Annotated in this window: 54 protein-coding genes, 2 tRNA genes, 3 rRNA genes and 6 pseudogenes (2 of these 65 only partly in view); 34 read left to right on the top strand and 31 right to left on the bottom strand. The window is 47.8% G+C overall.

Translation table 11 applies throughout. The features are described 5' to 3' along the window. The 6 genes and pseudogenes from GKO28_RS22975 to rrf all read left to right on the top strand — a co-directional run. Positions 1-552 (top strand): annotated as a pseudogene (locus GKO28_RS22975) (PA4780 family RIO1-like protein kinase) (its annotated part extends 276 nt beyond the left edge of the window); the annotation flags it as partial. Between the two features lie 416 nt (positions 553-968). Beyond that, a 16S ribosomal RNA gene (locus GKO28_RS14695) occupies positions 969-2502 on the top strand. Between the two features lie 128 nt (positions 2503-2630). Continuing rightward, positions 2631-2707, top strand: a tRNA-Ile gene (locus tag GKO28_RS14700). Between the two features lie 7 nt (positions 2708-2714). Next, positions 2715-2790, top strand: a tRNA-Ala gene (locus tag GKO28_RS14705). 362 nt (positions 2791-3152) lie between these two features. Continuing rightward, positions 3153-6045 (top strand): 23S ribosomal RNA (locus GKO28_RS14710). A gap of 233 nt (positions 6046-6278) precedes the next feature. Further along, a 5S ribosomal RNA gene (rrf, locus tag GKO28_RS14715) occupies positions 6279-6393 on the top strand. The 16S, 23S and 5S rRNA genes sit together here with 2 tRNA genes alongside, the layout of an rRNA operon. 59 nt (positions 6394-6452) lie before the next feature. On the opposite strand, the gene GKO28_RS14720 is transcribed toward rrf, so the two are convergent. The 4 genes from GKO28_RS14720 to tsaB all read right to left on the bottom strand — a co-directional run bounded on the left by GKO28_RS14720 (position 6453) and on the right by tsaB (position 9612). Continuing rightward, complete coding sequence (locus GKO28_RS14720) at positions 6453-7490, bottom strand: YeiH family protein (protein WP_182076817.1); 1038 nt, start codon at positions 7488-7490, stop codon at positions 6453-6455. A gap of 135 nt (positions 7491-7625) precedes the next feature. After that, positions 7626-8492: a uracil-DNA glycosylase gene (locus tag GKO28_RS14725; RefSeq protein ID WP_182076819.1), complete on the bottom strand. Its 867-nt coding sequence runs from the start codon at positions 8490-8492 to the stop codon at positions 7626-7628. Next, on the bottom strand, positions 8489-8932 hold the full coding sequence (gene rimI / locus GKO28_RS14730) for a ribosomal protein S18-alanine N-acetyltransferase (RefSeq protein ID WP_182076820.1): 444 nt from the start codon (positions 8930-8932) through the stop codon (positions 8489-8491). Before rimI ends, GKO28_RS14725 begins: the two co-directional genes overlap by 4 nt. After that, positions 8932-9612, bottom strand: coding sequence for a tRNA (adenosine(37)-N6)-threonylcarbamoyltransferase complex dimerization subunit type 1 TsaB (gene tsaB / locus GKO28_RS14735; RefSeq protein WP_182076822.1), 681 nt, complete (start codon positions 9610-9612; stop codon positions 8932-8934). Before tsaB ends, rimI begins: the two co-directional genes overlap by 1 nt. A gap of 153 nt (positions 9613-9765) precedes the next feature. Between tsaB and GKO28_RS14740 the strand changes: the two genes are divergently transcribed. Genes GKO28_RS14740 through GKO28_RS14755 form a run of 4 tightly spaced genes read left to right on the top strand, consistent with a single transcriptional unit; the run spans position 9766 to position 14043 of the window. Beyond that, positions 9766-11496, top strand: coding sequence for an extracellular solute-binding protein (locus tag GKO28_RS14740; protein WP_203564187.1), 1731 nt, complete (start codon positions 9766-9768; stop codon positions 11494-11496). A 36-nt stretch (positions 11497-11532) separates the two neighbouring features. Further along, complete coding sequence (locus GKO28_RS14745) at positions 11533-11910, top strand: VOC family protein (protein WP_182076823.1); 378 nt, start codon at positions 11533-11535, stop codon at positions 11908-11910. A gap of 31 nt (positions 11911-11941) precedes the next feature. Continuing rightward, on the top strand, positions 11942-13009 hold the full coding sequence (locus GKO28_RS14750; protein ID WP_182076825.1) for an ABC transporter permease subunit: 1068 nt from the start codon (positions 11942-11944) through the stop codon (positions 13007-13009). After that, positions 13006-14043 (top strand): ABC transporter permease, encoded by a 1038-nt coding sequence (locus GKO28_RS14755; protein WP_182076827.1) that lies wholly within the window; start codon positions 13006-13008, stop codon positions 14041-14043. Before GKO28_RS14750 ends, GKO28_RS14755 begins: the two co-directional genes overlap by 4 nt. Before the next feature lie 59 nt (positions 14044-14102). Here GKO28_RS14755 and GKO28_RS14760 read toward each other — a convergent pair whose 3' ends face one another. After that, positions 14103-14801, bottom strand: a complete 699-nt coding sequence (locus tag GKO28_RS14760; protein WP_182076828.1) for a pirin family protein — start codon at positions 14799-14801, stop codon at positions 14103-14105. Positions 14802-14911: 110 nt separating this feature from the next. On the opposite strand from GKO28_RS14760, the gene GKO28_RS14765 reads away from it, so the two are divergent. Next, the gene (locus tag GKO28_RS14765; RefSeq protein WP_182076830.1) at positions 14912-15832 is read left to right on the top strand and encodes a LysR family transcriptional regulator; all 921 of its coding nucleotides are present in this window, start codon (positions 14912-14914) and stop codon (positions 15830-15832) included. A 20-nt stretch (positions 15833-15852) separates the two neighbouring features. Here the strand turns inward: GKO28_RS14765 and GKO28_RS14770 are convergent, their stop codons facing one another. From GKO28_RS14770 to GKO28_RS14795, 6 genes are all read right to left on the bottom strand, one after another. Next, positions 15853-17448 (bottom strand): GGDEF domain-containing protein, encoded by a 1596-nt coding sequence (locus tag GKO28_RS14770; RefSeq protein WP_182076832.1) that lies wholly within the window; start codon positions 17446-17448, stop codon positions 15853-15855. Continuing rightward, positions 17445-18047: a hypothetical protein gene (locus tag GKO28_RS14775; protein ID WP_182076834.1), complete on the bottom strand. Its 603-nt coding sequence runs from the start codon at positions 18045-18047 to the stop codon at positions 17445-17447. Before GKO28_RS14775 ends, GKO28_RS14770 begins: the two co-directional genes overlap by 4 nt. Continuing rightward, positions 18004-18918: a hypothetical protein gene (locus GKO28_RS14780; RefSeq protein ID WP_203564188.1), complete on the bottom strand. Its 915-nt coding sequence runs from the start codon at positions 18916-18918 to the stop codon at positions 18004-18006. Before GKO28_RS14780 ends, GKO28_RS14775 begins: the two co-directional genes overlap by 44 nt. Positions 18919-19214: 296 nt before the next feature. Then, on the bottom strand, positions 19215-19778 hold the full coding sequence (locus GKO28_RS14785; protein WP_182076837.1) for a YceI family protein: 564 nt from the start codon (positions 19776-19778) through the stop codon (positions 19215-19217). Between the two features lie 105 nt (positions 19779-19883). Then, complete coding sequence (locus GKO28_RS14790) at positions 19884-20438, bottom strand: YceI family protein (protein ID WP_182076839.1); 555 nt, start codon at positions 20436-20438, stop codon at positions 19884-19886. Between the two features lie 23 nt (positions 20439-20461). Then, a complete protein-coding gene (locus GKO28_RS14795) occupies positions 20462-21013 on the bottom strand; it encodes a cytochrome b (RefSeq protein ID WP_182076840.1) in 552 nt (183 codons plus the stop codon). Between the two features lie 257 nt (positions 21014-21270). Here GKO28_RS14795 and GKO28_RS14800 point away from each other — a divergent pair, with 257 nt between their 5' ends. Further along, the gene (locus tag GKO28_RS14800) at positions 21271-21918 is read left to right on the top strand and encodes a carbonic anhydrase (RefSeq protein WP_182076841.1); all 648 of its coding nucleotides are present in this window, start codon (positions 21271-21273) and stop codon (positions 21916-21918) included. 94 nt (positions 21919-22012) lie between these two features. Here the strand turns inward: GKO28_RS14800 and GKO28_RS14805 are convergent, their stop codons facing one another. Next, positions 22013-22810: a Cof-type HAD-IIB family hydrolase gene (locus GKO28_RS14805; RefSeq protein ID WP_182076843.1), complete on the bottom strand. Its 798-nt coding sequence runs from the start codon at positions 22808-22810 to the stop codon at positions 22013-22015. A gap of 149 nt (positions 22811-22959) precedes the next feature. Between GKO28_RS14805 and GKO28_RS14810 the strand changes: the two genes are divergently transcribed. After that, positions 22960-23838, top strand: coding sequence for an aminoacetone oxidase family FAD-binding enzyme (locus tag GKO28_RS14810; RefSeq protein ID WP_282099319.1), 879 nt, complete (start codon positions 22960-22962; stop codon positions 23836-23838). Continuing rightward, positions 23804-24127 (top strand): NAD(P)/FAD-dependent oxidoreductase, encoded by a 324-nt coding sequence (locus tag GKO28_RS21715; protein ID WP_282099320.1) that lies wholly within the window; start codon positions 23804-23806, stop codon positions 24125-24127. The genes GKO28_RS14810 and GKO28_RS21715 overlap by 35 nt, the downstream gene beginning before the upstream one ends. A 683-nt stretch (positions 24128-24810) precedes the next feature. Here GKO28_RS21715 and dapB read toward each other — a convergent pair. Both dapB and GKO28_RS14820 read right to left on the bottom strand, forming a co-directional pair. Next, positions 24811-25611 carry a 4-hydroxy-tetrahydrodipicolinate reductase gene (dapB, locus tag GKO28_RS14815; protein WP_182076845.1) on the bottom strand — a complete coding sequence of 267 codons (801 nt, stop codon included), beginning with the start codon at positions 25609-25611 and terminating at the stop codon, positions 24811-24813. A gap of 3 nt (positions 25612-25614) precedes the next feature. Further along, complete coding sequence (locus GKO28_RS14820; RefSeq protein ID WP_182076848.1) at positions 25615-26076, bottom strand: outer membrane protein assembly factor BamE; 462 nt, start codon at positions 26074-26076, stop codon at positions 25615-25617. 107 nt (positions 26077-26183) lie between these two features. Here GKO28_RS14820 and fur point away from each other — a divergent pair. The 11 genes and pseudogenes from fur to GKO28_RS14865 all read left to right on the top strand — a co-directional run bounded on the left by fur (position 26184) and on the right by GKO28_RS14865 (position 35773). Then, a pseudogene (gene fur, locus GKO28_RS14825) lies at positions 26184-26611 on the top strand (ferric iron uptake transcriptional regulator). A gap of 20 nt (positions 26612-26631) precedes the next feature. Further along, positions 26632-27123, top strand: a complete 492-nt coding sequence (aat, locus tag GKO28_RS21720) for a leucyl/phenylalanyl-tRNA--protein transferase (RefSeq protein ID WP_282099321.1) — start codon at positions 26632-26634, stop codon at positions 27121-27123. Next, positions 27104-27325: a hypothetical protein gene (locus GKO28_RS21725; protein WP_282099322.1), complete on the top strand. Its 222-nt coding sequence runs from the start codon at positions 27104-27106 to the stop codon at positions 27323-27325. Before aat ends, GKO28_RS21725 begins: the two co-directional genes overlap by 20 nt. An 18-nt stretch (positions 27326-27343) precedes the next feature. Continuing rightward, positions 27344-28075 carry an arginyltransferase gene (locus tag GKO28_RS14835; protein WP_182076849.1) on the top strand — a complete coding sequence of 244 codons (732 nt, stop codon included), beginning with the start codon at positions 27344-27346 and terminating at the stop codon, positions 28073-28075. 421 nt (positions 28076-28496) lie between these two features. Continuing rightward, on the top strand, positions 28497-28859 hold the full coding sequence (locus GKO28_RS14840; protein ID WP_182076851.1) for a DUF697 domain-containing protein: 363 nt from the start codon (positions 28497-28499) through the stop codon (positions 28857-28859). After that, entirely contained in the window at positions 28847-28999 is a 153-nt protein-coding gene (locus GKO28_RS14845) for a hypothetical protein (protein WP_182076854.1), read from the top strand. Before GKO28_RS14840 ends, GKO28_RS14845 begins: the two co-directional genes overlap by 13 nt. A 48-nt stretch (positions 29000-29047) precedes the next feature. Beyond that, positions 29048-29776, top strand: a complete 729-nt coding sequence (locus GKO28_RS14850; RefSeq protein ID WP_282099323.1) for a nucleoid-associated protein — start codon at positions 29048-29050, stop codon at positions 29774-29776. Next, positions 29773-30051 (top strand): nucleoid-associated protein, encoded by a 279-nt coding sequence (locus GKO28_RS21730; protein WP_307839036.1) that lies wholly within the window; start codon positions 29773-29775, stop codon positions 30049-30051. The genes GKO28_RS14850 and GKO28_RS21730 overlap by 4 nt, the downstream gene beginning before the upstream one ends. Before the next feature lie 198 nt (positions 30052-30249). Next, positions 30250-30624: a hypothetical protein gene (locus GKO28_RS14855; protein ID WP_182076856.1), complete on the top strand. Its 375-nt coding sequence runs from the start codon at positions 30250-30252 to the stop codon at positions 30622-30624. Between the two features lie 146 nt (positions 30625-30770). Continuing rightward, a pseudogene (gene ettA, locus GKO28_RS14860) lies at positions 30771-32440 on the top strand (energy-dependent translational throttle protein EttA). 270 nt (positions 32441-32710) lie between these two features. Beyond that, on the top strand, positions 32711-35773 hold the full coding sequence (locus GKO28_RS14865; protein WP_182076858.1) for an EAL domain-containing protein: 3063 nt from the start codon (positions 32711-32713) through the stop codon (positions 35771-35773). A gap of 10 nt (positions 35774-35783) precedes the next feature. Here GKO28_RS14865 and GKO28_RS14870 read toward each other — a convergent pair whose 3' ends face one another. After that, on the bottom strand, positions 35784-36059 hold the full coding sequence (locus tag GKO28_RS14870) for an acyl-CoA-binding protein (protein WP_182076860.1): 276 nt from the start codon (positions 36057-36059) through the stop codon (positions 35784-35786). A gap of 139 nt (positions 36060-36198) precedes the next feature. On the opposite strand from GKO28_RS14870, the gene GKO28_RS14875 reads away from it, so the two are divergent. From GKO28_RS14875 to GKO28_RS14895, 5 genes are all read left to right on the top strand, one after another. Continuing rightward, complete coding sequence (locus GKO28_RS14875; RefSeq protein ID WP_182076862.1) at positions 36199-37074, top strand: D-amino acid aminotransferase; 876 nt, start codon at positions 36199-36201, stop codon at positions 37072-37074. Positions 37075-37079: 5 nt separating this feature from the next. Further along, a complete protein-coding gene (locus GKO28_RS14880; protein WP_182076863.1) occupies positions 37080-37379 on the top strand; it encodes a YbeD family protein in 300 nt (99 codons plus the stop codon). 9 nt (positions 37380-37388) lie between these two features. Beyond that, the gene (gene lipB / locus GKO28_RS14885; protein ID WP_173534541.1) at positions 37389-38024 is read left to right on the top strand and encodes a lipoyl(octanoyl) transferase LipB; all 636 of its coding nucleotides are present in this window, start codon (positions 37389-37391) and stop codon (positions 38022-38024) included. A 22-nt stretch (positions 38025-38046) separates the two neighbouring features. Further along, a complete protein-coding gene (gene lipA / locus GKO28_RS14890) occupies positions 38047-39039 on the top strand; it encodes a lipoyl synthase (RefSeq protein WP_173531813.1) in 993 nt (330 codons plus the stop codon). Positions 39040-39248: 209 nt separating this feature from the next. Beyond that, positions 39249-39704, top strand: coding sequence for an acyl-CoA thioesterase (locus GKO28_RS14895; protein WP_182076865.1), 456 nt, complete (start codon positions 39249-39251; stop codon positions 39702-39704). A gap of 321 nt (positions 39705-40025) precedes the next feature. Here GKO28_RS14895 and GKO28_RS20350 read toward each other — a convergent pair whose 3' ends face one another. The 7 genes and pseudogenes from GKO28_RS20350 to GKO28_RS14925 form a co-directional block, all read right to left on the bottom strand. After that, entirely contained in the window at positions 40026-40922 is an 897-nt protein-coding gene (locus GKO28_RS20350; RefSeq protein WP_182076867.1) for an ankyrin repeat domain-containing protein, read from the bottom strand. Positions 40923-41054: 132 nt separating this feature from the next. Then, a complete protein-coding gene (locus GKO28_RS14905; protein ID WP_182076869.1) occupies positions 41055-42269 on the bottom strand; it encodes a sensor domain-containing diguanylate cyclase in 1215 nt (404 codons plus the stop codon). Positions 42270-42327: 58 nt separating this feature from the next. Further along, positions 42328-42663 (bottom strand): hypothetical protein, encoded by a 336-nt coding sequence (locus tag GKO28_RS14910; RefSeq protein WP_182076871.1) that lies wholly within the window; start codon positions 42661-42663, stop codon positions 42328-42330. A 434-nt stretch (positions 42664-43097) separates the two neighbouring features. Further along, positions 43098-43229: a hypothetical protein gene (locus GKO28_RS21735; RefSeq protein WP_282099325.1), complete on the bottom strand. Its 132-nt coding sequence runs from the start codon at positions 43227-43229 to the stop codon at positions 43098-43100. After that, complete coding sequence (locus GKO28_RS14915; protein WP_182076872.1) at positions 43207-44376, bottom strand: hypothetical protein; 1170 nt, start codon at positions 44374-44376, stop codon at positions 43207-43209. Before GKO28_RS14915 ends, GKO28_RS21735 begins: the two co-directional genes overlap by 23 nt. 165 nt (positions 44377-44541) lie before the next feature. Next, a pseudogene (groL, locus tag GKO28_RS14920) lies at positions 44542-46185 on the bottom strand (chaperonin GroEL). Positions 46186-46277: 92 nt separating this feature from the next. Continuing rightward, positions 46278-46562 carry a co-chaperone GroES gene (locus tag GKO28_RS14925; protein ID WP_173531806.1) on the bottom strand — a complete coding sequence of 95 codons (285 nt, stop codon included), beginning with the start codon at positions 46560-46562 and terminating at the stop codon, positions 46278-46280. A 310-nt stretch (positions 46563-46872) separates the two neighbouring features. Here GKO28_RS14925 and GKO28_RS14930 point away from each other — a divergent pair, with 310 nt between their 5' ends. Next, a complete protein-coding gene (locus tag GKO28_RS14930) occupies positions 46873-47373 on the top strand; it encodes a TlpA disulfide reductase family protein (protein WP_182076874.1) in 501 nt (166 codons plus the stop codon). A 389-nt stretch (positions 47374-47762) separates the two neighbouring features. Here GKO28_RS14930 and GKO28_RS20355 read toward each other — a convergent pair whose 3' ends face one another. The 3 genes and pseudogenes from GKO28_RS20355 to GKO28_RS20365 form a co-directional block, all read right to left on the bottom strand. Then, positions 47763-48047: a beta-eliminating lyase-related protein gene (locus GKO28_RS20355; protein ID WP_247646578.1), complete on the bottom strand. Its 285-nt coding sequence runs from the start codon at positions 48045-48047 to the stop codon at positions 47763-47765. Then, entirely contained in the window at positions 47989-48402 is a 414-nt protein-coding gene (locus tag GKO28_RS20360; RefSeq protein ID WP_247646579.1) for a beta-eliminating lyase-related protein, read from the bottom strand. Before GKO28_RS20360 ends, GKO28_RS20355 begins: the two co-directional genes overlap by 59 nt. After that, positions 48392-48739: pseudogene (locus GKO28_RS20365) on the bottom strand (low specificity L-threonine aldolase); the annotation flags it as partial. The pseudogene GKO28_RS20365 and the gene GKO28_RS20360, both read right to left, overlap by 11 nt. A gap of 337 nt (positions 48740-49076) precedes the next feature. On the opposite strand from GKO28_RS20365, the gene GKO28_RS21740 reads away from it, so the two are divergent. Genes GKO28_RS21740 through GKO28_RS14945 form a run of 3 tightly spaced genes read left to right on the top strand, consistent with a single transcriptional unit; the run spans position 49077 to position 51996 of the window. After that, positions 49077-49859: an aminotransferase class III-fold pyridoxal phosphate-dependent enzyme gene (locus GKO28_RS21740; protein WP_282099327.1), complete on the top strand. Its 783-nt coding sequence runs from the start codon at positions 49077-49079 to the stop codon at positions 49857-49859. After that, complete coding sequence (locus GKO28_RS21745; RefSeq protein ID WP_282099329.1) at positions 49822-50409, top strand: aminotransferase class III-fold pyridoxal phosphate-dependent enzyme; 588 nt, start codon at positions 49822-49824, stop codon at positions 50407-50409. Before GKO28_RS21740 ends, GKO28_RS21745 begins: the two co-directional genes overlap by 38 nt. A gap of 18 nt (positions 50410-50427) precedes the next feature. Continuing rightward, positions 50428-51996 (top strand): hypothetical protein, encoded by a 1569-nt coding sequence (locus GKO28_RS14945; RefSeq protein WP_182076875.1) that lies wholly within the window; start codon positions 50428-50430, stop codon positions 51994-51996. Positions 51997-52485: 489 nt separating this feature from the next. On the opposite strand, the gene GKO28_RS14950 is transcribed toward GKO28_RS14945, so the two are convergent. From GKO28_RS14950 to GKO28_RS14975, 6 genes and pseudogenes are all read right to left on the bottom strand, one after another. After that, complete coding sequence (locus tag GKO28_RS14950; RefSeq protein ID WP_203564189.1) at positions 52486-53436, bottom strand: tyrosine recombinase XerC; 951 nt, start codon at positions 53434-53436, stop codon at positions 52486-52488. Next, positions 53433-54122 (bottom strand): DUF484 family protein, encoded by a 690-nt coding sequence (locus GKO28_RS14955; protein ID WP_182076876.1) that lies wholly within the window; start codon positions 54120-54122, stop codon positions 53433-53435. The genes GKO28_RS14950 and GKO28_RS14955 overlap by 4 nt, the downstream gene beginning before the upstream one ends. A 38-nt stretch (positions 54123-54160) precedes the next feature. After that, positions 54161-54991 (bottom strand): diaminopimelate epimerase, encoded by an 831-nt coding sequence (dapF, locus tag GKO28_RS14960; protein ID WP_182076878.1) that lies wholly within the window; start codon positions 54989-54991, stop codon positions 54161-54163. 145 nt (positions 54992-55136) lie between these two features. Continuing rightward, a complete protein-coding gene (locus tag GKO28_RS14965; RefSeq protein WP_182076880.1) occupies positions 55137-55568 on the bottom strand; it encodes a CoA-binding protein in 432 nt (143 codons plus the stop codon). 16 nt (positions 55569-55584) lie between these two features. Beyond that, positions 55585-55969 (bottom strand): annotated as a pseudogene (locus GKO28_RS14970) (Rid family detoxifying hydrolase). 491 nt (positions 55970-56460) lie between these two features. Beyond that, positions 56461-57309, bottom strand: the 3' portion of a protein-coding gene (locus GKO28_RS14975; RefSeq protein ID WP_182076881.1) for an ammonium transporter. 363 nt of this gene lie beyond the right edge of the window; the window shows 849 of its 1212 coding nt (coding positions 364-1212); its start codon lies beyond the right edge, outside the window; the stop codon is at positions 56461-56463.

Here is a 57309-nt window from a genome sequence, read left to right on the forward strand (position 1 = left end):
ATGCCGAAGTCGATAATCTTTATCGCTTGGCGGCTGCTGGTGTACGTGTCCCAACACCGTATATCTGTTTTGAAGGTGTGTTGTTGATGGAGTTAGTGACGGGTGAAGATGGTAATGCAGCTCCTCGTTTGAATGATGTCGAGATGAGTGCTGAACTTGCTCGTGCCTATCATTCCGAGTTGCTTAAGCAGGTGGTTTTAATGCTGTGTGCTGGGGTGATCCATGGCGATTTGTCAGAATACAATATTCTGGTGGATGAGCATGGTCCCGTTATTATTGATTTGCCACAGGCTGTCGAACGCTGCAGGCAATAATCAAGCGGCGGCAATGTTAGAGCGCGATGTGGATAATCTGGCTGAGTATTTTGGGCAGTTTGCGCCTGAATTGAATGACTCACAGTATGGTAAAGAAATTTGGAAGTTGTATGAGGGTGGCTTACTGCATCCCGAAGTGCAACTCACAGGAAAAATTAAGCAAGATCATCGTAAAGTAGATGTGCGCGGTGTTTTGCGAGAGGTTGAGCATGTGAAAGAAGAGCATTTACAGCGCCAGTTGCCCGATTTTCAGCCATAAGAAGACTTGTTTTATTGTTTCAGGGGGCAGGGCGCGATAGCGCCCTTGTTTTTTTTGTCGTTTACTGCATTTTTTGAATTAAATCTGTTTCTATATAAATCAATGGCTTATCGCCTTGCCTCGATTTTCTTTGCAACTAGGTGTTGACGGACTTTAGGTGGGTGGGTATAGTTCGGCCTCTCTGCTGCTGACACAGCAAACGAAACAAGCGGTTTTCCAGCTGGTTTCGGTGTCTAAGCCACTGATCTTTAACAAAATACAGCCGATGAGTGTGAGTGCTTGGTTTGCCAGTCAAACAAGTGCTTACACTCAAGATTTAAAAGAAATCTTGGTTTTTAACCAAGTGTTTCTTTGAGTAATGAGTACTAAGCCAAGTATGTAAATTCAGCTAGATTAAACGAAAGAGTTTGATCCTGGCTCAGATTGAACGCTGGCGGCATGCTTTACACATGCAAGTCGAACGGTAACAGGGTGCTTGCACCGCTGACGAGTGGCGAACGGGTGAGTAATACATCGGAATGTACCCAGTAATGGGGGATAACGCTTCGAAAGGAGTGCTAATACCGCATACGCCCTGAGGGGGAAAGTGGGGGACCGCAAGGCCTCACGTTATTGGAGCAGCCGATGGCTGATTAGCTAGTTGGTAGGGTAAAGGCCTACCAAGGCAACGATCAGTAGCGGGTCTTAGAGGACGATCCGCCACACTGGAACTGAGACACGGTCCAGACTCCTACGGGAGGCAGCAGTGGGGAATCTTGGACAATGGGCGAAAGCCTGATCCAGCAATGCCGCGTGCGTGAAGAAGGCCTTCGGGTTGTAAAGCGCTTTTGTCGGGGAGGAAATCCTAGTGGTTAATAACTACTGGGGATGACAGTACCCGAAGAATAAGGACCGGCTAACTACGTGCCAGCAGCCGCGGTAATACGTAGGGTCCAAGCGTTAATCGGAATTACTGGGCGTAAAGCGTCCGCAGGTGGCTTGATAAGATAGACGTGAAATCCCTGGGCTCAACCTAGGAATTGCGTTTATGACTGTCTCGCTAGAGTATGGGAGAGGGGGGTGGAATTCCACGTGTAGCAGTGAAATGCGTAGAGATGTGGAGGAACACCGATGGCGAAGGCAACCCCCTGGCCTAATACTGACACTCATGGACGAAAGCGTGGGGAGCAAACAGGATTAGATACCCTGGTAGTCCACGCCCTAAACGATGTCTACTAGTTGTTGGGCTTTTCGGAGCTTAGTAACGCAGCTAACGCGTGAAGTAGACCGCCTGGGGAGTACGGTCGCAAGACTAAAACTCAAAGGAATTGACGGGGGCCCGCACAAGCGGTGGATGATGTGGATTAATTCGATGCAACGCGAAAAACCTTACCTGGTCTTGACATGTACGGAATCCTTTAGAGATAGAGGAGTGCCTTCGGGAACCGTAACACAGGTGCTGCATGGCTGTCGTCAGCTCGTGTCGTGAGATGTTGGGTTAAGTCCCGCAACGAGCGCAACCCTTGCCATTAGTTGCTAACATTCAGTTGAGCACTTTAATGGGACTGCCGGTGACAAACCGGAGGAAGGTGGGGATGACGTCAAGTCCTCATGGCCCTTATGACCAGGGCTTCACACGTCATACAATGGTCGGTACAGAGGGTCGCCAACCCGCGAGGGGGAGCTAATCTCACAAAACCGATCGTAGTCCGGATTGCACTCTGCAACTCGAGTGCATGAAGTCGGAATCGCTAGTAATCGCGGATCAGCATGTCGCGGTGAATACGTTCCCGGGCCTTGTACACACCGCCCGTCACACCATGGGAGTGGGTTTTACCAGAAGTAGCTAGGATAACCTTCGGGAGTCCGGTTACCACGGTAGGATTCATGACTGGGGTGAAGTCGTAACAAGGTAGCCGTAGGGGAACCTGCGGCTGGATCACCTCCTTTCAAGAGAAAGATTGGTAGATTAAGTACTCACACTCATCGGCTGTAGATTTGAAGAATGTCGGCTTGACGACATGAAGAAGTACTAAGCAATTAGATACTTTGACATTGAGTTGGTTTGACGACGATATGGGTCAGTAGCTCAGTTGGTTAGAGCACCGTGTTGATAACGCGGGGGTCATAGGTTCGATTCCTATCTGACCCACCAGTATCACGGGGGTTTAGCTCATCTGGTAGAGCACCTGCTTTGCAAGCAGGGGGTGAACGGTTCGAGTCCGTTAACCTCCACCATTGTCTGCTGTAGAAAATAGAATTCTATGTATTGCACGTTGTTGTGTGCAGTGTATTTTATTCTGGTTTCTAAAATTAGAATGATTATTCATTTAATGATTAATTAAATATCGCTCTTTAACAAAATAGAAGAAGTAATTAATTCCAATAAACATTGTAATGGAATTTGATTTGAGAATAACTGCTTGCAGTTGTTGTTGAGTTTAGTTTCAAAGTAAAAATATTGGGTTGATTGTATCTGTTCAGTTGTGTGCTGGTCTCATGCCAGTGGAACTGAACCGCAAGTGAAATGAGAACTCACTTGCAAGTCGCAAATACGATTTCATTAATCTGAGATACGTTTTACGTGTTTGAGGTTATAGGATCAAGCGAATAAGTGCATCTGGTGGATGCCTTGGCGATGATAGGCGACGAAGGACGTGATAGCCTGCGATAAGCGTGGGGGAGCTGGCAAAGTGCTTTGATCCCACGATTTCCGAATGGGGAAACCCGGCCCTTTTGGGTCATCCTAGACTGAATACATAGGTCTAGCGAAGCGAACCCGGTGAACTGAAACATCTAAGTAACCGGAGGAAAAGAAATCAACCGAGATTCCCAAAGTAGTGGCGAGCGAAATGGGAAGAGCCTGTACGTGATAGCAGTAGACTTAATAGAATGGAATGGAAAGTCCAACCATAGTGGGTGATAGTCCCGTATATGAAAAGTCAATTGTGGTACTAAGCGTACGAGAAGTAGGGCGGGACACGAGAAATCCTGTTTGAAGATGGGGGGACCATCCTCCAAGGCTAAATACTCATCATCGACCGATAGTGAACCAGTACCGTGAGGGAAAGGCGAAAAGAACCCCGGGAGGGGAGTGAAATAGAACCTGAAACCGGATGCATACAAACAGTGGGAGCCCTTGAAAAATGGGGTGACTGCGTACCTTTTGTATAATGGGTCAGCGACTTACGTTCAGTAGCGAGCTTAACCGAATAGGGGAGGCGTAGGGAAACCGAGTCCGAATAGGGCGCATAGTTGCTGGGCGTAGACCCGAAACCAAGTGATCTATCCATGGCCAGGATGAAGGTGCGGTAACACGCACTGGAGGTCCGAACCCACTAACGTTGCAAAGTTAGGGGATGAGCTGTGGATAGGGGTGAAAGGCTAAACAAACTTGGAAATAGCTGGTTCTCCTCGAAAACTATTTAGGTAGTGCCTCATGTATCACTGACGGGGGTAAAGCACTGTTATGGCTAGGGGGTCATCGCGACTTACCAAACCATGGCAAACTCTGAATACCGTCAAGTGCGAGCATGGGAGACAGACCTGGGGTGCTAACGTCCTGGGTCAAGAGGGAAACAACCCAGACCGCCGTCTAAGGTCCCAAATGATCAATTAAGTGGAAAACGAGGTGGGAAGGCACAGACAGCCAGGATGTTGGCTTAGAAGCAGCCATCATTTAAAGAAAGCGTAATAGCTCACTGGTCGAGTCGTCCTGCGCGGAAGATGTAACGGGGCTCAAATTGATAACCGAAGACGCGGATATGACCATTTATGGCATATGGTAGAGGAGCGTTCTGTAAGCCTGTGAAGGTGTCTTGAGAAGGATGCTGGAGGTATCAGAAGTGCGAATGCTGACATGAGTAGCGATAAAGGGAGTGAAAAGCTCCCTCACCGAAAACCCAAGGTTTCCTGCGCAACGTTCATCGGCGCAGGGTGAGTCGGCCCCTAAGGCGAGGCAGAAATGCGTAGTCGATGGGAAACAGGTTAATATTCCTGTACTTGATATAAGTGCGATGTGGGGACGGAGAAGGTTAGGTTAGCCAACTGTTGGAATAGTTGGTTTAAGTGTGTAGGCGGGTGTCTTAGGCAAATCCGGGACGCTGTTAACGCTGAGGCATGATGACGATTCACTTAGGTGATGAAGTAACTGATACCCTGCTTCCAAGAAAAGCCACTAAGCTTCAGCTTATATTGAACCGTACCGCAAACCGACACAGGTGGGTAGGAAGAGTATTCTAAGGTGCTTGAGAGAACTCGGGAGAAGGAACTCGGCAAATTAACACCGTAACTTCGGGAGAAGGTGTGCCTTATAGGTGAAGAACCTTGCGTTTGGAGCTATATAAGGCCGCAGAGAAATGGGGGCTGCGACTGTTTATCAAAAACACAGCACTCTGCCAACACGAAAGTGGATGTATAGGGTGTGACGCCTGCCCGGTGCTGGAAGGTTAATTGATGGGGTGCAAGCTCTTGATCGAAGCCCCAGTAAACGGCGGCCGTAACTATAACGGTCCTAAGGTAGCGAAATTCCTTGTCGGGTAAGTTCCGACCCGCACGAATGGCGTAACGATGGCCCTACTGTCTCCTCCCGAGACTCAGCGAAGTTGAAGTGTTTGTGAAGATGCAATCTCCCCGCTGCTAGACGGAAAGACCCCGTGAACCTTTACTGTAGCTTTGCATTGGACTTTGAAGTGGTTTGTGTAGGATAGGTGGGAGGCTTTGAAGCTGAGACGCTAGTTTCAGTGGAGCCGTCCTTGAAATACCACCCTGACCCCTTTGAGGTTCTAACCTTGGTCCGTTATCCGGATCGGGGACCGTGCATGGTAGGCAGTTTGACTGGGGCGGTCTCCTCCCAAATTGTAACGGAGGAGCTCGAAGGTCGCCTAGGTACGGTCGGACATCGTACTGATAGTGTAATGGCAAAAGGCGGCTTAACTGCGAGACCGACAAGTCGAGCAGGTGCGAAAGCAGGACATAGTGATCCGGTGGTTCTGTATGGAAGGGCCATCGCTCAACGGATAAAAGGTACTCCGGGGATAACAGGCTGATTCCGCCCAAGAGTTCACATCGACGGCGGAGTTTGGCACCTCGATGTCGGCTCATCACATCCTGGGGCTGTAGCCGGTCCCAAGGGTATGGCTGTTCGCCATTTAAAGTGGTACGTGAGCTGGGTTCAAAACGTCGTGAGACAGTTTGGTCCCTATCTGCAGTGGGCGTTGGAAATTTGAGAGGGGCTGCTCCTAGTACGAGAGGACCGGAGTGGACTGACCTCTGGTGTACCGGTTGTCACGCCAGTGGCATTGCCGGGTAGCTAAGTCGGGAAGAGATAAGCGCTGAAAGCATCTAAGCGCGAAACTTGCCTCAAGATGAGATTTCCCTAGGGTTTTAAATCCTCTAAAGAGTCGTTCGAGACCAGGACGTTGATAGGTTGGGTGTGGAAGCGCAGTAATGCGTTAAGCTAACCAATACTAATTGCTCGTGAGGCTTGATCCTATAACCTGAAGCGCGTAGTGCGACGATGGATATAATCGACCCAAATACGTAGGAATGTACGTAAGTGCATGAATACGAAGATAAATACTGAAACAGTGTGGTTGGAAAGTGTAGTATAATTACTTCTTCTATTGATTTTACGAGTTAGCGTTGTAGGTTGCGGTCTGAAAAGATAGCGGCTGAATGCGATAACTCTCGTGTAGCTCGAAAGAGTTGCACCAGACAGTTTAATGTCTGGCGACCATAGCGAGGTGGTCCCCACTCCTTCCCATCCCGAACAGGACAGTGAAACACCTCAGCGCCGATGATAGTGCGGATTGCCCGTGTGAAAGTAGGTCATTGCCAGACTTCCCTATAGAGAAGCCCGATTCGAAAGAGTCGGGCTTTTTGCTGCGCGTGAAATTTAATTAAGATAATATTATTCGTGCAAGTATCGTAATAAATGCGCCGCCGAATAGAAGATATAAAAATAACAAGCCGGCAAGTAGCATCGGTTTTAATCCTGCCTGGCGAATTGCACTTACATGCGTATGCAGACCGAGTGCCGCCATTGCCATTGCTAATAAAATCGTGTCTAAGGTCAGCAATATCTCAAGGATGCTCTTTGAAAGTAAATCCAATGAATTGAAGCCAGCGATAAGAATAAAAATAAGCGCAAACCATGGAATGGTTATTTTTCCTTGTTCGGCATGGTGTGCACCATGTGTTTTGGTGAGCCACATTGAAAGAATAACTAAAAATGGTGCCAGCATCATAACGCGTATCATTTTAGTGATCATTGCTGTGGCTGCAATACCATCTCCCATTTCTTTGCTGGCAGCCACGACTTGAGCCACTTCATGAATTGTTGCACCCGTAAATACGCCAAAATCATTTGCTGATAAAATCGGCCCTATTTTTTGATTAAGATAAAATAAACTCGGATATAAAAAAATGGTGATTGTGCCAAAGATCACCACGGTAGAAACAGCCACAGCGACTTTTGATGATTGAGCTTTCAGGATAGGTTCAGTTGCAAGTACTGCTGCTGCGCCGCAGATTGCACTTCCTGCACCAATTAAGATACTTGTGTGCTGATCTAAATGAAGCCATCGAGTGCCGATCGCGTAGGCCAGTAAAAAGGTGCTTGTTAAAACGAGGGAATCAACCAAAATGCCAATTGCGCCAACATCGGCGATTTGTTGGAATGTAATTCTAAAACCATACAGAATAATTCCCCAGCGTAATAAATCACTTTTAGCAAACTGCACGCCATCACCGCAATGAGATGCAAAGCGAGGAAAAATGCTATTGCCTAATACAATTCCAAATACAATTGCGAGTAATAAGGCCGAAAAGCCCCATTGCTGCATTAAATGAGTATCACCTAAAGCAATGGATGCAATGGCAATACACCCTGTTAGCAATAGGCCAAGAAGCAGATTTTTTTTATCAACGTGGCTCATTTCAAATCTCTCTGTAAATTTGCGTGCTTTTTAGTATAGAAATAAAGCAAATTTTAAATTTAAGAAGATTGCAGATCTCTCCGATAATGCGAAGATAAAAAAAACGCCAGCAAGCTGGCGTTTTTGATTTGGCGGCTATTGAAAAGTATGCTTAAGACGCAATAAGTCCTGCCATGTTTTGGCTTTGTCGTGAACGTTTCTTTGTAAATAGCTGGGATGATAGGTCACGATGGTCGGAATGTTTTGGCATTGCTGATTTAGCAGACGTAATTCGCGAATCGGGGCCGAGGTATTGAGTACCGCTTCGGCGGCAAATTGGCCAATTGCGAGAATGGCGGTGGGTTTAAGTAATGCAATTTGACGCTGCAATAAAGGCGCGCAGGCTTTGATTTCTTGGGTATTGGGATTGCGTGAACCATGGCATTTAACAGCGTTCGTGATGAGTGTATTTTGGAGTTGCTCTTCGCCTAAACTCACTAGCATTTGATTGAGCATGCGTTGTGAAGGGCCAAAGATGGCTAAATTATGTTGTTCTTCAGCTTTATTGGGCGCATCGCTGACAATCAATAATTTCGCTTCGATGCCACCCGTCGCAAAAACCGCTTGCTGGCGTTGCTGACTGCGTGGGCAAGCTGTGCACCCCGCAATTTCAACACGTAGTTCTTCCCAGCTCAGCTCGGCAATTCGTTCGCTACGCGCATCGATGTGGCGTATTTCTTCGCTCGATAAGGTCTTGTTGTTGGGGTCGGCCGCCTCACGGTTTTGTTGTAACAAACGATGCGCTGCTGCAGCTTTGTTCGATTTGCGCTCCTGTTGGAGCACGACTGGCTTGGCCTGTGCTGCTTGCGGCGCTTCGGTGAGGTGGGCGGGTGCGACAACTTCAATTGGGCTTAATTCTGCTGGCGCCGTTTGCGCCTGAGTGCTCAGCGTTTGTAAAACAGCGTGGCGAATCCATTGCGGATTAAGGCCTAGCTCATTAAGGATGAGTGCGCGGCGATTCATGCCTTGTCCTCCAAATGCAGGGTATAGAGCAGTGCATCTTCTCTACCTTCGCTTGTAGGGTAATACCCTTTGCGTCGGCCTGATGGCGTGAAGTCGTGCTTTACGTATAGCGCCCGCGCTGCTTGATTGGACTCCCTAACTTCTAAAAATAGTACCACGATGCCATTGCGTAATAATTGGGCTTTGAGTGCCGTGAGTAGCTGGCTTGCCCAATGTTGACGTTGCCATTGTGGCGCAATGGCAATGAGTAGCAATTCAGCCTCGTCCAAAGTCACCATGCAAACGCTAAAACCGATTAATTCATCCTGCAGCCACAATCCATCGCATTGATGATGATTGAGCGAGTCGAGCCATTGCGCCGCAGTCCAAGGATGAGGATTGGTTGCGGTATCTATAGCAAGCACGGCGGAAAGATCGGCTTCAGTCAGCCGTTTAAGCATTATTTCTGCACCCGTTCATGGGTTTTAAGCGCCACTTTGTCACGTAAATAAACCAGCTCAGCTTCATCAGCCGGCCGGCCTTGGCCGGCCGCAAAAGTAGGCAAAGCAAGTGTCAGTAATTGCGCGGCATGGGGGAAAAACTCGCTACGAACGGTATCGATTTTTGCACCTAAACGCGCGTCGAGCGGGGCTTGATACACGCTAAAACCATTGCCGACCCCAGTATAACCATCACCATCAGGCATGGGCACGTCTTCTGGATTGCACACCAAGGCTGCAATGAGAGTCGTCCATTGGCCGTTGCGTTTTTCAAAGGCAGAAAAATAAACTTGGTTCATGCGGGCATCTAGACAACTCACTACCCGTATAGCGCCAGAAGCCTCAGCAATCGCCAGCAAGGTCGATATACCGACTACAGGTATATTTCGAGCAAATGCCAAGCCTTGGGTAATGCCACAACCAATGCGTAAGCCAGTAAATGAACCGGGTCCACTTGGATAGGCAATGCCTTCGATATCGCGCATGGTTAGACCACATTCATTCAAAAAAGTCTGTAAATACGGTAGCGTGACTTCACTTTGTTTTTGTCCAACTAGCCATTCGCGTGACACGATCCCACTTGGGGTATTAATGGCAAAGGACAAATGTTCGGATGAGGTTTCAATCGCTAAAAAAGGCATGGTAGACGCAAGTTACAAAGAATGAAGTGTGATTCTAACACGCCAACTGCGTGGCGATTGCTGCCGATTGACCGAGTCTGGCTTATCATGGACAAATGAAATCTTACCTACTGCTACTACTGTCTTTATATCTGCTGCCAGCTTACGCTGAGCATGCAATTTCGCTTGGCGATGCGCCAAAATATGCCGCTGGCTTTTACTGCGTTTGATTATGTGAATTCCGCAGCACCAAAAGGCGGCGCGATTATTTTACCCAATCCGGATCGGCGCAATAGTTTTGATTCATTTAATCCTTTTATTATTAAAGGTACATCGGCAGCGGGCGTAGGGGCGCTCATGTTTGAGTCGCTAGGGGTGATGAGTTGGGATGAAACCGCCACCATGTATGGGCTATTGGCCAAAGAGATCAAAGTGGCCAAGGATGGCTTATCGGTGACGTTCGTTTTAAACCCTGCGGCGCGGTTTAATAACGGGCAAAAGGTGACGGCTGCTGATGTCAAACACAGTTTTACCGTTCTCAATAGTCGCTTGGCCGCGCCGCAATATGCATCGCAATTGCGCGACGTGGCGGGCGTTGATGTGCTTGATTCGCAAACCATTGTGTATCGCTTTAAAACCGCCAATCGCGAATTGCCACAAATCGTCGGCACGCTGCCGGTGTTTTCTCAGCAATGGGGCGCCGGCAAAACGTTGGATAAAATTGCCCTAGAACCGCCGATTAGCAGTGGCCCGTACCAGATTAAAGACTACAAGCTCGGCCAATCGATCCGTTATCAACGGCGTAGTGATTACTGGGGCAACAATCAGCCAACTCGGCGTGGGCAATATAATTTTGATCAAATTACCTATCGCTATTACCAAGATGAAACCGCCAAACTTGAGGCATTTAAAGCCGGTGAATTTGATTTCATCACCGAATATGGCGCGCGAAATTGGGCTCGGCAATATCAAGGGCCTAAGTTTCGCTCAGGAGAAATTAAAAAAAGCGAATTGCGCCACCACAATAGCAGTGGCATGCAAGGCTATGTGATGAACCTGCGCCGCCCGCTGTTTGCCGATCTTCGCGTGCGGCAAGCCTTGGGCTTAGCACTTGATTTTGAATGGTTAAATCGCCAATTGTTTTACCGCCAGTATCAACGTCTCAATAGCTTTTATGCCAATAGCGAACTTGCCGCCAGCGGCGCGCCGACCGCGCAAGAATTACAACTATTAAAACCACTGCAATCGCAATTGCCCGCCGCAACGTTGACTACGCTCGCGGCACCACCCAATACCGATCCGCCCAATTCATTACGACAAAACCTCAGGCAAGCGCGCGAATTATTAAAACAAGCGGGTTGGCAATACCGCGATGGCGCTTTGCGTAATGCGCGTGGCGAGCCTTTTGAATTTGAGCTGTTAGATGATGGCGGCCCCATGGGGCGGGTATTTCCGCCGCTGGCGCGCAATTTAGCCAAGCTGGGTATTGTTGTTAAACAGCGCGATATTGATTTTGCTTTATACCAACGCCGACTGGATGATTTTGACTTTGATATGGTGGTGTTGCGCTTTCCGAATGTACAAAGCCCAGGCCAAGAGCTTCTCGATTATTACGGTAGTCAAGCTGCCGACACCAAGGGTAGCAGCAATGTGATTGGCTTAAAAAGCCCGGCGATTGATCGCTTGATTGAGCATGTGTTGCAGGCCCCAAATCGCCAACAGCAAATTACCGCCGTCCACGCTCTTGATCGCGCCTTACTCGCAGGGCATTACATTATTCCGCATTGGTATAGCGCCACCCACCGCGCCGCATGGCGTGACCGTTTTGCGATGCCCAAAACGATGCCGCTGTATTATCAGGCGGGGGATTGGATGTTGGCGACGTGGTGGCAGAAGTCGCCGTAGGCTTAATTGGTTTTTCGATGAGTAAGGTTTTAATGCATGCTGCATCATCTTTCTTTTGGCGTTAAGGATTTAAACTTATCTGGACTATTTTATGATGCAGCGCTGTCTGCCTTGGGCTTTCGTCGCGTTTTCGAAGATGATTCCGCAATAGGTTATGGTTTGATCGATGGCAAAGATCTTTTTTGTATCAAGCTTCGTCCCGATGCCGTGCCGCCTAGTGGTGGATTTCATTTGGCATTTGCTGCGCCGTCGCGAAATGCTGTGGACCAGTTTTATCATGCCGCGCTTAAAGTTGGCGGTCTCTGTAATGGCGCTGCTGGATTACGGCCTCAATATGGCGCGTATTATTACGCCGCATTTTTGATTGATCCTGATGGTTATCGGATTGAAGCAGTGATCAATACGCCGCTTTGATGTGTATTGAATGAGTTAAAGGCTAGAGCGAATGCTGCACTACATCCTCAAACGTTTACTGCTAATGATCCCCACCTTGCTGGGTGTGTTGTTGGTGAGTTTTGTCGTGATTCAATTTGTTCCCGGTGGGCCGGTGAAGCAGATGGTGTATCAACTTAAAGGGCGCGGTGCTGCTGAAGCAGCGGGCAATACCTCGGTAGGGTCGTCAAGCAGTTATCAGGCGGCGCGGGGCTTAAGCGAAGAGCAACTGAGCCAAATTAAGGCGCAATATGGTTTTGATCAACCGGCGCCGGTGCGTTTTTGGCAAATGCTAAAAAACTACGCGACGTTTAATCTGGGCGACAGTTGGTTTCGCCACGCCAGTGTCACGCAATTGATTTGGGATAAATTGCCGGTGTCGATGAGCTTGGGAATTAGCAGTTTACTGCTGACGTATTTGATTGCGGTGCCGCTGGGCGTGGCCAAAGCGCTGCGCCATGGCTCGCGTTTTGATGCGGTGACCACGGTGATGCTGATGGTGGGGTATGCGATTCCATCGTTTGTGTTGGGGGTGGTGTTATTGGTGTTATTTGGTGGCGGCTCATTTTGGGCGGTGTTTCCGTTGCGAGGGTTAACCTCCGATGATTTTGCGACGATGTCTTGGTCGGCGCAGGTGATGGATTTTTTCTGGCATTTGGCTTTGCCGGTGACGGCGTTGGTGGTGGCGGGATTTGCTAGCTTAACGATGCTGACCAAAAATAGTTTTCTAGAGGAAATTCATCAGCAGTATGTCACCACAGCGCGGGCCAAGGGCTTGACTGAGCGACGGATTTTTTGGCGACACATTTTACGCAATGCCGCGTTGCCCTTGGTGGTGGGCTTGCCAGGGGCCATTATTGGCGCTTTTTTTACTGGTAGCTTATTGATTGAAACATTGTTTTCTCTCGATGGTTTGGGTTTGTTGGCTTACGAATCAGTGATTCGTCGCGATTATCCGGTGGTCTTAGGCACGCTGTATTTCTTTACTTTATTGGGTTTGTTGGGGCGCTTGCTGTCGGATATTGCGTATGTGGTCGTTGATCCTCGCGTGCAGTTTGGTGCGGTGGGGGCAAGCACATGAGCGAGCTGCATTCAGTAGGACCATGGGCACGAGCATGGGGACGGTTTAAATCGCAACGACGTGCGTTGGTCAGTTTATGGTTATTGGGGATTTTATTGGGCATCAGTTTGCTGGCTGAACTGGTGTCTAACGATAAGCCGTATGTGGTGCGTTATCAGCAGCAACTGTATTTCCCGCTGTTTAAAACCTATCCAGAAACCACTTTTGGTGGCGATTTTCCGACGCCAAGCGATTATCTCGATCCATTTATGCAGCAGCAATTGGCTAGCGAGGGCAATTGGGCGGTCTTTCCGCCAAATCGCTATGCCGCGGATACGCTCAATTATTTTGCCAGTGCGCCCAATCCTGCGCCGCCGTCGCCCGACAACTTGCTCGGAACGGACGATAAAGGGCGTGATTTATTGGCGCGATTATTGTATGGCTTTCGCACTTCGGCGTTATTTGCGCTGGCATTGACCTTAACCGGCTCGGTGCTTGGTGTGGTGATTGGCGGGATTCAGGGCTATTTTGGCGGGCGCGTGGATTTATTTGGCCAGCGGATTTCTGAAATTTGGGCCGCATTGCCTGAGCTGTATTTATTAATTATTTTTACAGCGATTTTTGAACCTAGTTTGAGCTTATTGCTGATTTTGATGACGCTATTGGGCTGGATGGGTTTAGCCGATTACACGCGCGCGGAGTTTTTACGTCATCGCAATCGAGAATATGTGCTGGCAGCGCGTAGTATGGGTTTGAGCGATTGGCAAATTATTCGTCGCCATGTGTTACCCAATAGCTTAACGCCAGTGCTGGCGTTTTTGCCGTTTCGAATGGGGGCGGCGATTTTGGCGCTGACCAGTTTAGATTTTCTGGGGCTTGGCGTGGGCCAACAAACCGCCTCGCTCGGTGAATTGTTGGCACAAGGGAAGGCCAATTTAGATGCGTGGTGGATTTCGATGTCGACGTTTGCCGTGTTGCTGAGCTTGATGTTGCTGCTGGTATTTATTGGTGAAGGCCTACGGCAAGCACTTGATCCGCGCAGCAAGGTTGGCTGAGGCCTGTCACCACAAAAAGCCAAACCTAAGCTTTTTGTGGTGACAACACGTGGAATGGATTAAAACACATCAAAAACCAAGACTTCCGCCGCTTGGCCATGTTGGATTTTGAGCGCGTCTTCTTGTTTGAGCATGATGGCATCGCCCGCGTCGAGGGCTAAACCATTGATTTGAAGCTGCCCCTTGGCAACATGAACATAGAGTTTTCGACCGGCTAAGATCGGCATTTCGGCGTGTTCTGCGCCATCAAATAAACCCGCGTACAGCTTCACATCTTGCAAAATGGTCACCGAACCGGCTTCACCTGTTGGGCTGGCAATCAGGCGCAATTGCCCGCGTTTATCCGCGTCGCTAAAGTTTTTTTCTTCATAAGACGGTGCGCCGCCTTTTTGTGCCGGCAAAATCCAGATTTGTAATAAATGCGTTTCAGTGTCGTTACTGGGGTTGTATTCGCTATGGCGCAGTCCTGTGCCGGCGCTCATTCTTTGTACATTGCCGGGTAAAATCACCGAGCCATTGCCCATGCTGTCTTTGTGGGCAATACCCCCAGATAACACATAGGTAATAATTTCCATGTCTTGATGTGGATGCATGCCAAAGCCCATGCCCGGTGCAATTCGATCATCGTTAATCACGCGTAGTGCACCATAATGCATATGCGCAGGGTCGTAATATTCGGCAAAGGAAAAACTAAAATTCGAGTCGAGCCAACCATGGTTGGCATGCCCGCGTTCAGTGGCTTTTCTTAAGGTAATCATATATTAAGCCCTTCATTAATTTTGAATGATGTATGCCATAATATGCTTAGGTTTGCTGCAGTGATAGCAAAAAAATAGCACGATATCATTCAAATTTTTGGAATAAGACTATGTTACGTCTTTCTTTAGAAGCTTTAGAAATCCTCGATGCCATTGCGCGGCGAGGCAGTTTTGCGGCGGCCGCCGCCGAAGTGCATCGCGTGCCCTCGGCAGTGACCTATATGGTGCGAAAATTAGAAGATGACTTGGGCGTTGAGATTTTCGATCGCAGTGGTCATCGCGCGCAGTTAACGCCAGCAGGGCTTGAGCTACTCACTGAAGGGCGACACTTATTATTGGCAGCCGGTGAGCTCGAATGCCGCATTAAGCGCGTGGCGACGGGGTGGGAAACCGAGCTGGTGATTGCAGTGGATACCGTACTGCCCTTTGATTTAATTTGGCCGATGATTACGCAATTTGATGCGTTGCAATCAGGAACGCGCTTGCGTTTTATTGAAGAATCGTTAGGGGGTTCGTGGGAAGCATTGCAAGAGCGCCGCGCTGATTTAGTCATTGGTGCCATTAGCCATTTGGGTCATCATTCGGCAACGCAATCAAGTCATGTGTTGGGTGAACTCAATAGCGTGTTTGCCGTTGCACCTAGCCACCCGTTAGCCAGCGTGAGTGAGCCACTGGCCGCGAGCATGATTCAGCAATATCGGGCGATTGTGGTCCCCGATTCTTCGCATCATTTATTGCCGTATACGATAGGTTTATTGTCAGGACAGCAAACTTTACGCGTGCCCAGTATGCAGCATAAAGTGAACGCGCAAATTGCCGGGCTAGGGTGTGGTTATTTGCCGGTGGCACTGGCTGCCGCACCGCTCGCCGATGGCCGCTTGGTGGTCAAAGCGGTGGCCGAGGTGAGCCCGCCGATTCGAATGTGTTTTGCTTGGCAAAATAATAATGTCGGTCATGCGTTAAAATGGTGGCTTGATTTCTTGATGCAAGACACCAGCATTAAACAATGGCTAGCACGCGGTTTGAATTAATACGGTTCGCGCGCTATTTTTTAAAGCTCAACTCGATTACGACCTAAGCTTTTGGCACAATACAGCGCTTGGTCGGCGCGTTCAATTAAGCTACTGAGGCTGTCACCTTGATGCGCTTGCGCTACGCCAATGCTGATGGTCACGGCGCGATGACCTAAGCTGGCTGGCCATTGATGTTTTTCTACTTGGTGGCGAATACGTTCGGCGACTTTGGCGGCGGAAAATAAATTTAAACCACGCAATGACAATAAAAACTCCTCCCCGCCATAGCGCACCGGGGTGTCGACATCACGGCAAGCACGTTGCAAAATAAAACCCAGTTCCCGCAAGACTTCATCGCCAACTAAATGTGAAAAGTCGTCATTGATCTTTTTAAAGTGGTCTAAGTCCAATAATAAAATCGACAATGGTTCTTGCTCGCTAATGCTGCGTAATTGCTGTGGCAAATGCGTATCTAACCAACGGCGGTTGGCCAATTTGGTGAGTGGGTCTTGCTCGACCTCGGTGCGTAATTGATCGAGTTTTTGGCTTTGTTGGGCTTGCACTGCAATCAGTTGGCGGTTTTCTTGGCGGCTAATTTCCAGGCTAAAGCGGGTTTCTAGCAAGGCCAATTGCTTGAGAATGCGCGGTTCTAATTCTAAAATTGGCGCGCGTTTGGCGAGCCCGTGCTCTAAATCATGTGCCGCTTGCAAAGCCAATAAAGCTTGTTTGGCTTGTTCCATTTGCTCATAGAGCGTTGAAAGTGCCAATAAACAATCGCGCAGTAATTGCATAAATTCACTGTCTTTGGCGATGGCCTGCGCTTCAAGCAGACATTGTTCCGCCTCTGAATAGCATTGTTGCTGGGTGTAGATCAAACCCAGTTGATGCCCGCATTTGATTTGCGCCCAGAAGTGGTGTGTTTGTTCGGCGTAGGCTAATGCTTGTTTCAGGTAGCAAATGGCATCGTCGTTTTGATTGAGTTGCAGTAGCGCTTGTGCGCGCCAAAGATAGGATTCAGCGAGCTCATGATGAAATTGATGTTGCTGGATAATCGGGTCGGCTTCATCAAGCAATCTGAGGGTATCTGTAGGGCGTTTAAGCCACATAGCATCTGCAGCCAGATACAGTCGAATTGTGCAGTAAATATAGGGGGTGGCAATATTGCGACAATATTGCAGCGCTTGTTGGTGCAATTTATAGGCACGTTCATGTTCATCGGCGGCATTAAAAATACCACCAATGGAAATAAATGCGGCGATAGCCGTCGTGGTGTCGCCAAGTTCCAGTCCGAGTTCAATACAACTGAGCCACAATTGAATCGACTGCCGATAATTGCCCATCGTGTACATTTGATCGGCAAGCTGATTCATGATTTGCAGGCGCTCTAAAGCCAAATCAGCGCCTTGCGATAAACCCAAGGCTTCATTGAGTGTATTGCTTAAAGCATGGCTTTGACCTAATTCGGTTTCTGCTTGGGCTTTGAGCAGTAACAGTGCAATTTTTTGCTTAGGATTGACGCGAGGATTGGCGCTATTCATTTCATGAATCAAAGCCAAGGCGGGTAGCGGCGAATTCTGTTCTAAATTGTGGCTGATTTGTTGTAACTGATTACTAAATAAGGTGGCATGGTTCATTGGACGGCATCCGAAAAAAGCTTGGCCTCGATTTGAGTCAACACATCCTTGAGTGTATGGGGGGCTTGAGCGCGCATCGTCGCGGTGCGTGCTGGGGTTGTTTCCCACGGTAATAATTGTAAAATTTGATCGAGGTGGTGCTGTGTTTGCAATAAATCAGCTCTGCTGATCGCCGGCGAGAGTAAGGCGTAGACCCCATCGGCGTAATGGCAAAGCACGCTGTGCTCGCTACAGAGCGCCGAGAGCAGAAAAAGTCGTTGCTGATGGTGGTGGCTATTTTGGGCCAAGCTAAAACGAACAAAAATTAAGCCGACTGCTGTTTCATCGTTGATGAGTTGTTGTAACTGGGCTAGCCAAAAATGACGAACAAGTACCTTGTTGTCATTGTCATTTTTTTTGATTTCAATTTTATTTTTAAATAATTGCTGCTCTTTTTCTATTTTTTGTGCCAATTGCATTAATGGCAATGAATTAAAATTATGCAAGCCGTATTGTTGCTGCTGGGCAAGTGCGCCTAATTCTAATTGTCGATGTGTTTTAAAGTGATTTAAAGCCTCATTCCAATGTTCTTTTTTTTCGGCATATTGTGAACGGATCAAAGCAATTTGGCTTTAAAAACGCATACAAATTAAAATGCTCGGCGAGTGCGCTGGCGTGATTAAGTTCTGGATTTGGATCGATATTTTTTGCCAATGCCACTTGCGCCAAACTCACTTGCGTGAGGCATTGGGCCCAAGCGAGATGATCATGTTCGGCTATTTGTTGCCATGCCTGAAGGCACTCAGCATGCGCTTGTTCGGTCAGATTCAGTGATAACCAAACCCGAGCGCGGTAATTATAGATTTCGGCATACCATGTGGGGTTGGTGTATTTACTCACATAGCGATCGGCTTGTGACAGGCTAATTAATGCATCGTCAAATAAGCCTTGTTTTAAATGTTCCCGACTTAAACAAATCGCTGCTTTTGCGGCCAATTGCGCATCGTTAATTTGATTGGCGCGAGTTAATGCTTCATTGAGTGCCGCTTGCGATTTTTCGTATTGCAAATCGAGCGCCCATAAATTGCCTAAGCCAATGAGGACTTCAATTTGTAATGATTCAATACGTAAAGTGCGGAGTAATTTAAGGCATTTGTACCATGCGCTTAAAGCATGGGTATAGCTTGATTCTGCAACGTGAATGAGGGCTGAAAGGTGATACCCTTCAGCCAATAAATCATCGGCGTGATTTTTTTTGGCATAGTGCAAGGCTTGGCGTATGGCCTGTTTGGCCGCAGCAAAATCCATATCAGCCCAATGAAATTGAGCTTGCAATAAAATTGCTTCAGCAATGCCGTGCTGATATTCAATAGCTTGGGCGCAAGTTTGAATCAATTGCGCTTGTTGCAGCAAGGCTTTGGCGGTGACTGGGGTTTGTTGTTTGAGTGCTAACAATTGCAGATCAATAGATAAAATATTCTCAGCCATCATGACGATTTATTTCTTTAAAAATCGAAATTAAATCCGATTTAATATATTGATGAAGTGATAGCTTGTAGTGTAACTGATTTGTACTACATTCTTGTATTTATAAATAATTTAAGCGCAAATTCAGTATATTTAAATACAGATGATTGATAAAACGGCTTTATCTCTGTGCCGCGTCTGCAGCGTAATTGGCGTGTTGATTTTACCTCTGAATTACTTAAGCCAAGCGTGATCGCTTGGCTTAAGTATGAATACATACGTTATGGTCCCATAAACCGCCAATGTTGGCGGTTTGATGCTTATTGGCTTGCTTCTACTTGAATGCGTAAAGTCACTTCGTCGCTGACTGCAGGGACATAGGCGCTCATGCCAAATTCACTGCGTTTAATGGTGGCGATTGCATCTGCGCCGCAGGTTGGTTTTTTGCTCATCGGATGTGGGCTGCATTTGAAATCAGTGACTTTTAATGTAACGGGTTTGCTCACGCCTAATAAAGTCAATTGACCGACCACACTGACTAATTGATCACCAGCAAATTTAAAATCGTTGCTTTTGAACGTCATAGTTGGGAATTTTGCAGTATTAAAGAAATCTTCGCCTTTTAAATGCGCATCACGTTTTTCCCAACCTGAGCGTAGGCTAGTGGTGTCGATGGTGATCTCGGTGGACCCTTTTTTGGCCGCCAGATCCAGCGTGATGCTGCCACTGGTTTTATCAAATGAGCCGCGTTGGGTTGAGTAACCGAGATGCTTCACTTCAAATGTAGGTAGGGTATGGGATGGATCAATGGTATAGACCTCTGGTGCGGCAAAGGCTGTTGCAGCCAGAGAGACAAAAAGAGCCGAGCGAATGAATTGATGCATAGTTAAAACTCCAGTGGGTAAGTCAATAGAGAGGTACAAAATTTAATACTCGCGGTTAACGTTGATCATGTCTTGCGAGTATCAAGTTTTTAACGGCGCTACGGATTAATCTGCTTTGCCTGTGAGCAGCAGTTTGTATTTCACAATGACTTCGTCGGCCACTGTGCCGGTGTCGGCCCAAACGCCGTCACCAATTTTGTATTGCAGGCGCAGCACCGGAAAGCTGCCTTCAAGTAATAAGTCATTACCAACGGCCTTGGCGCTCATTGTGCCGCTAACGTCATGACTGATTCCTTTCATTGTGAGTTTGCCTTTGGTTTCAAATTTACCGCTGCCTAATGCTTTCACGCTGGTGGCGGTAAATGTGGCTTTAGGATTGCTCGCAATATCAAACCAAGCTTTTTTCTTGGCTTCGCCGTTACCGTCAGGACCGCCGACATCAATACTGGCTAAATCGATGATGATTTCCGCTTTGGCGGTTTCTGGTTTGGCGGGATTAAAATTAATTTTGGCGGTGAAGTTTTTAAAATTACCGTCAACTGGGGTGTTCATTTGCTTAAAAGTAAAGTTCAGCTGACTTTTGGCCGTATTTAAACTTTGTGCAGCGATGGCATGGCTGCCAATCAGTAATAAGCTTGCGGCAATCAAGGAACGGAACATCGTGCTCTCCAGTGTTGAATGATTTATTTGTGATTTAAAAAAGGCAGCATCCGCGCCAAGGTACCGTCTTTATCAATGAGCTGATGTTTAATCGCCCCAGCGACGTGCAAGACGATCAACGCTAATAGTGTGTAAGCGATTAACTCATGGGCTGAGACGAGCCAATTGCCGATTTGATCATTTTTTGCGATTAAATCGGGCAGTTTGAATACGCCAAAGTAGACAACTGAAAAGCCTTTAGCGGAGCTCATTAGCCAGCCGACCACAGGCAATAACAACATCAGAAAGTACAGTAAATGGTGGACGCCGATGGCGAGTTTGCGCTGAATTGCCGGTAACTCGGGGTCGACGATAGGGGTACCCCTGAGGAGTTTGTAGCCAAAGCGAACGAAAAATAAGCCAAGCACGGTGATACCCGTCCATTTATGCCAGTTAATCATTTTGAATTTATCTGGCGATAAGGGCATATCGGCAAAAACCCATGCCAAAATAAATGCCGCAATGATCAGTAGTGCCATTAGCCAATGCAGGCTGATTTGCAGATGATCATAATTTTTGGGCGCTGAATGTGTCATTTTGATTGTTCCTTATTCAGTATTTCTGAATTATATAGGCATCATAAGCGTTTACGAACTTTACGAATAGCGTAAATACTTGTGTGTTTTGTTCAAATATTTTGAACTTAAGTGACATGCTGCATTAGGGCGCTGTAAACACGAGTTAATATACGATGACTTTTTGTTACTTCACAATCGAATACGCTTGAATACGCACATCCTGCGGAAAACCAGTAGAATTGCGCGAAAATCAAAATAGCAATAGGGGATTTCAAGTGGAAGAGATTGAAAAGTTTATTGGCGGATTTCGCCGCTTCCAACATAAATATTTTGGTGAGCACCGGGATTTATTTGCCGAGTTGCAATCAGGCCAAAATCCAAAAACATTATTGATTGGCTGTTCTGATTCACGCGTTGACCCTGCATTGTTAACCGATTGCAATCCAGGGGATTTATTTATTGTTCGCAATGTGGCCAATTTAGTACCGCCATATGAAATTGATGGTGCTTTTCACGGGGTTTCATCGGCGATTGAATACGCGGTTGAGCATTTAGAAGTGAGTAAAATTATCGTGCTTGGCCATTCTGGCTGTGGTGGGATTCAAGCTTTGATGGAAGCGAGTGAGCCGAAAACCGAGGCTAATTTTATTGGTCGTTGGGTGAGAATCGCTGAGGCGGCTAGAGATCAAGTCAAACGTGAATTAGCGCATAAATCATCGGATCGACAAATTCGCGCGTGTGAAATGGCCGCCATTATTGTTTCTTTGGATAATTTGATGAGCTTTCCGTTTATTGCTCGCCGAGTTCAAGAAGGATCGCTGAGTTTAATTGGTTGGTATTTTGATATTTTACGCGGGGCTTTATACGATTTTGATCAAGAAAAAAATGCGTTTCAAGCTTTGGTGACGTCGTTAAAAGAATAAAAATGGCTTTGAGTGTCTCAACGCTCTGCCTAGCGGTCAGTCGTTGAGTTGCTCAAAGTCATTTGAATATGTGGGGCTATTTTTTTGCGTTAATTTAAAGCTTAAAAATCTGTCTTAATTGCTGCGCTACGCCATGTTCATCATTACTTCCAATGACTGGCGCATTGGGGTGGGCCGCTTTGAGTTTGGGGCTGGCATTGCCCATTACAAAAGGATGACCAGCCACCGCAAGTAGCTGAATGTCATTTTGACCATCACCAAAGGCGTAGCAGTGTTCGGCATCAATCGATAGACGAGCTAAGACTGCAGTCAAAGCGTGGCCTTTGGATACGGTCGGCGCCATCACTTCTAAGCAATCATCGGCAGAAAAAGTAATATAAATTTGGTCGCCAAATCGATCGATAATTTTGCTTTCAATGGCGGTGAGCGTGGCGTGATCGCCAATGTATAAAATTTTGGCGATATCTTCGCCGTTGTGGTGTTTCAAATCGGTCACTTGGTAGCCAAATCCCGAGTCCTTGTAATACACTCCCACTAATTCAGGGCATTCCCGTTCCACTAACCAGCCGGCATCCACATAGGCATTGAGTAATGAGCCATGAGAAAACTCGGGCTGCATTAAAGCACGTGCGAGCTCTGGATCTAGGTTTTCTGCAAAAATCTCATTGTTTTCAGGGTCATGAACGCGTGCACCATTGGAGGTAATTAAGTGCGCCTTCACGCCGAGCGTTTCTCGAATACCTTGTACATCTAAAAAATGACGCCCTGTGGCAATTGCAAGGTGCACCCCTTGCTGAGCAAGTGCTTGGAATGTAGCTGCAGTGAACGCATCGACTTTGTGTTCGTGGTCAAGCAAAGTACCATCCAAGTCAGAAACAATCATTTTTTGCATGGGTTCAATCCTAGGGATTTATCAGTGTGCTGTAATTTTACGCCGCAAAGTGAATGAGTGCGTCAGTAATAATGCCATTGGGGTTCAGCTTTAGCGGTGAGGGGGGGATGAAAGCGGTACAATTGGGACTAAATATAAGGACGGTTTTGATGAATAAAACGGATGTCATTGTGATCGGCGCAGGTGCTGCAGGTCTGATGTGCGCGGCCACCGCTGGCCAGCGTGGTCGTAAGGTGGTCTTGATGGATCACAGTGAAAAATTGGCCGAAAAAATTAGGATTTCTGGTGGTGGACGTTGCAACTTTACCAATCTCAATGTCCGACCAGAATGTTATCTCTCAAATAATCCGCATTTTGTAAAGTCGGCGCTGAAGCAATTTACGCAGTTTGATTTTATGGCTTTATTGGATAAGCACGGCTTAACGTGCCATGAAAAAACCTTAGGGCAATTGTTTTGTGATCAAAACTCCCAAGGCATTATTGAAATGCTCAAAGCTGAAGTCAATTTGGGTGATGTGATTTGGCGTATGGGCACCGAAGTCATTGCTGTGGCACAAGTGGAGGGGCAGTTTCAAGTCACAACAGCGACCGAAGTCTGGCTTAGCGACGCCTTAGTAATTGCGACGGGCGGCTTATCCATCCCACAAATTGGCGCGACGGCCTTTGGCTATGAAGTGGCAAAACAATTTGGACTCAATTTACAACCCTTGGCCGCCGCATTGGTGCCTTTGACTTTTCAAACTGAGGATTTGTGGACTGAACTCGCCGGTGTTGCCTTAGAGAATGTCGTAGTCAGTTGTGAAAATACATCATTTCGCGAGGCAATTTTATTGACGCATAAAGGCCTTTCTGGCCCGGCTATTTTGCAAATATCGAGTTTTTGGCAAGCGGGTAAAGCCCTCGAAATTGATTTAATTCCTGATCTAGATTTGGCTGATTTTTTAAGAACTGCCAATCGAGATGCCTTGTTGTCGACTGTTTTAGCCGAATGTGTTGCCAAAACGATTTGTAGGTGTATGGCTGGCTAAATATGGTGAAATAAGGCCGTTAAAGCAATACTCTAGTAAAGAATTAGAGCGATTAGAGGCTGAGCTGCATCAATGGCAAATTAAGCCATCGGGGAGTTTGGGGTATAAAAAAGCCGAGGTGACACGCGGTGGTGTCGATACCGATCAGTTGTTGTCTAAGTCGATGATGGCGCGAGAAATACCGGGGTTGTATTTCATTGGCGAGGTCGTTGATGTGACTGGATGGCTGGGAGGTTACAATTTTCAATGGGCCTGGTCATCAGGATATGTTGCAGGAATGAATATTTAGGATTAGAGTAATACTACAGCAACAAAAGAGCATTCTTTAACGATGATCTTATTGCTGATTTTGGCTAAACAGTAGATAGGGGGCAATATTAAATTGATTCCAGTGTCATGTGTTTGGTGCCTAGCATTTTATGCTAATTAAGATCAATCTTTTGATCTCTGCCCATAGTGGCTTTATTTAGTTTTGTATTGCAAATTGAGCGCAATCGAGCTAACGCTTTCAACGGGAATGTAGTTACATTTCGATGATCTTTGAGTCGCACTGGTTTTTTGTAGTTGAACTGTAGCAAAGGAGGTCATATTTGATTGATTCCGATGTGTTTAGTTTACTCAACCTAGCTGGCTAGTTCATGCCATTTCTGGTCATTGTTATGATCATTGCCGTAGTGCCGTATTTTGTAGTATGAAATAATGAGTTGCGTTAATTAACGGGGTGTCGATCAGGCACCCCATCTATAAACCTTTACTTTGTTTCAAATGATTCATACTTTTTAGTTTTAAATGTGCAGGTTGATTTTATACTTGTGTTTTCATTTTAATGATTCAGCACTTTTTATAAACTGAAGTTTGTTTTTTGATCAGGTTTTGGTTGTATTTATTGAAGAATGTTTTTGCATTAGAAAAACGAGGCTTTATGCCTCGTTTTTTTGTACTCATCAAAATAAATGTGAATAATAGCTGGTGTTATTTTAAGCCTAATACTTCTTGCATATCGTAATGACCCGTTTCTTTATACTGTAAAAATCGAGCAGCGCGTAGGCTGCCTTGGGCATAAATCGTGCGATTGCTGGCTTTGTGAGTGATCTCAATCCGCTCACCTTCTCCTGCAAAGACCACCGTATGATCACCAATCACATCGCCACCACGTAACGTTGCAAAACCAATTTTGCCATCTTCGCGAGGGCCAGTAATGCCCTCTCTAGACCACACCGCAATCTCGCTTAATGACTGATCCCATGCTTTGGCAATCGCTTGTCCCATTGCAATAGCAGTGCCTGAAGGCGCATCAACTTTATGTTTGTGATGCATCTCGACAATTTCTGCATCATAACCATGGCTAAGTGCACCAGCAGCAATCTCAAGTAATTTAAACACTAGATTGACGCCAATGCTCATATTGTAAGCAGAAACGATGGCGATTTTTTGGCTGGCTGCTTCGAGCATGGCGCGACCAGCTTCATCGAAACCGGTGGTGCCAATAATCATTTTTACGCCGTATTGTTGGCAAACAATCAGGTGCTCAAGTGTGCCTTCTGGACGGGTAAAATCAATCAAAATATCCGCATTTTGCAATGCCGATAATTGATCGGTAATCAAAACACCGCAATTTTGTCCTGTGTGGGCACAAGCATCTTGACCAATTGCATCGCTACCGAGGCGATCAAGGGCGACGCTCAGTTCAACGTCATCCGCAGCTTGTACTGCTTCAATAAGCATGCGGCCCATACGGCCGCTACTACCAGCAATGGCGATTTTAATCGTCATGGTTTAAAACCCTTCATTCAATAGCGGTTTCACTTCGATGATTTTTGAGTCAGGATTGCCCGGGTCGACTGCCATCAATAAATTATCATTGGCAGGTGGCAATGGCCGAGTTTTCTCAGCTGGTGTTGCTGTTGGATCCGGCAAATAATCGCCATCCCAGCGTACTAGGCTGTTTTCATTAAAGAAAACCACAAAGTTTTTGGCCTCTTTAACCTTTCCGCCGCGGGTGTCCCGATAAATATAATCCCAGCGATCTTTATGGAATGGATCGGTCAGCAAGGGGGTGCCAAGAGCAAAACGAACTTGCGAACGGGTCATTCCCACGCGCAGCAACGCAACTTGCTTGGCAGTGATTTCATTGCCCTGCGGAATATCTAATTTATATGGAGTGATAAAATTGACCACGCTGCAGCCACTTAATAATAAGCTGCCGGTCACTAATGCGGTTAATAGTCTGGCCTTCATCTTGGTTTGATTCGCTCGTGGATGCCGGTGCGCGTCACCGGGAAACGCTATATCATAACCGGATTGTGTAACTCCCGCACGATTGGGGAACAAAGAAGGGTAGAACAATGAGCAAAGCGTCTGAATTAAAAGGCATGGGTTTGAAGGCAACAGGGCCAAGATTAAAGATCTTGAATCTGTTTGAAACCAGTGGCGCTCGCCACCTGACTGCCGAAGATGTTTATCGCGCATGTTATTGGTTGAAGAAATTGATGTGGGTTTGGCAACGGTATATCGAGTGCTCACTCAGTTTGAGCAAGCAGGGATTTTGGAGCGTCATCATTTTGAGACTGGCAAAGCGGTTTTTGAATTAAAACAAGAAGAACATCACGATCATTTGGTTTGTGTGAAATGCGGTGCGGTTGAAGAGTTTTTTGATCCAGAAATCGAAGCACGCCAAGACGCGATTGCGGCTAAACATGGGTTTGAAATTCAAGATCACGAAATGTATATCTATGGGATTTGTAATCCCTGCCAAATTAAAGCCAAGAAATAGTTTTTTGTGATCACCTTACTATGATCCCGTGGTTAGATCATCATTCGCCTTTTCCGTCGTTAAGTATGGCGCTCAAAGAGCCCAGTGGTTTATTGGCGGCGGGGGCCGACTTGTCGTCAGAGCGCATTTTAATGGCGTATCGGCAGGGCATATTTCCGTGGTTTATGCCCAATGAGCCGATTTTGTGGTGGAGTCCCGATCCACGCATGGTCTTGTTTAGTGCTGAGCTGATTATTCCGAAATCGTTACGCAAAGTATTGCGCCATCGTCCGTATCGTGTGACTTTTGACACCGCGTTTGGTGCGGTGATGCAAGGTTGTGCGGCACCGCGGGCTGGCGTTGCTGCAACGTGGATTAGTGACGAGATGTTGGCGGCCTATCACGCATTGCATCAACAAGGGATTGCACATAGCTTTGAATGCTGGATGGATGATGAGCTAGTGGGCGGCTTATATGGTGTGGCGATTGGCAAAAATGTTCTATGGCGAATCGATGTTTGCGCGTCGTTCTGATGCATCAAAAATCGCCTTTGTGCATGCAGTGCAATGGCTCGCTGCTGCGGGTTTTGTCATGATTGATTGTCAAATGCATACTGAACATTTGGCGCGATTTGGGGCGAGAGAGATTGCTCGTGATGAATTTATTGCTAAGCTAGAAGTTCAGCTTGTCCAGCCTGATCTCCTTGGGCCGTGGTCATATTCCCATACCAATTAGCTTGTCTATAGGTGTCGCATGAACGATACATTTCGTAAGCATACAGTTCAATTGCAGTTTTATGCCACCGCTCCCTATCCTTGTAGTTACCTAGAAGATCAGGCTGCCCGCTCACAAGTTGCGGTGCCTTCGGAGTTGATTTCCACTGGGGCTTATAGCCAATTAGTTCAGCAAGGTTTTCGTCGTAGTGGTTCGTTTGTGTATCGACCGTGGTGTGATCATTGCCAAGCCTGCGTGGCAGTGCGTTTACCGGTGCTGGATTTTGTCGCCAGCCGTAGTCAGCGCCGTGCATTAAAGCGTAATGAATCGCTCAAGGTGCGGATTATGAAGCTTGAGTTTCGTGAAGAGCATTTTTTGTTATATCAACGCTATCAGCAATCGCGGCATAGCGGCGGTGGTATGGATCAAGACGGGCATGAGCAATACCGGGGGTTTATTTTAAAAAGCCAAGTAGCCAGTTTTTTGGCTGAATTTACCGAAAATGGCGTGGTCGTGATGGTCAGTTTGATTGATCAACTCGATGATGGGCTGTCGTCGGTGTATACCTTTTTTGATCCCGATTTACCTGCGCGTAGTTTGGGGGTTTTTAATGTGTTATGGCAGCTTGGTTTGGCCAAGCAGCTGGGTTTGCAATATGTATATTTGGGATATTGGATTAAAGATTGCCGCAAAATGGAATACAAAACCCAGTATCGACCGATTGAGGGTTTACTCAATGGTAAATGGCAACTGCTAAATGGCAACTGCTAAAGGGCAACTGCTAAAGGGTATTTAGTCCGCTACGAATATTGATATAGCCTAGGGTCTGTTGACGTTTGGTTTGCGGATCGCGTTTGTGCTGCTTTTGGCCTGAAACAAGGCGAAAGACGCGTGGCATAGTTATTCTATGCAAGCGTTTTTCAACGCAGTGTCAGGCCAAAAGCAGCCAAACCCTAAGGGCTGGGCGCTTTTCGCGGCATCTCTGCGTTATTTTATACTCGAATAACGGGTTATTGGTCGCATAAAATGCCTTGATCTGCCGCGAAAATCGCTCCAACGCGACCGAAAACCAAACGTCAACAGACCCTAGAGACCAATACCGGCTAAAACCCTGTGGGGAGCGCAGCATTGTTGGAACTCTTGATGGTTTGTTGAGTCTATCAGTCAGTGAATTTTGAAAAAAAGGCCCACAATGCAAACGATGACTTTGTCTGAAATCGAACAGCTTCGCGTTGAATGCCGCAACATGGTGGCCAAGCAATCGATGGTATCGGGCGCGATTGCCATTGTGCCGATCCCTGGACTGGATGTCGGTGCCGACGTTGCCATTATGTCGCGGATGATCGATCAAATTAATCAAAAGTTTGGTTTAACCCCCGCGCAAATTGAGCAACTTAATCCATTAATGAAACAGCGTGTTTTCGTTATTGTCAGCTCGTTAAGCTCGAGTTTAATTGGTAAATATATCTCTCTAAAGAACTGTTGCTGTTGGCGCTCAAGCGTGTTGGGGTGCGATTGGTTAGTAAACAAGCCGCCAAATTTGTGCCGTTTTTAGGCTCAGCCATTGCGGCTGGAATTAGCTATGGTGCGATGCGTATGCTGGGTAATGCCCATATTGATGATTGCTGCCAAGTGCTGATTCAGTTGCAAAGCAGTACGACCTTTGAGCATGAAACGACAGCTCGCGATATCTAGTCACTGCATTCGGTGGGATAATGGGGAATCTGATTTAAGGATTCTTGCATGTCGACCTCACCCAATACCATCCAGCATCTAATCATTCATCAATTACATAAAGAGCCCAATGGCCCGGCGCGAGTGGCATTGAGCTCGACTGAAATGCCGATCAATAGTGCGGCGCAGCGTTTGGTCGACCATCTATGCCAACTTTACGGCAGTCGCAATGGCAAAGGCTTTGGCAAGTTCGAAGAGGACGAGCACGAATATCCAATGCCGGCCTTGGTACGGCGCTACGTGGATAACGCGGATTTTCTTGGGTTTTCTCAGCAGGCGATCGCGCAGTTGCAAGTGCGCGCTGAGCAAGAACCAGAGGCCAGCGGCGCTTATGTCTTGATGGCCCACGTGAGCAATAGCGCGATGGACTTTCTCTTTTTCGCCTTGGTTGGTGAAGTGATTGGCACCGCCGTAAATGCTGATATGCACCTTGAAGACAGCATTCACTTGGATATGGATCATTTGCGCGTTGCAGGGCGAATTGATTTGGGCGTATGGCAAGCTGGCGGTGAGCGTTATGTGAGCTTTTTGCGCGGGCGCGGTGATGTGGCAGCGTATTTCAAATTGTTCTTAGGCTGTAACGATATGGTGACGCCGCTTAAAGAAACCCAAAAACTAGTTAAAGGGCTGGAACAATTTGTCGAGCAGCAGGCCCTCAGCGCACAAGATCGTGACGAAGTTTTTCAGCGCGCACACACAATTTACTCGATGAAATGGGCAATGAGCAGGGCGAAGTGAACTTAGCCGAGGTCGCTAGCCAAATCTACCCGGATGCGCCACAGGCATTACAGGAAGCACTACAGCATGACGACCTTGGGCTCGTTGATGGTTTTGTTCCGGATCGCCGAGCGATTAAACCACTGATGCGCTTTAAAGCCGCAGCGCCAGAATGGAAGTTAGAATTTGATCGTGCCAGCTTGCGCTCGGGCGCAGTAATTTACGATAAACACAGTGATACGCTGGTGCTGTCAAATATCCCAGACAAACTCAAAAAAGCGCTACTAGAACAATAATTATTCAATCTACTGTGGGTATGCGCTGCTTAAGCTTTTATACAGAGGCTTGGCAGCAAATACCCTGAATAAATTGTAATTTACCTACGATTCATCCTTGGTGATGCTGTTGTTTTGTAGAACAAACGTTCTTTTTTGCCTTGCGCCGATGGCGCGGCTCTTGTATTGTGAACGTACGTTCTATATGGAGTCGCCGTCATGTCAATCCGCTTTCGCTTGTCCGACCAGGCCTTTTTGCAACAACAAGCTTTACGTATCCCGTTAGCACTGCTTGAAGTTTGGGTGCAACCGGCTTGGCGTGGCTCGGCGCAACTCTTATCAGCAAGGCATATTGCCCAATTGCCCGCTGCATTACGCCCGATGGCGCGGCGTTTTATCGGGCTGTATATCGTCAGTGATGGGCAAGGCACGATTACTCATATTGCGCAAATGACGCATCGCCTCGCGAACTCGGCACAAGAAGTTGACTATATCGCTACCCCACGCTCGATCAAGCTGGCCAATGCGCTCACAGGCACTCAAGCCATGGTTTGGGGGCGCAATTCATTGAATGGCTCGGGTATTGCTTGCTGAGTAATTCAAAGTAAAGGCCACCGCGCAATACAGCGCTGCTGATTCAAAATAAGCCTTGGCTGAGACCGATATGAAAGATAGCGCGGCATGTACTGGGACTGGTAAACTCTAGCCCTATTATATTTCCGACTTTTTATAGGTTACTCATGGCTCAATATGTGATGTCTATGCTCCGAGTGAGCAAGATTGTTCCGCCAAAACGTCAAATTATTAAAGATATTTCATTGTCTTTTTTCCCCGGCGCAAAAATTGGTTTGCTGGGTCTGAATGGTTCGGGTAAATCGACTGTTCTGAAGATTATGGCTGGGGTTGAAAAAGAATTTGAAGGTGAAGTTCAGCATTTACCTAACATCAAAATTGGTTACTTAGCCCAAGAACCCGAATTGAATGCTGAAAATACCGTGCGCCAAGAAGTTGAAAGTGGCTTAGGTGAAGTCTTTGAAGCGCAAGCCAAATTGGAAGCTGTCTACGTTGCTTACGCTGAAGAAGGCGCTGATTTTGATGCCTTAGCCGAAGAACAAGGTCGTTTAGAAGCGATTATTTCGGCTGGTGCTGGCGATAATTTAGAGTTGCAACTTGAAATCGCTGCCGATGCGCTGCGCTTGCCAGAATGGGATGCAATCGTTGGGCAGTTGTCTGGTGGTGAAAAGCGCCGCGTTGCTTTGTGTAAATTGCTGTTGTCTAAGCCAGATATGTTGCTGCTAGATGAGCCAACCAATCACTTGGATGCTGAATCGGTTGAGTGGCTCGAGCAATTTTTGGTGCGCTTCCCAGGTACCGTCGTTGCCGTAACGCATGATCGTTATTTCTTGGATAACGCCGCTGAGTGGATTTTGGAGCTAGACCGAGGGCATGGTATTCCTTGGGAAGGCAATTATTCAACTTGGTTGCAAAAGAAAGAAGAGCGCCTCAAGTTAGAAGAATCACAAGAGTCGGCACGTCAAAAAGCCTTAAACAAAGAATTGGAATGGGTTCGTCAAAATCCCAAAGGACGTCAAGCGAAATCAAAAGCACGTATTGCGCGCTTTGAAGAACTCTCTAGCTTTGAACATCAAAAGCGCAATGAAACGCAAGAAATCTTTATCCCAGTTGCTGAGCGTTTGGGCGATAAAGTTATCGAATTTAAAGGCGTCAGCAAAGCCTTTGGTGAGCGTTTATTGATTGATGATTTAAGCTTTAACGTACCCGCTGGCGCGATTGTCGGCATTATCGGGCCTAACGGTGCCGGTAAATCCACCTTATTTAAGATGATCGCAGGCAAGGAAGCACCCGATAGCGGTGAAGTTGAAATCGGTCAAACCGTGCAAATGGCGTTTGTTGAACAAAGTCGTGAAGGCTTAGAAAACGATAAAACGGTGTTCCAAGACGTTGCCAATGGCAACGATGTGATCAGCGTCGGCAAATTTGAAATGAGCAGCCGCGCTTACTTAGGCCGCTTTAACTTTAAAGGCGGTGATCAAGCTAAATTAGTTGGCAATCTATCAGGTGGTGAGCGCGGTCGTTTGCATTTGGCCAAAACGCTACTCAAAGGCGGCAATGTATTGCTGCTCGATGAGCCATCAAATGACTTGGACGTCGAAACACTCCGTGCTTTAGAAGATGCTTTGCTGGAGTTTGCCGGTACTGTGTTTGTTATTTCGCATGATCGTTGGTTCCTTGATCGGATTGCAACGCATATCTCTTGGCTGCGGAAGGTAATTCACAATGGAATTTCTTTGACGGCAACTATCAAGAATATGAAGCGGATAAGAAAAAACGTTTAGGTGAAGAAGGTGCAAAACCAAAACGCATTCGCTACAAACCAATTACACGTTAATCGTATTGATTAAAACAAGGAAGGGTGATCCCTTCCTTGTTTTTTTTTACTTATCAATCGCCAATCTAATGACGGAAATGAGAACAGCATTGATCTTCTTGCAATAATTATGGTTTTTTTTGTAGAATTTTTATTTGCAAGGAGCAATCACGTTGCGATTCAATGCTAAAAAACCATGATTGATGGGTAATAGGTGTTTTTATATTCAGAATAAAGCACAATCTTGCTGCATTGAGGTTTCACTTTATTTATTTTATCGAGAAAGACTGCGTGGCCAATACCCTTTCTAATCCAGAGCAAGAAGAATCAAAAGATTCTTTAGGGCGAATTCGTCATGTTCTAGTTGCTGTGTTTATTTGTGTTTTTGTTGCCACCTTGGTCATCCAGGGTATTTCAATTTGGCGCAGCTATCAGGCGGCACTGGCCAAGGCCGAGCAAGAAATGCTGCTACTAACACGTGCGTTTGAAGAGCATGTTGGTCGAACGATGGAAGCGACCATGTTTGCTTTATCGACGATTGAGCAAGATGAAGTGTTTCAATCGTGTATCGCTGCCAAAGATACTGCGTGTTTACACGCCTATTTACAGCGTGTGGTTGTACGTTATCCTCAGCTTAGTAGCATGGCTTTTGCATTAGATTCTGGTGAAATTGCCGCCTCAAGTGCCAAGCACCCCCTCTCTAAAGTCAATGTATTCAATACACAGTTTTTTCGAGTGGCAAGGTCGCACCCAGCCACGCAATACTATATTGCAGAGCAACAGCGCGACCCGATTACGCAACAAGATATTGTTCCATTTGTCACCGCTGTCGTGGATAAAAAAACGAGTTTTTCCGGTGTGATCATTGCGGGTTTAAATCCAGAATATTTTCAAAAATTTTATAACTCGATGGCTAATAGTAAAAATATCGTGATTCGCTTATTTCGTGATGACGGTATTTCTTTGGCGCGTTATCCATTTTTAGCTAGTGAAGTTGGACGAGATATTTCGCATCAAGATTTCTTTGAGCGAATTGCTAGCGGCACCGAAAATGGCGTATTTTATGAACCCGCTGCTTTGGATCAAGCGGCCAGAATTTATGGCTGGCATCGGGTTGTTGGCTGGCCATTGGGGGTCTCAATTGGCATTGATCGCGACGCCGTGCTGGCTACATGGTGGCGAGAAACGTATATCACACTAGGCATTGCATTAACATTATTGCTTGCCGGATCAGCTTTATTAATTTATGTATTGCGGCAATTAACCCGACTAGAACGAACTGAAGCCGATTTATATTTAACCAAAGTGGCGATTGAAAACGGCGCAGATATGGCCATTTGGCTTGATCCTGCTGGGCATATTCGTTATGTGAATGCCACAACGTGTCATCGTTTTGGTTATTCTGAGCATGATTTATTGGCAATGCGTTTTCGCGATATTAATCCAAATTTTAAACCCGATAGTTGGCCTAAATTTTGGCACTTATTGCGGCAACATCGACATTTATTTGATGAGATTTGCTTGAAAACGCGCACAGGAGAAACATTTCCGTGTGAAGTGCATTCCAATTATATTTTATTTAAAGGCCAAGAATATAATTGCGCCGTGGTGCGAGATATTTCAGAACGGCGAATGCAAGAAGAGGTCATTGTGAAGTCTGAACAGCAATTGCGTTTGGCTTTAGAGGCTTCGAGTACCGGTTTATTTGATATGCCATTAGATGGCCGCCGAACAGCGATTACCAGTCCAGAATATGATCGCTTATTAGGCTATGAGCCGGGAGAGTTGGTCGAGACTTTTGATAAGTGGAAAGAGCAGTTGCATCCCATTGATAAAGAGCAGGCTGTTGCCGCTTATCGAGATTACTACGCAGGGCATTCAGCAATGCGGCAATTTGCGGTGGATTTTCGTCGAAAAATTAAGCGCGGTGAGTTTCGTTGGTTTCAAACCCGAGGCAAATTTGTTGATTTTGACTCACGTGGTAAACCTAGCCGTTTAATTGGCACCATGACCGATATTACCGAGCGTAAAGAAGCGCAAGATCGAATTACTGAGTTGGCCAATTTTGATAGCGTTACTGGTTTGGCAAATCGTAATTTATTGCGCGATGAGTTGCGTTTGGCCTTGGCCAGTGCGGAAAAATACAATCGAAAGCTCGCGGTGTTATTTTTAGATTTAGATCGCTTTAAAACCATTAATGATTCTTTGGGGCATTCTGCTGGTGATATGGTGTTATCACAGCTAGCGACGCGTTTAAGACAGATTGTCGGCAAGCAAGATATTTTATCTCGGCTAGGTGGCGATGAATTTGTTTTGGTCTTGGCCGACCTGCCCAATCCCTTGATTGCCGGCGATGTAGCCGACCGGATTTTGTCATCGTTTCAGCAATCATTTACTTTAGAAGCGGGTAATTTTGCAACGTCGACGTCGATTGGGATTAGCGTTTTTCCCGATGATGGGCATGATCCCGATGTCTTGATTAAAAATGCTGATGTGGCGATGTATCAGGCTAAAGCCAATGGCCGTAATAATTATCAATATTTTACTGCCGATATGAATGCGCGGGCTTCGGAGCGTTTGATTTTAGAAACCAGTATGCGTCAAGCCTTAGACAATAATGAATTTGAGTTGTATTTTCAGCCGCAAGTGAGTCTTGATACGGGGGTGGTGATCGGCGCTGAGGCGTTAATTCGTTGGCATCACCCAGAAAAAGGCCTGGTTTCTCCAGTAAAATTCATCCCCATTGCCGAAGAGTCGCGAATGATTCTGCCAATTGGGAATTGGGTCATGTTCGAGGCTTGTCGCCTTGCGGCAGAATGGCAACGCGCGGGCTTACCGGCAATTAGTATCGCCATCAATATGTCACCGATGCAGTTACATCAGGCCAACTTATTGCAACTGATTCAATCGGCGCTGGATCAATCGGGTCTTGACGCGAAATACCTCGAAATTGAAGTGACTGAATCGGTCATGATGCAAGAGGTGGAGCAGGTGATGCTCACTTTGCAGGGGATTAAACGGCTTGGCGTTAAGCTGTCATTGGATGATTTTGGTACCGGCTATTCTAGCTTGGCGTATTTAAAGCGGTTTGCTTTTGATAAATTAAAAGTCGATCAAAGCTTTGTCAGTGATATTGGAACAGATCCCAATGATGCGGCGATTGTGATGGCCATTATTGGCTTGGGCAAAACGCTGGGCATGTCGGTGTTGGCAGAAGGGGTTGAGACTGAAGCGCAATTGGCATTTTTGCGCTCGGCAGGAACGGATTCAATACAAGGCTATTTATTTAGCCAACCCATCACTGCCGCGCAATTTGAATTAATGCAAATACAAAAAAAGAGCTTAACCCTCTAGCAAATACCCCCTAGGGGTTTATTCGTCTTTGGCTTTTTAGATCTTCAACTAGCGCAATATACATCTCCATTGCGCTGTCCGTGCTGGTGCCAATTAATTTGGCCCATGCATCGTATTTGGCTTGCGCAACAAATTGAATCGCAGAAGGACGATCGCCACTCACATCGCCTTCGCTACCTTGTTTGTACAGTGCATAAAGGCGTAGCTTGGTTTGAACGTCGGGTGCATCATTGAGATTTACTACTTCATCTTGTGCGGTTTTGAAACGGGCTGCTAAGTCGCTCATGGATCCACCTTATGAAACGTTTGTTTGAAAATACCGCTGAGTATAGACTGAGAATACAAATCTCTCCAAGCCCTAGCGAATCAATTGCGCCACATTGCGACGCAGTGTCGTAACGGCGCTTTATTTGATAGGATCTGCCATGCAAATACCTCATAAAATTGCGTTTTTAAATGGTCAGTTTGCGCCGTTAGCTGAATTAAAAATCTCGGTGATGGATCGTGGGTTTTTATTTGGTGACGGCGTTTATGAAATGATTCCGGTTTATCAGCGAGTTGCTTTTCGCTTAGATGAGCATTTGGCGCGGCTGGCTAATAATTTAGCTCAAGTTCGAATTGAAAATCCGTATTCGATGTCAACGTGGCGCGAGCATATTCAAGCCCTGATCCACGCACAAACATTTGTCGATCAATCCATTTACTTGCAAGTCTCGCGTGGGCCCGCATATCCGCGCCAGCATGCTTTTCCGCTAGAAGCGATGCCTACAGTATTGATGTTTGCCGATGAGCTTGAGCCGCCACCAGCGCAGGCCGTTGAGTGTGGCGTGAGTGCCATCACTTGCAATGATGTTCGCTGGCAGCGTTGTAATATCAAGGCCATTTCTTTATTGGCCAATGTGCTTGCTAAGCAAGAAGCGGTGGATGCGGGGGTTGCCGAGGCTGTTTTTTTGCGCGATGGCGATTTAACTGAAGGGGCCGCGAGCAATATTTTTATCGTCAAAGACGGTGTAATTTATACGCCAGCGCCGTCAAATTTGATGCTCACAGGGATAACCTATGACGTGATTTTAGAGCTGGCTCAGCAGCATGATTTACCAGTTACACTTACGCCAGTAACGGAGCAGATGCTGCGCGATGCCGATGAGCTTTGGTTGACGTCTTCATCGAAAGAAGTCCTCGCGATTGTGAACTTAGATGGACAAGCAGTAGGAAATGGCCAAGTTGGCCCCATATATAAAATTATGTATGGTCTGTATCAAAATTTTAAAATGACGGTGATGCACCGTGGACAGGAGTAAGCATAATGGTTGGTTTTACGGATATACCGAGTCAGAAGCTTGAAGATTTAGTGACTTTTCCCGTCTTGATTCCCGTGAAAGTGGTTAGTCATAAAAGCATTAGCCATGCTGAATTTGTGAAAGAAATTGTACAAGTCACGCAAGGATTGATCGCTGATTTTGTTGAAGACAAAATTGAGCATCGCGCGTCCACCAGTGGTAATTACCATGCTCTAACGTTGATGATTACCTTTGAAAATGTCGAGCAAGTGCACGCGCTTGATGCCGCTTTACGCGCGCATCATATGGTTCGTATGGTGCTATAAGTGCCAGATTTGATTGTAAAACAGTTGGGGCAAGTCGATTATTTGCCCACCTTTGAGGCGATGCAAGCATTTACCAGTCAACGGGATGCCACCACGCCCGATGAGTTGTGGCTACTGGAGCATCCCCCGGTCTTTACTCAAGGTTTGGCAGGTAAACCGGAGCATATTTTGAGTCAAAGCGCGATTCCGATTGTTCAGATCGATCGGGGCGGGCAGGTCACTTATCATGGCCCCGGGCAGCTGATTGCGTATTTATTGCTCGATTTACGGCGGCATAAATTGGGCGTGCGCGACTTGGTGCGCTTGCTCGAAAACAGCGTGATCGCGGTTTTGGCCGATGAAGGCATTACCGCCTACGGCAAAGTGGACGCACCGGGCGTGTACGTGATGCTGCATCGCGAGGGCTTTGATTTTGAAGCTAAAATTGCCAGCTTGGGCTTACGGATTAAAAATGGCTGTTGTTATCATGGTTTGGCATTGAATGTCAGCATGGATTTGGCGCCATTTCAGCAAATCAACCCTTGCGGTTATCAAGGCTTGCAAGTCACGCGCATGCTCGATATGGGGATAAACAAGACACCCGCAGATTTGTTCGGTAAAATGGCCGACAAAATTCTTCAACAAATCAAGCAATTACCCACATAAAAAGTGCGGTAATTCGGACGATATGACAGATCAAATCAAAGAAGGGGCCAGCGCGCCCACCAGCAAACCGGCAAGTAAAGAAGTCGGTGTTAAGTTAAAGGGTGAAGCAAAAACCGCCCGTATTCCGATTAAAATCGTTCAGCTTGAAACCAAAATCAAAAAGCCCGAATGGATTCGCGTGCAAGCGGCCAGCCATAACAGCCGTTTTTATGAAATCAAACAGATTTTGCGTGAGCAAAAACTGCATACCGTTTGTGAAGAAGCAACTTGCCCAAATATTGGTGAGTGTTTTGGTAAGGGTACGGCCACCTTTATGATCATGGGTGATATCTGTACGCGGCGTTGTCCGTTCTGTGATGTCGGCCATGGTCGCCCGAATCCGCTCGATGAAAATGAACCGCGCCATTTGGGCGAAACCATTGCCGCCTTAAAGCTTAAATATGTGGTCATTACCTCGGTCGATCGGGATGATTTACGTGACGGTGGCGCCGCGCATTTTGCTGAATGCATTCAAACCACCCGTCAATTGAGCCCAGAAACGCAAATTGAAGTACTGGTCCCCGATTTTCGTGGCCGGGTTGAATTGGCGCTGGAAACATTCAAAGACGCTTTGCCCGATGTAATGAATCATAATTTAGAAACCGCACCGCGCCTGTATAAGCAAGCGCGCCCGGGCTCGGATTATCAGCATTCATTAGATTTACTCAAAGAATTTAAGCGTTTGTATCCAGCAGTGAGCACCAAGTCGGGCATTATGGTCGGCTTGGGCGAGACGGATGAAGAAGTGTTCCAAGTGATGGCCGATATGCGCGCGCATGATATTGATATGATTACCATCGGTCAGTACTTGCAACCATCGAATGGGCATTTACCAGTTCTGCGCTACGTGCATCCTGATCAATTCAAAGTCTTTGAAAAACACGCGTATGAGTTAGGTTTCAAGCATGCGGCAGTGGGCGCAATGGTGCGATCTAGCTACCACGCCGATCAGCAAGCGCATGGGGCTGGGGTTTAACGACTTTTAATTCAGATCGACTTTAAAAACGGCGCAGCTTTTGCAATCGCAACAGCGCGCCGTTTTTATTTGGTGTAACGTGTCATGCGCCTGCAGGCCATTGGGTGTTGCTTTTTGTTAATGATGATTTTACGTCGTGGTTTTATGGGGTATATCTTGGGCTAGTTTTTAGATGTTAAGCTAGCTGTATATACATTGAGGTTTTGATTATGCATGATGGTCCAAAGCATCAAATCAGCATGACGGTGTTAATGACGCCCGATATGGCTAATTTTTCTGGCAAGGTGCACGGTGGCGCTTTATTAAAGCAGCTCGATCAAGTCGCTTATGTGTGTGCGAGTCGCTACGCTGGCGCGTATGCGGTGACTTTGTCGGTGGATCAGGTGATTTTTAAGCAGCCGATTTATGTCGGCGAGTTAGTGCATTTTTTAGCCAGTGTGAACTATACCGGTCGAACTTCGATGGAAATTGGCATTCGGGTGGTGGCAGAAAACATTTGCGAGCAGACCGAGCGCCATACCAATAGTTGCTATTTTACGATGGTGGCCATGAATGCCGAAGGCCAATCGCTGGCGATTGAACCCTTAAGCCCTACTGACGACGAAGCGATGACGCGCTGGGAACAAGCCAAAGCGCGCCGTGCAGTGCGCTTATTGAAAAAATAATTCGTGTTTTAGACATTTAACAGTGTTTTTGCCATCAAATCGGTGCGATTTTTTGCTTGAAACAAGGCAGGAAACGCGCCATATCGTCATGCGATGGCTGCGCTTCGTAAAGCAGACGCGGGCTAAACGTAAAGAGTCTAAGCCATAATGCCGTTCACTTAAGCCAAGTGAGCGGCATTTTTTTCCTCTATTTCATTGCTGGTGTCGCTTTTGACGCAAAGGTACAGAGAAAATCAATCGAAAAACCCTGAATTTCCTCCGCGCCTCTGCGCCTCTGCGTTGGGTTTTCAGGGGTTGTCGTTAAGTGAACTGTATTTGAGTTTAAGCCGAGATTGGCTGTTGTTTAAGCAATTGCCGGATTGCCAGATTGGGATGTCGCGTCGCTAAATCAAAAGCACTGCATTGTTCTCGATTTAATAGGTGGGTATTTGCATGATGGTGAATTAATACCTGAGATACGTGCACATACCCCTGCTCAATGGCCTTGTGAAGCGCCGTGTTTCCTTCGGCATCTTGGGTGTTGAGCGCAACGCCAGCGTCCATCAATTGCATTAAAGCATCGCGCTGCCCACGTGCTGCGGCTTGGATGAGTGGGGTTTTTCCTGTGTGGCTACTGAGGTCGGCGTTGGCGCCATGCTCGAGTAAAAGGCGAATGACTTCAGCGTGGCCATTGGCGGCCGCCCAGTGAATTGCGGTATAGCCGCCGCTATCGGCAAGATCGGTTTGGGCTTGATTGGCCAGTAGCAGGCCAACACAGGCCAGATGGCCAAACGATGAGGCCCAAATTAATGGTGTCTTTTGATGGTGATCTCGCGCGTCGATTTTCATGCCGGCTTTTAAAAACAGCACTAGCTTTAACGTCTCGCCGCGCTCAGCCGCCGCAAAGAAGCTCTCTAAATTAAAGGCAACGCCACAGGCATTTAAATGGTCGCGTGCTTGTTTGACATGCTCCCAAACGTCTGGCGCTGCTGAGTCGCTAAACCCTTGTTTTTTTTGCTCGCAGGCTTGAATTAGGCGAAAGATTTCCGAAATTACCACGGCTGAAAAACCTTGCCGATTGCCGCGTTGATCAATGAGCAAAGAGCGCAAATAGTCTTCAAATTCATCGCTGCCCGATGCCGCAGCAATCAAGTCGTGTAAATGCGGATGTAGTTGCGCCAAATGATGCGGGTAGTCTGACTCTTGCCCATTGAGTAAATCAAGCAGTTGCGGGTTCACAGCGTATTTCCATTAAGCGAGCAGGTCACGATGTTTATGGCGAAACAAACCCGATATTTTAACGGTTTCAGCGCCAATCGTCACAAAATACATCTGGATTGATGCGGTATTGGCTGGGTATTTGTGGCCGAGCTAATTACCCAAGGAGGGATTGATGTGTTGTGAGGGGAGTTGTGGGGTTAAGCAATGTGGATTGCCGTAAATACAATAGCCGTTACGGCCTGAGCGTTTAACTTGGTACATGGCTTGATCGGCTTTATTGATGAGCATATTGCTGCTAGTGCCATGCTGTGGTGCTAGTGCGATGCCGATGCTGGCACCGACACGATCATAGAGATTGTTGCCGATTTCGATCGGCCGATTAATGCTGTCAATCAGTGCTTGCACCATGACGCTCAGTTGAGCCGTGGCTTCAAAATAAGCCACGATCATGAATTCATCACCACCTAAACGAGCAATTAAATCTTCCTCGCGGGTAAAGTGCTGCTTCATGCGGCTAGCGCTTTCTTGTAGCACTTTATCACCGGCTTCATGCCCATAGGTGTCATTAATGTATTTGAAACGGTCTAAATCAATCATAAAAATCGCCAACTGATTTTTACTCGCAATAGTGTTGCTGAGTAAATGCGCTAAGATTTTTTCGCTGGAATGTCGATTGTGCAAACCAGTAAGGTGGTCATAGTCGGCGCTGCGCCGCATTTGTTCTTCGCGTTTTTTTCGGTCGCTAATGTCATAAATGACGCATTGGTAGTGCGGAATGTGTTCTTCGTTATAACTGGCTGAGATAATCACATGCAGCCATTCATTGCAGGTTTGCAAATCATTGGTCGTGGCTTGATTGCGCTCGAGGCTAGCGTATATTTGCCCCCACAGACGATAGGGTTGGGCAAATAATCGATCAATCCACTGCCCACTTTGCTGTGCTTGGGCATAAATGCTTTCGCCAAGAAGTTTAGCAAACGCTGGATTGGCCAAGATGAGCCGTCCGGATTCATCCAGTAGGCCAATGCCGACATTGGCACTTTCAAAAATCCCCCTAAATTGCTGCTCAAGCTTACTAATTTGCAAGCGTAAATCGCGCTCAGCATGAATGACGTCGCTCACCATATTGAGCAGATAGTTAATGTGTTGGGTTAATTGAGTGAGTTCATCATAGGATTTATCGTTTAACTTGGGTAATCGATCATCGGTAGCGGGTTGTATCGTTTGTAATCGACTCGATAGCTGGGTAAGTGGCCGACTGAGTTTAAAAAAAACGACAATATAGACCACTAAACCGATTAATAAAGACAGAATAAATAAGGAAATTGCCGTGTCGATTGACCGAGTTTTGGCTCGGATGTTCATTTCTGAAGTATTGATCTCTAAGGTTAAATAACCGGCGATATCGCGCTCATCTAGTGGCTCATATAGCGGTAGTTTTAATTCGGTATCGTTGGGTTTTTTTTCCGGCGCTGATCAGTAAATGATTGTGGCCATTGATTGTGGCATGACGAATTAGTGGATTGAGAATCAGACTATTCACCACATCATTGGCAATTTGTTGGTTGCCGCTAAAAGCGGCAACGGCAGCGGTTTTTTCCACCGCTGCCATCAGGTTCTTGATGTCTAAATAGCTGCGTTTGATTTCACCCGTGTAATTGAGTTGATACACAATAAATGAAGAAATGGATGCCACTAAAATCGCACACAGTGCGATGGTCACTGAAAGTTTGTAATGAATGGTTTGCCGAAAAGCCATGTTTGTTCTTATTCCAGTTTTAGAACGACTTTTACCCCACTATTGCTGGGCAAGGAATTGGCCTCGATAAATCCGATTTGATCTTGATTGAGGCTAATGCTTTTAATGACCGAAGTCTGATCAGCCAACCGGCGTGGCGGTTTTTGTTGACCGGCAAATTGCAGTCTAGCCCAATATGCATCAATTTTAACTAAAGGTTTGCCAGTGAGCGCAAAGTAAAAAAACGGCGTCGCAATTCATCTGAATTGATTTCTATGGGCTGTAATGGCGTGTTGTTGCCCAGTAGTCGGCCTAAATAGACGTCACTGACTTGTTGTGGGGTTAAGGTTGAAACGTTACTTTGCTGATTGGTGATCACCCAAAGTTCGGCGTTGGCTGAATTTATACACAGGGCCATTAGTGTGATGAGTAGGCTGTTTTTTCATGATGTCGGCCTAAAATAAACCGTCAAATGAAAGACTAAATACATTGGCTTTTAACGGGCCCGGCAGATTGTTGCCATAATCCCATAAACCTTTGCCACCATCGGCGGCGTGAATTCGATCATATTGAAATTTGAGTGCCATTCTGGGGTGAAAATCCCAGCGAATACCAATCGAGTAGGTCCTTTGATCGGTGTATAAGCTGGTCAAAAATTGGTTGACGCCACCCGCTAAAGCTTGGCTTGCTGCAGCCAACGGCGGAGGTAATGGGCCTTGAGGTAATGGCGCACGATAAGGCGCGTTTTTTCGATTTGGCTTGACTGAGCGTGATATAGGGTTGAAAAGCATCAATGCGATAGGCCGCGCTGATGTATGCCCCTTGCATATCGCCATAAATCGCAGTTTCTGATTGCACACGCCCCCACTCGCCTTGAAACCACCAAGGGCCATTGTCATAGTTGGCACCCAGTAATAAAAATTTGAGGCGACCCTCAATTTTTATATCTTTCTGGATTTGCGTCGCACTAGGCCAAAATGGGCTGAGTTGAGCGAGCCCATTTGAAAGCAAGTCGGCGCCAGGCACCTTGCCTTGTAAATTCATTTGTCCGATTGAGGAGCGTAGATGAAAATGTTCGTCACTCCATTCAAGTGAAGCGCTGGCTAAATCATTGGCATGAACTCGAAAGTCTCCCACAGCACTGCGTAATGTTGAGCTAATTCGACCCATATTTCCTTTGAGTCGGATTTCTCCGTCACCGAATTGCTGGCGATATTGAATGTCGGCGCCGTTGTATTGAAAAAACGGGATTAAGCCATAAAAATCTTGCACTGGCCGCACCCAGGGGTAGGTGTAACCCACGTCTCGAAAATCGGACAACATAAACATATCCACACTGAGTCGTCCTGCACGGATGCTCCAATTTTCATTGGGCCGATAACGCAAAAATGCCCAGTCAACGGCGTCACCATTGGCATAGTCAACCCCTTCGCGCGCCGTTACTTGTAAGGCTGCACTCCATTGTGGCGTAAAATCGGCAAGTAGTTGTACGCCGGCGCGACTATCCGTCGTTGCTGAGGTTTGGCGGTGATTGGTTCTTGATTGAGAAAGGTCGCGTATATAGCTAGTTTGGCTGTCGTTGTGGTTAATCCCTAGGGAATAAAAACCACTTACACTTAAGATCTCCGCCGAGTTGAGGTCTGTTTCGTCAAGATTGAGGTCGGGCTGATTTTCTTCTGCACTCGCCGTGGCGGTACATAATATAAAACAACTGAGATAAATGAGAGTTTTCACAACTCAGCCTTTGTGATTGAGTTTTACGCTACTCTCAATTTGGCTGATGAAGTGCTTGTTTTCAAGGTAAGTTAATATTTGTTTTGGCGACAGTAATTGTTGGCCATAAAAAACCGGCGTTCAAAACGCCGGTTTTTACATGCTCTTGCCAAGGCAAGGCGGGGATTACATACCCATGCCGCCCATACCACCCATGCCGCCCATATCAGGCATGCTTGGAGCGTCGTCTTTTGGCAATTCAGCAATCATGCAGTCAGTGGTCAACAACAAGCCTGCCACAGAAGCGGCGTGTTGCAAGGCTGAACGCGTGACTTTAGCTGGATCGAGTACACCCATTTCAACCATGTCGCCGTATTCGCCAGTGGCTGCGTTGTAACCGAAGTTACCTTTGCCTTCCAATACTTTAGCCACTACAACGCTAGGCTCGTCGCCAGCGTTTTGTACGATTTGACGCAATGGCGCTTCGATGGCACGTAGAACGATTTTAATCCCTGCGTCTTGATCAGCGTTTGAGCCTTTCAATTCAGTGATGGTAGAGCGTGCGCGGAGCAATGCCACGCCACCGCCAGCCACGATGCCTTCTTCAACCGCAGCGCGAGTAGCATGCAATGCATCTTCTACGCGGGCTTTCTTCTCTTTCATTTCCATTTCAGTGGCTGCGCCAACCTTGATGACCGCAACACCGCCAGCCAATTTGGCCACGCGCTCTTGCAGTTTTTCACGGTCGTAGTCGCTGGTTGAAGCTTCAACTTGTTGGCGAATCGTCGCAACACGCGCTTTGATTGAATCTTCAGAACCTGCACCGTCGATGATGGTGGTGTTTTCTTTACCCACTTCGATGCGTTTAGCTTGGCCGAGCATCGACAATTCAGCTTTTTCTAGCGTCAAGCCCACTTCTTCTGCAATCACAGTACCGCCAGTCAAGATCGCGATGTCTCTTCTAGCATGGCTTTACGACGGTCACCAAAGCCAGGGGCTTTAACGGCAACAGTTTTCAAGATGCCACGGATGTTATTCACCACCAAGGTCGCCAATGCTTCGCCATCAACGTCTTCAGCGACGATCAACAATGGACGGCCCGCTTTAGCTACGCCTTCCAAGATCGGCAGCAAGTCACGGATGTTGCTGATTTTTTTGTCGAACAACAACACGAATGGGTTGTCGAGCAAAGCGATTTGTTTTTCTGGGTTGTTGATGAAGTACGGGCTCAAGTAGCCACGATCAAACTGCATACCTTCAACCACGTCCAATTCATCTTCCAAGCCTGAGCCGTCTTCAACGGTGATCACGCCTTCTTTACCGACTTTTTCCATTGCAGCAGCGATTTTTTTCGCCGATGATTTCGTCAGAGTTCGCCGAGATCGAGCCAACTTGGGCGATTTCTTTGCTCGTGGTGCATGGTTTAGCGATGTTTTTGAGTTCAGCGACCAAAGTGATTACCGCTTTGTCGATACCGCGCTTCAAATCCATTGGGTTCATGCCGGCAGCAACGTATTTCATGCCTTCTTGCACGATGGCTTGTGCCAATACGGTTGCAGTCGTGGTGCCGTCACCGGCGATGTCTGAAGTTTTAGAAGCAACTTCTTTCACCATTTGTGCGCCCATGTTTTCGAATTTGTCTTTCAATTCGATTTCTTTGGCAACAGAAACACCGTCTTTGGTGATGGTTGGTGCGCCGTATGAACGCTCAAGCACCACGTTACGGCCTTTAGGGCCCAAAGTCACTTTAACGGCATTGGCCAATACATTCACACCAGCAACCATTTTTGCGCGAGCGCTATCGCCAAACATTACTTCTTTTGCAGCCATTTTTAAATTCTCCAATATCAAATCATGTAGGGTGGGTTAGCCTTGGATTTTTAAGGCGTAACCCACCAAGCTCAAGGGCTTAAATCTAAAAATTATTCAACAATCGCGAAGATTTCTTCTTCGCGAACAACGATGAGTTCTTCGCCATCGATTTTTACGCTTTGTGCGTATTTGCCGAGCAATACTTTGTCGCCAACTTTAACTGTCAGCGCTTGAACGCTACCGTTTTCCAATACTTTGCCAGCACCTACAGCAACCACTTCACCCATGTCTGGTTTTTCAGCGGCGCTACCAGCGAGCAAAATGCCTGATGCAGTTTTAGCTTCAGCTTCAACACGTTTGATGACCACACGGTCGTGCAATGGACGAATTTTCATCATGGGTTTAAAACTCCTGAGTATTGAACAGTCGTTAGAGGTATAAATTTGTTTGTACAAGCAGGTGTTTAGCACTCTACTTGCCTGAGTGCTAAATGGTAGGGGCGAGGCGGTTCTTTTTCAAGAGCTGGCGCGGTTTTTTTTATTGGGTAACGCTGAGCAGCGCGCTATTGGGGGTATGGGGCTGAGCCATAAAAAAATCAATGCAAAGCATGCTATACGTTAAGTCGTTTTCCATTCAAAATGGCGCATTGTTTTTCAGTTGAAATGCCAAATGCTCGGCACTTTGGTCAAATTAAGGATGCTGTGAATGAAACTGGGTTTCAAAATTGCGCTCTCTGCGGTACTGATCGGTGCGGCCGCGCTAGTGTTTAATGCTTTTAGCGCAGCAGAAAAAATGCCGCTCAAGCAGACGATGACCACCATGGCGGGTAAGCCGATACAAATTGCCGATTATCAAGGCAAGGTGGTGCTGGTTAATTTTTGGGCCACCAGCTGCACCGGCTGTATGGCCGAGATGCCGGGATTAGTCGCCGCGCAAAATAAATTGGGTAAAGACAAGTTAGTCACCATCGCGGTGGCGATGAGCTATGACAACCCGACGTATATTCAAAATTATTTGGCCAAAACGCCACTGCCTTTTGAAATGGTGTACGACCAAAGTGGCGAAATTGCGCGTGCTTTTGGTGAGGTGCAATTAACCCCTACGTCGTTTTTACTCGACCCGAAAGGGCGCTTGATTAAAAAAATCGTCGGGGAGCTTAGTGAGCAGCAATTGATTGATATCGTCAATCAGGCGCATGGCGCCTAGTTGGCCGAGTGGTGCGAGATGTAAAAAAATGGCGCGAAGTTCGCGCCATTTTTATGGCGATCAAACGTCAACAGATTAGGCAATGTGCAGATTACGAGTTGATGGTGGTTAGAGTATCGCGGCATTCCCTCTCCCTTGATGGGAGAGGGTTAGGGTGAGGGTGATACAACGAAGTGCATTTTAAGCTCAACACCCCCATCCCAGCCTTCCCCCATCAAGGGGGAAGGGGCTACAGTCGATCTATTCAAACGCGTGCAATTAAAAATATCAACACTCAATCCAAAAAAAAACCCAGACCATTGGGTATCTTGATCTAATCTTTTTTCAATATAGCTTAGCGAGCAATACCTGCCTCAATTGCTTGGCTGACGCGGGCGAGATCGGCCTCTTCAATATGCCAGTGCGTCACCAAGCGCATTGCGCCGTGCTCCGGTGGATTGGCTTTTAATATTGGCATTGGCCAAGCTTTGCATCAGCTTGTCGACATCAATCTCGCGGCTAAAGTTAAACCACACCATATTGATTTGCACCGAATCCAGATCGATGACAATGCCGTCAATTTTGGCCAATTGCGCGGCTAATAATTTGGCGTGGCGATGATCGTCCGCTAGGCGCTCAGTCATTGCATTGAGTGCCAATAAACCGGGTGCGGCCAATACGCCAACTTGGCGCATGCCACCGCCGAGCAATTTGCGTTTTTTTGCGCGCTTTGGCAATCAGCGCATGGCTGCCGGCCAAAATCGAGCCGACCGGCGCGGCCAAGCCTTTGCTTAGGCAACACATCACGCTATCGCAATACTGGGTGATGGCTTTGACATCCACTTGTAAAGCGCTGGCGGCATTAAATACCCGCGCGCCATCTAAATGCACCGGCACGCCTTCGGTTTGCGCCACTTGCCAAATTTGTTGCATGGTCTCTAGCGCAATCACCCTGCCATTGGAGTGGGCATTTTCGACGCAAATTAAGGCGGTTTTGGGTTCGTGAATATCCACGCCATGGCGGATTTTTTTTGCGGATTTTTTCGGCATTCATCGTCCCTAAGTCGCTGTCGATGGTTCTAAGCTGCACGCCACTAATTAAGGCGGCACCGCCAACTTCATGCCAAACAATATGACTATCGTCGCCAACAATGACTTCGTCGCCCGGTTGGCAGTAACTCAAAATCGCCAATTGATTGCCAAAAGTGCCGGTCGGGACAAATAAGGCCGCTTCTTTGCCGAGGCGCTCGGCTGCGGCTGTTTCGAGGGCGATGACCGTTGGGTCGTCGCCATACACGTCGTCACCGACAATGGCCTCGGCCATGGCGGTGCGCATGGCGGCAGTCGGGTGGGTGACGGTATCGCTGCGTAAGTCGAGTATTTTCATCAGAAAAGGCCAGTGTGAAACAAAAGAGTGCCTCAGTCTAAAGTTCGCCGCGCCGTGGCGTCAATCATTCTAACGATGCTTTGGGGGCTGAATAATTACATTTGCTGAGGGTCTGTTGACGTTGGGCTGGCCAACCGCGTGCGCGCCGATTGTGGCTTGAGGCGAGGAACGATAGGTAGGGGGCTGTTCGTTGCGGGGCATACGCGGAGTAACGATTTGGGTTCACTGCTTGCGCCACCAAAGCAAATCGACCTCGTGGTGGGGCCATGTCAACAGCCTTAAGGCGGGGCAGGGGTGATGCTGTTAAAATAGCGAAATTGAAAATTTAGGTTTTGTTATGACTGAGCAAACGCTTCCCCAGCATGCCAATCAAGCGTTATTAGATCGCAGTTTGGCGGCGGTTTGGCATCCGTGCACCCAAATGAAACGCCATGAAACTTTGCCACTGATTCCAATCGCCCGTGGCGATGGTGTTTGGCTGTATGACGCCGATGGCACACGTTATCTGGATGCGGTATCGAGTTGGTGGGTGAATTTATTTGGTCATAATCAACCGCAAATTAAAGCGGCGATTACGCAGCAAATGGATCAGCTTGAGCATGTGATGCTGGCGGGCTTTACCCATGAGCCGGTGGTGGCGTTGTCCGAGCAATTGGCCGCGTTGACCGGTTTGGGCCATGCTTTTTACGGCTCGGATGGCGCGTCGGCCACCGAAATTGCGCTCAAAATGACGGCGCATTATTGGCGTAATTTAGGATTGCCCGCCAAAAACCGTTTTGTGTATTTGCAAGACAGCTACCACGGCGAAACGATGGGTGCATTATCGGTGACCGATGTGCCGATTTTTCGCCAAGCCTACTCGCCCTTGGTACGCGAGAATTTTGCCGTGCAAAGCCCAGATGCTCGGCAAGCTCAGCCCGGCCAAACTGCACGCGACGTGGCCTTGTGGGCGATTGAAGACTTAGCCCGCGTGTTGGCCGCGCATCATCACGAGATTGCCGCCTTGATTGTTGAGCCTTTGATTCAAGGCGCAGCGGGCATGGCGATGTACGATCCGATCTATTTACAACAAGCGCGCGCAATTGTGCGATCAGTATCAGGTGTTATTGATTGCCGATGAAATCGCCGTTGGCTTTGGCCGTACCGGGACCATGTTTGCTTGCGAGCAGGCGCAGATTAAGCCAGATTTAATTTGTCTTTCCAAAGGCATTACTGGGGGGTATTTACCGCTAGCTGCTGTTTTATGTAGTGATGCAGTCTATACTGCCTTTTATGCTGATGAAACAGCCAAAGCTTTTTTGCACTCGCATTCGTATACCGGCAACCCCTTGGCTTGCGCTGCCGCGCTGGCGACGTTGGCGATTTTTCGCGATCAAGACGTGATTGCACAAAATCAGCGTAAGGCCGCCGAGTTTAATCGCATTTTTGCACCACTGGCCGCGCATCCACGTGTTCGGCATTGGCGAAATTGTGGCATGATTTGGGCTTTCGAAATTGCTGACGCTCCGGCGCAATTTGCCACGCTTTGCTTTACTGAAGCCTTAAAAGAAGGCTTGTTATTGCGACCGATTGGTCATACGGTTTATTTTATGCCGCCGTATATTATGACGGCAGAAGACGCTCAATTTCTGCTAGCTGGCACGCTCAAAGCCTTGGCGCGCTGCTGCTAATCACCGAGCTTACTGTTTATGCCGTTATTTCTGACTTTACCTGATTTTGACCCTAAATTGGCGCGCTCTGTGCAAACCAATCCGCAGCAGCTGCGGCAATGGCTGATTGCTTTTGCCGTTGGCAATGTGCAAGAAGCTGGACGAATGCTGCTCGATGCTTTGTCGACATTAAATCGCATTCAGTTAGAGCCCGAAGAGCGGGTTAAATTACTGCAAGAATATCAAAATTCTTTGGAAATGCTGACTGGGGCTTTTGAGTCGGCCTATGCCTCTCCCGGTTTGCCAATGAAAGATTCGGCGCGGCAAGCGGCGCAGCTGGCGCTGAATTTGTGGTGTGAAATTGCTTTGGGTTGGAAGCTGGCGTTAATGGATAAAGTGGAAAAAAAATTCACTTTTTTCACTTCGTCCAAAATGCTGCTGCCGGTGCTACTGCAAGCGGTGATGTATAGCTTTTGGCGGGTTTACCAGGTATGCAGCCGGCTGTTTCAACCGATGCCCAGCGGCATGTGGGCCGAGATTCATCAGGTATTTCGCTACGCGGCGGAAAATCGCTTTTTAGATGAGCGCAAAACCGATAATCCCAAAGAAAAATCTGCCCGACCGCTTGCTACTTTATATAAGCAAATTTTATTGCTGGCCTTGGCCGATCCGCAGCGATTTTCTGGCGCTGAGCTGGATAAAATCATTGAAATCATCGACGGCTATGCGATGTATGCGCACTTTCAACCGGTGAGTAAATTAAATTCCAGCGCCGGGTTTTTCTTGGTCGAGTTAGAGCTGGATCAGCCGCCGCATTTTGTGGGCAATCGCTCGCTCGAGCAATTGCCCGGCCAGTCGATTTTGATTGATACCATTGAGTTGGCCAAAAAACTGCATAAAGCCGAAATGAATGTCGAAGCCAAAGTGCCGCTGGCCAATGATAGGCAAAAAGTACAAATGTGGTTAGAAATCCTGCGGCGGGTAATTCGGCAATGGAGTATTTCGCCGCAGCGACTGTATCAACGGATTCCTGCGCAAAGTTTGGTTGAAGTGGCGCTGGGTTTTCAGGCCACCGTACAGCAATTGAATGATGGCTTGCCGCTGAGCGCGGATAACACGGCCGACGTTGCCGAGCAATTGGCAGTGATCGGTGATTTAGAGCGCCGCGTGATGCCGTGGCAAGTGGTGAATGAAAGCCCCGGCGGATATGCCATCTTGGCGCGCGATTTGCCGACTGAGTTGGCTAAACCCGGTGAAGTGGTGGCGATTCGGGCCAATGGCGGCCAGAGCTGGATGGTGGCGTCGATTCGCTGGTTGCAACAACGCCATGACGGGGCGACCGAAATGGGCTTGCAAGTAATGAGCGCCAAGGCGCAACCGGTCTTGATGCGGCCAATGCAAAGTGGCGCAGTCAATCAAGTGGCGATTTTGCTGCCTGCTATTGCGGTGCTGCAGCAAGCACAACGCATTGTTGCGATTAAGGGCAGCTATACCCCGCTGCGTGAATTTATGCTGCTCACCGCAGAGGGCGTCAGCATTAAAATTCGCAGCGCCAAATTGATCGAGCAGCAGATGGGGTATGACTTATTTGAATATACCAGTGCTTGATTGGGGCGATGTTCAGATTACGTGTGGAGGGTGATACAACGAAGTGCATTTTAAGCTCAACACCCCCATCCCAACCTTCCCCCATCAAGGGGGAAGGCGCTGCAGTCGATCTACTCAAGCACTGCTGATCTAAGCGATCAACAAATTTGAACAAAGCCAAAATAATGGCAATGTTTAGATTTGGTCTTGATGCTGTGCCGCGCTCGTCGGGCAGGGGCTTAAAAACCCGTCTAAGCGCACCGAGTGAGGAGAGAGACAAACGGTTTTATCGTTTGGCTCACGACAATCGAGGGCACAGCGGAGCTGGGCGCGCTCGGGTCGCCTTTCTTTCCCCCTCTTTCTTTGGCGAGTCAAAGAAAAGAGGGGCCGCCACTGACTGCGACTGTAAAACAATGTGCCGCAGGCACTTAAAACCATCAACACCAAATCTGAGTATTGCCCAAATAATCAATGTATATCGATACAGACTATGATTATTTTGGCTTGGAACTAGATACCCTCAGTATCTTTGTCTGCCATTTTGGCTCTGGGGTGGGCTTTGTCGTAGCTTTCGGCTAAATGCTGGAAGTCTAAATGCGTGTAAACCTGCGTGGTGGCGATGCTGGCGTGGCCAAGTAATTCTTGCACGGCACGCAAATCACTCGACGATTGCAATAAATGGCTGGCGCAGCTGTGGCGCAGTTTGTGCGGGTAGAGTGGCTCAGTCAGGCCGAGTTTTTCTTGCCACTGTCTGAGTCGTAATTGCACCGCGCGCGGTGTGAGCGGCGTGCCTTTATTGCTAACAAAAACGGTTTGCGCATTCGGATGAGCCAATTGCGTGCGAATCAATAGCCAGCGGCGAATGGCTTCGAGCGCCATTTTACCGATTGGCACCAGCCGCGTTTTATTGCCTTTACCGGTCACGGTAGCCATGCCATGCAATAGATCGAGCTCAATCAGTTTGAGTGACACCAACTCACTCACCCGTAAACCCGATGAATACGCGAGTTCAAAAATAGCTTTGTCGCGTGAGGCCAGTTGGTCTTCATCGGGCATGTGCTCTAAAAACCCCACCACATCATCGACATTCATCGCTGATGGCAAGGCTGGGCGATGCTTGGGCGCTTTAACGCCTTCAATTGGATTACTCGACCAATGAAAGTCGCGGCACATCAGCCGGTAAAAAGCGCGCCACGCCGATAAGGTGCGGGCAATAGATCGCCCCGACAAACCGCGACTGGCCAATTGCCGCACAAACCCGCGCACATCTAACGGGCTGAGCGAGGCTAAATCGCGCGCGCCAACACTATCGGCCAATAGCTGTAAATCATGCTGGTAGGCTTGGTGCGTATGGGCGCTGGCGGCTTTTTCGCCGTGTAAATAGCGAAAAAAATGCGCGAAATGTGATGCCGTTTCGGGGTGTTGCTGCGCTATGCTCGTCGGGTGGCGAATCGGTTTCAAGTCAGTTCGGCCTCGACTTCGGCGGCGATCACGGTGTCGCTATGGTTCAGTATGGCTTGTGCCGGAACCACGCGGCGAATCACGGCGGAAACCAATTCGGCTAAACGTTGTAAGTACAGCGTGCCCATTTCTGGATAAAAGCGCTCAGAATCAGGGCTGGCCAACACCAAAATCCCAAACGGCAACTCGCCAGTGCGCAGCGCGCATTGGGCAAAGGATTTCAGATCGCCCGTTTCCAGCGCAAACCAATTTAACACATCATCGGTCACGTACGGCCCGCAATAGGGGCTGTTTAGATTGTCGACCAGTTTGTGAATGCTGTCCTCGACTGGGGTAAATTCGAGTAGATTTGATTCAATATTGGGCAGCCATAAGCGCAGTGCTAAATGTGGCACCGCAAAGCGGGCTTTGAGGTGGTATTCCAAAGTACCGATAATGCTCGGCAAGTCTTCGGCTTTCATTAAATCGACGGTGAGCTGGTGCAACATATCCGAGATATGGTCGTTTTCGATACCAAATTGCAGCAATTCACCTAGGCGCGCTTCGAGTAAGCGATTTTTATCGCGCAATGTGAGTAATTGTCGCTCAGCCAATGAAACGGCCTGACCGCGATGGTGGTGCGGGACATAGATTTCGGCTAAAGCGTCGGCAAACTCATCAAAAAAAGCGGGTTTTGTTGTAACCACTGTACGACTTCATTGGCTTGCATCTCAATATCCTTAGGTTAAAGCTCAATCGTGCCGGCAAAGACGGTCACAGCCGGACCCGTCATCATCACGGGGTGCGTATCGCCCGACCAGCTAATGGTTAAATCGCCACCTCGGGTATGCACAATCACCGTGGCGTCGAGTAAACCACGGCGTATCCCCGCGACGACGGCGGCGCAGGCACCCGTGCCGCAAGCGAGGGTTTCGCCCGCCGCTCGCTCAAACACCCGTAGGCGAATTTCATTGCGGCTTAAAATCTGCATAAAGCCGGCATTCACTTTTTGTGGAAAGCGCGGGTGGTTTTCAATTAAAGCACCATGCAGCGCCACAGGCGCGGTATCGACCGATGCCACCACTTGCACTGCATGCGGATTGCCCATCGACACCACCGAAATATCATAAACTTGGCCGTCCACAATCAAAGGATCAATCATCGCTTCATTGGGGGCAATAAACGGGATGTCTTCGGGGGCAAAGCGTGGCGTGCCCATATTGACGGTGACATTGCCATCGAGCTCAAGGCGCGGGTAGATCACGCCTTTGGCGGTTTCCACGGCGATTTCGGTTTTGTCAGTTAAGCCTTGCTCAACCACAAAGCGCGCAAAGCAGCGTGAACCATTGCCGCATTGCTCGACTTCGGAGCCATCGCAATTAAAAATGCGATAGCGAAAATCGATGCCCGGCGTAGCGCTGCTTTCGACTAGCAGCAGTTGATCAAAACCAATGCCAAATTGCCGATGGCCGAGTTGTGCAATTTGTTGATGACTGAGGGCTACGGTTTGGCGCACGCCGTCGATCACCATAAAGTCATTCCCGAGGCCGTGCATTTTGCTGAAGTTGAGTTTCATGATTTTGGCGATATTTTAAGGTGTGCTAAGGCTACGCTGAGCCTGCCTGTCAGTGCAAGCTTGTTGAAATAGAATAATGAAAAATGCGGCGAAATCGGCGGCTGGCCGCGGCGGCATGGGTTTAAAAAGCGTTGCGCCGCTTATTTTAAAGCATTCTTTCAGGAAATAAACGCTGATATTCGGTCATTAAACAGCGATCCATCACGATGCACAGCCCCGCAGCTTGGGCGCGTAAGGCGGCGGCTTCATCCACAATGCCTTTTTGCAACCAGATCAGCTTGATGCCCAAGGCAATCGCTTGATCAACAACGTCGCCGACGATTTCGCTGCGCACAAACACATCCACACAATCGATGGGCGTGGTGACGTCACTGAGTTGTCGATACACCACCGCGCCTAAAATCTGTGCCTGTGGCTTGGCGGTGATCGGAATAATGGCAAAGCCCCAAGTTTGCAGCCGCTGGCTAACGATATAGCTGGCGCGCTGCGGTTTGTCCGACAGCCCAACCACCGCAATGGTGCGCGTCATTTGCAGCAAGGCTTGGATTTGGGCGTCGCTTGGGTTTTGAAATGGCATGGTGATAGCTTGAGTCTTAGTTGCTTAAAACCATAACAGCATCGGCTTCAACCAATGCGCCTTTGGGTAGCGCTGCCGCTTGGACTGCCGCGCGCGCTGGAAAAGGTGCGCTAAAGTATTCGCTCATAATGGTATTGAGTTGGGCAAAGTTGGCCAAATCCACCACAAAAACGCCCAATTTGACGATGTCGGATAAATCGCCGCCGGCCGCTTGGCAAACCGCGCGTAGATTTTGAAAGACACGGTGTTGCTTGCGCTTCAAAGCCATCGGCCAAGATGCCTGACGCTGGATCAAGCCCAATTTGGCCGGATAAATACACGGTGTTGCCTACTTTTACCGCTTGCGAATACGTGCCAACAGCGGCGGGGGCTTGCTCGGAATGAATAATCGATTTGCTCATTTGGAGCACTCCTAGAGAGGGAAAAAGTCGCCAGCGGCAGCGGCGGCGAGGATATTTAGTGGGGTTTATTTGGAGAGTTTTTACTGCAATTTGACTTGATTTTGACAGTGTTCTGGCTAGTAAAAGCCTTGAACCGACATAGAAGTCGGCTCAAGACTGGTAGGGCAGCACCAGTTCAATGGCAATATTCAGATTGGGTTTGATGCTGTGCCGCGCTCGTCGAGCTGGGGCTTAAAATCCCGTTCAAGCGCACCGAGTGCGAAGTGAGACAAACAGTTGTATCGTTTGGCTCACGACAATCGAGGGCACAGCGGAGCTGGGCGCGCTCGGGGCGCCTTTCTTTCCCCCTCTTTCTTTGGCGAGTCAAAGAAAGAGGGTCCCCGTCGCGGACTGCGACTGTAAAACAATGTGCCGCAGGCACTTAAAATCATCAACACGTAATCTAAACACCACAGCTTCAATCGCCCAGTCAGTGAACCAATCTCAACGCCTTAGTTGTCTTTATCAAAAAAATACGCTCGCTCGCCGTGTAGTGCTTCGTCGAGGCCTTCTTCTTCTGCGGCTACGCTAACGCGTGGTTTGTGGATTAATTTCATAATCACCCAAGTAATGGCAAAGGAATACACCGCCACTAACACCACGGCAATCAATTGAATAATAAATTGATGCAAGCCGCCGCTCACGTCGTCAATCGCGCGGTTGGCTAAAATGCCCACCAATAGTGACCCCGTCACACCGCCCACACCGTGTGCGCGAAAGACTTCGAGCGCGTCATCGTATTTAAAGCGCGATTGCAAGGTTTTGGCAAAGTAGCATGCTGTGGCGCCAATCGCGCCAATCAGTACTGCCGCCCAAGGCTCGACATAGCCTGCTGTTGGCGTAATGGTGGCTAAACCGGCTACGCCACCGACTAAAACACCAGAAAAGCTCGGTTTGTCTTCAAAACGCCAAGCGAGCATGAGCCAAACCACCATCGCTACCGCACCGGCCACTGCCGTGTTGACAAAGGCATACGCAGCCAAAGCATTGGCGGCATACGCGCCACCGGCATTAAAGCCAAACCAGCCAAACCACAGTAAACCGGCGCCCACGGCCACCAGCGGTAAGCTGCTGGCTTCAGGCTGGTCATCGGGCGCAATATCGCGCTGCCCCAAAAACATCACCGTGGCCAATGCGGCAAACCCAGCCGAAGTGTGCACCACAATCCCGCCCGCAAAGTCGATCACGCCGAGTTTGGCCAAAAAGCCACCACCCCAAATCCAGTGCGCCACGGGGATATACACCAAGAGCATCCACAGCACGATAAATTTGAGATACGCCTTAAAATCAAAGCGCTCGGC

The sequence above is a fragment of the Deefgea sp. CFH1-16 genome (assembly GCF_016881365.1).
Lineage (GTDB): Bacteria > Pseudomonadota > Gammaproteobacteria > Burkholderiales > Chitinibacteraceae > Deefgea.

Coding starts and splice junctions, on each gene's coding strand:
- GKO28_RS14905 (WP_182076869.1), bottom strand. CDS start 42,269: ATGAACATCCGAGCCAAAACTCGGTCAATCGACACGGCAATTTCCTTA.
- GKO28_RS14745 (WP_182076823.1), top strand. CDS start 11,533: ATGCTGCATCATCTTTCTTTTGGCGTTAAGGATTTAAACTTATCTGGA.
- GKO28_RS14965 (WP_182076880.1), bottom strand. CDS start 55,568: ATGCCATTTCAAAACCCAAGCGACGCCCAAATCCAAGCCTTGCTGCAA.
- GKO28_RS14930 (WP_182076874.1), top strand. CDS start 46,873: ATGAAACTGGGTTTCAAAATTGCGCTCTCTGCGGTACTGATCGGTGCG.
- GKO28_RS14835 (WP_182076849.1), top strand. CDS start 27,344: ATGAACGATACATTTCGTAAGCATACAGTTCAATTGCAGTTTTATGCC.
- lipA (WP_173531813.1), top strand. CDS start 38,047: ATGACAGATCAAATCAAAGAAGGGGCCAGCGCGCCCACCAGCAAACCG.
- GKO28_RS21735 (WP_282099325.1), bottom strand. CDS start 43,229: ATGGCACTCAAATTTCAATATGATCGAATTCACGCCGCCGATGGTGGC.
- GKO28_RS14805 (WP_182076843.1), bottom strand. CDS start 22,810: ATGCAAAAAATGATTGTTTCTGACTTGGATGGTACTTTGCTTGACCAC.
- dapB (WP_182076845.1), bottom strand. CDS start 25,611: ATGACGATTAAAATCGCCATTGCTGGTAGTAGCGGCCGTATGGGCCGC.
- dapF (WP_182076878.1), bottom strand. CDS start 54,991: ATGAAACTCAACTTCAGCAAAATGCACGGCCTCGGGAATGACTTTATG.
- GKO28_RS14780 (WP_203564188.1), bottom strand. CDS start 18,918: ATGATGGCTGAGAATATTTTATCTATTGATCTGCAATTGTTAGCACTC.
- GKO28_RS14740 (WP_203564187.1), top strand. CDS start 9,766: ATGCAATTTCGCTTGGCGATGCGCCAAAATATGCCGCTGGCTTTTACT.
- GKO28_RS14820 (WP_182076848.1), bottom strand. CDS start 26,076: ATGAAGGCCAGACTATTAACCGCATTAGTGACCGGCAGCTTATTATTA.
- GKO28_RS14790 (WP_182076839.1), bottom strand. CDS start 20,438: ATGTTCCGTTCCTTGATTGCCGCAAGCTTATTACTGATTGGCAGCCAT.
- GKO28_RS14785 (WP_182076837.1), bottom strand. CDS start 19,778: ATGCATCAATTCATTCGCTCGGCTCTTTTTGTCTCTCTGGCTGCAACA.
- rimI (WP_182076820.1), bottom strand. CDS start 8,932: ATGCTTAAACGGCTGACTGAAGCCGATCTTTCCGCCGTGCTTGCTATA.
- GKO28_RS14720 (WP_182076817.1), bottom strand. CDS start 7,490: ATGAGCCACGTTGATAAAAAAAATCTGCTTCTTGGCCTATTGCTAACA.
- GKO28_RS14880 (WP_182076863.1), top strand. CDS start 37,080: ATGGTTGGTTTTACGGATATACCGAGTCAGAAGCTTGAAGATTTAGTG.
- GKO28_RS14855 (WP_182076856.1), top strand. CDS start 30,250: ATGTCAATCCGCTTTCGCTTGTCCGACCAGGCCTTTTTGCAACAACAA.
- GKO28_RS14850 (WP_282099323.1), top strand. CDS start 29,048: ATGTCGACCTCACCCAATACCATCCAGCATCTAATCATTCATCAATTA.
- GKO28_RS14910 (WP_182076871.1), bottom strand. CDS start 42,663: ATGGCTTTTCGGCAAACCATTCATTACAAACTTTCAGTGACCATCGCA.
- GKO28_RS14895 (WP_182076865.1), top strand. CDS start 39,249: ATGCATGATGGTCCAAAGCATCAAATCAGCATGACGGTGTTAATGACG.
- GKO28_RS14770 (WP_182076832.1), bottom strand. CDS start 17,448: ATGAACCATGCCACCTTATTTAGTAATCAGTTACAACAAATCAGCCAC.
- GKO28_RS14760 (WP_182076828.1), bottom strand. CDS start 14,801: ATGATTACCTTAAGAAAAGCCACTGAACGCGGGCATGCCAACCATGGT.
- tsaB (WP_182076822.1), bottom strand. CDS start 9,612: ATGCCTTTTTTAGCGATTGAAACCTCATCCGAACATTTGTCCTTTGCC.
- GKO28_RS14725 (WP_182076819.1), bottom strand. CDS start 8,492: ATGAATCGCCGCGCACTCATCCTTAATGAGCTAGGCCTTAATCCGCAA.
- GKO28_RS14810 (WP_282099319.1), top strand. CDS start 22,960: ATGAATAAAACGGATGTCATTGTGATCGGCGCAGGTGCTGCAGGTCTG.
- GKO28_RS14755 (WP_182076827.1), top strand. CDS start 13,006: ATGAGCGAGCTGCATTCAGTAGGACCATGGGCACGAGCATGGGGACGG.
- GKO28_RS14840 (WP_182076851.1), top strand. CDS start 28,497: ATGCAAACGATGACTTTGTCTGAAATCGAACAGCTTCGCGTTGAATGC.
- GKO28_RS21725 (WP_282099322.1), top strand. CDS start 27,104: ATGTTTGCGCGTCGTTCTGATGCATCAAAAATCGCCTTTGTGCATGCA.
- GKO28_RS14795 (WP_182076840.1), bottom strand. CDS start 21,013: ATGACACATTCAGCGCCCAAAAATTATGATCATCTGCAAATCAGCCTG.
- GKO28_RS14945 (WP_182076875.1), top strand. CDS start 50,428: ATGCCGTTATTTCTGACTTTACCTGATTTTGACCCTAAATTGGCGCGC.
- GKO28_RS20355 (WP_247646578.1), bottom strand. CDS start 48,047: ATGCGCCAAGTTGGCGTATTGGCCGCACCCGGTTTATTGGCACTCAAT.
- GKO28_RS14870 (WP_182076860.1), bottom strand. CDS start 36,059: ATGAGCGACTTAGCAGCCCGTTTCAAAACCGCACAAGATGAAGTAGTA.
- GKO28_RS20360 (WP_247646579.1), bottom strand. CDS start 48,402: ATGCCGAAAAAATCCGCAAAAAAAATCCGCCATGGCGTGGATATTCAC.
- GKO28_RS21740 (WP_282099327.1), top strand. CDS start 49,077: ATGACTGAGCAAACGCTTCCCCAGCATGCCAATCAAGCGTTATTAGAT.
- GKO28_RS14765 (WP_182076830.1), top strand. CDS start 14,912: ATGTTACGTCTTTCTTTAGAAGCTTTAGAAATCCTCGATGCCATTGCG.
- aat (WP_282099321.1), top strand. CDS start 26,632: ATGATCCCGTGGTTAGATCATCATTCGCCTTTTCCGTCGTTAAGTATG.
- GKO28_RS14925 (WP_173531806.1), bottom strand. CDS start 46,562: ATGAAAATTCGTCCATTGCACGACCGTGTGGTCATCAAACGTGTTGAA.
- GKO28_RS14750 (WP_182076825.1), top strand. CDS start 11,942: ATGCTGCACTACATCCTCAAACGTTTACTGCTAATGATCCCCACCTTG.
- GKO28_RS14875 (WP_182076862.1), top strand. CDS start 36,199: ATGCAAATACCTCATAAAATTGCGTTTTTAAATGGTCAGTTTGCGCCG.